A 57671-nucleotide genomic window follows, 5' to 3' on the forward strand; every position below is an offset into this window, starting at 1 on the left:
GAGAGCATCACTAAAAAAATCCTTTTGGCTCAGAATCTTTTAAATGCTACAGCAGAGGAACTGGATTGTGAGGTCTACAGAGCTGCAAGAATACATGATTACCTATCCTCACTAGGGAGCAAAAGAAATAATTCACTCACCATAGCTGCTATATTTTCAGGTACAACAACAGGCATTGCCCCTTTAATCATTAGCAACCAAAAATCACAAAACACTGTGGTCATTGCTGGATCAGCCTTATCTGCGGCTTTGGGAATCGCCTTACTTACCAATAACAGGAAAAAGGTTAGTTTTTATCATCAAAGAAACCTGCTAGCTGATCTCTGGAATAACTCTAAAAATGCCAACTATTTCCCAACATTGGTGTGGAGCATCTTAACGATGGAAAGCTCAGAAGAAAATCCACCGACTCAAGCAGTTTCAACTTTACTTAGAAAACGGTGGACATTATTAGAACTTTCGGAAACAGCTGATAAAGAAACCAAGCTACTCTTTGGAAAAGGTGGATATTACACACAAGATCTTCTATCACTTAGGATGAGCCTATTGCAGCAGTTGAGTTCTGAAATACGGCTTCAGAATATTAAACTCATCCAGTTGTCAAACGCAATTGGTGATCTTTCAAAGTAAGGATGCAATAATTAATTTCATACGTTAGTCTAGTATAACATGAATAATAGTTTTAATCAAGTTCCAATATCATTTGGAAGGTTCCGGGCCAACCTCAATATCTTACCTGAAGAAAAGCCTGGGACAAGCTTTTAGACTATTTTTAAGTATTTGCGATGGATTGATTTAAGCGTAGGCTGACCAAGACTAGAGCTGCAGTTTATCCTGCAATTTGGGAGTATATTGATTCAATATGCCTGCCAAATATTTTCAACAAATGATATTTGATTCTTTAACTTACACATAGACTGTCATGCTGTTAAGTAACAGCATGACAATCAGGCATTTCTTTTTGGAATTTAAGTGCATTATTTTACTTCCAAAATTCATAAACAGCTCCAGCCGTAGTATTAAAATCGAACAAAAGGCTCTCTTTAACCCTGGCCTTTTCTATCACAGCTTTTTCAGATATTACAGGTTCCTTGATCTTTGCAATAGCATAAAATGGATTGGGATTTTCCCCGGACGCAGCATTTAATTTAACATTTGAAAAGGATTTCAGGCCATCGCTCAACCGGATCCGGCAGTTTCCACCCAATTTAGAAATGATTTTAAGTCTAGTTACTTTTCCATCATTCCAATCCATATCAATAATAAATCCCCCCCGAGCCACTAGGCCCTTAATACTACCCTGTTTCCATTGATCTGGCAATGCAGGAAGCAGATGTACTGCCCCATCATGCGACTGAAGAAGCATTTCGGCAATGCCTGAGGTACACCCAAAGTTTCCGTCGATCTGAAACGGCGGATGGGCATCAAACAAGTTAGGATAGGTTCCACCATTTTGTCCGCTTGTTTCTTCTGGTGCCGGATTTAACTGATCCTGAATTAGTTTATAAGCCCTATTGCCATCTAGTAAACGCGCCCAGAGATTTACTTTCCAGCCCATCGACCACCCGGTAGATTTATCCCCACGGATAATCAAAGTCTTTTTAGCGGCTTCAAACAGTTCAGGTTTATGAAACGGAGAAATCTGGGCACTTGGAAACAGCCCATATAAATGGGATACATGGCGGTGATGGTCATCCTTTCTATCCAGATCTCTTAGCCATTCCTGCAGCTGCCCGTACTGGCCCACTTGCATGGGTGGTAGGCGCTTAATCAAATTTTTAATGGTATCTGCAAAGCGTTTATCCAGATTAAGTGCTTTTGAACTGGAAATTATATTTGAAAAGACATCAAATACCAATTGATTATCCATCGTTGTACCTGCACTCACACCGACACCGCTTTGATAAGTGTTCTCGGGAGACATGGAAGGTGCTACCACCAACCATTTATGGCTGGGTTCTTCCTGCAGCACATCTACATAATACAGTGCAGCCCCCTTTAAAACAGGATACATCTCCTTCAAAAAAGCCCTATCTCCGGTATATAAATAATGTTGCCAAAGATGCTGCGAAAGCCATGCTCCGCCCATTGGCCACATGCCATAAAATCCCCCATCAACTGGCCCCGTTATTCGCCATAAATCTGTATTGTGATGAAGATTCCACCCACGTGCATGGTACATTTGTTGAGCACTTTCCCTCCCAGTTTGAGAAAGATCTTTCAACATGGAGAAAAGAGGCTGGTGCATTTCAGGAAGCGCAGTAACTTCTGCAGGCCAATAGTTCATTTCCGTATTGATATTTACTGTATACTTACTGTCCCATGGTGGGCTTAATTTATCGTTCCATTTGCCCTGAAGATTGGCAGGCTGACTACCCGGAAATGAGCTAGATATTAGCAGATATCGTCCAAATTGAAAATACAAGGAGGTTAATGCAGGGTCATTACCTTTTGCAAATTCGGCTATCCGGACATCTGTAGGCTTATTTACCGATTCTGAGGTCCCTAAGTCAAGGGACACCCTATTAAAATATTTCTGATATTCCTTAATATGAGAAGCTTTCAATACCACGTAGCTTTTTTTCATCGCTTGTTGAAGGTGTTGAGTAGCTTTTTGAACTTCGTTACCTGAAATGTTTTTATAGTTAATAAAGTTTGTTCCAATTGACACAAAGATCGTCACTGCGTTTGCTTTAGAAACCTGCAATTTATCTCCAGTGGAAATAATTTGGCCCCCCTCTATCTTTGGCGTCACTTGAACCCTAAATCGCAATTTACCAACTTTATTATCTACGCTTGAAGAAACTGCAGACAGAGAGAGTTGATTCTTCTTAGCTTCAACAAGATATGATTTGAAAGGGCTATTCATCCCTAAATCAAAAGATATGCTCCCGGGTTTGTCGGCGGTTAAACGAATAAGAATTACTCTGTCGGTCATGGAAGCCAAATACTCTCTTTTATATTTAATTCCGTTCGCCACATAACTAACTGTCGAGATGGCCCTTCCGATGTCGAGGTCGCGCCGAAAACTATCAATATCTCCCTGACCGGAAAAATTAATTAGTAAATTTCCAGCAGTTTGATATTGCATACCATAATTACTTTCCTTGGGCGAAGATCGTGGAAAAACAGTATTGGACAAATCCTGGGCTTCTTTATATTTTCCTTGAAAAAGCAGTTTGCGAATGTTCTGTATGGGTTGATATACCTCAGGAAGAATATTGTTACCTGGTTCACCAGCCCAGATAGTCTCCTCATTTAGCTGAATCTGCTCAGCGATTGGGTTTCCATAAATCATAGCAGCCAAAGGACCATTTCCTATGGGAAGCGCTTCATTCCAGTTAGCTGCAGGCTTATCATACCATAAGGTGAGTTTACTATTTGGTGCTTGCTGTGCCGCTGCATAGGTAGCAAAGAAGAGTAGGAAGGTCAAGACTTTAGAAAAGTTAATTTTAAGCATCAGTTAAATTTAAAGTTAAAGCAAAGTTTACATTAAAAGCCTCCACACTAAACATCGTTTAATGTGGGGCTAGTTATATTTTCAATACATATTTCTTAGCAAATTCATAAGTTTAACCTAATAAGCCCACCGAGGATCGCCAACCGTGTTGGATGCGGTACTGGCTTTATGCAATGGACTATTTGGGGGCAAGGAAACCAAACTGAAATCTGTTGTTGATCCAGACCAGCCCAAGTCTATTTCATAATTTGAAGATTGTGCAAGGCCGGTTAAGGAAAGTTTTGTTCCTCCTGAGGCGGTATTGAGTTTAAAAAAGTTGCTGTTACTGAAATTCAGTACACTAGATGCTCCAGCTTTGAACGCAACATTATTAATCGTCTGTCCTTGCAATGGTGAGTTAGCTAAAATCGAATTTCTCAGATTGAAAGTAATTCTATTGGCTGCCTCCACGAGTAAATACTTATTCTGTGAGCCAATATTATTAAATGTACAATAATCTATTGTTACAATAGGTAACTCAACACCCGTCAGGGTCCAGCTTAAATTGATTAGTCCACAACCCAAATTATAAAAAGTAGATTTGGAAATGTTTAGATTTATGACTTGCAACCTTTCTAAACTAAGTACATAATAACTATCTATTCCTGTAGGATTTATATCATATATCTTCGAGTTTATTATGTTGAAGTTTTTAAGCACATGTGCATTGGGTGTTGAGCCACTTACAGAAGGGCCATAATTACCCAGCATTAAAGCACGGGTATAATTATGTATCCAACAATTTTCAACACGAATACTTTTAAACGCTGCAGCATTTCCATTAGCACCTGCACCCTTTAAATGCAGGAATGCTCCGCTGTTGGATGCACCACCATAATTCCCGTCGATATCCAGACCAATCAAATTTACTCCGGCACTATCACCAACCAGGCTAAGTTCTCGAAATCTGATTTTGGTGTTCGCGGGATTATTGGTAATCGAGCGCAAGGTAATCCCCTTTCCAGCGATACTTAAGAATGATGATATAGTATAGAGACCAGGATTCAACCCAATCACCTCTCCATCTGCTGCTGAAGTGATAGCAGACTCCAGATTATCACTTGGCGAAAGCGTTTTGGTATATACAGGAGTTTTTAAGGTCGAAAAGGAAGCTAAGCCCTTACTCTTCTTATCTGCAATTAACTGTACAGTATAGCGCGTATCCGGGATTAGTCCGTTGAGATTTTTTTCTCCTGCTTGTGCTTCAGCTGCAGTAATGTCAATAATTGTGGTAACACTGCCATTTATCAGTGCAATTTTATTAATCCCCGTAGTTGCTGCATTAACTTGCCAATGCAGTTTTACAGAGGTTTCGGTAATTTCAAAGTCACGTATAATTTTTAGGAACTGTTGCCCTGAAATTCTAAATGAACTTGTATTTACCCATCTAGATGCTGCTGCTGACTGGAAAGGTTCAACTCTTACTCTCGCAAAATAAGTCTTGTTGACTGTTAATACTGGATCAACCAACTTTACCGCAAGAGTATCGGTTGTTTGTGTGTATTCTATATTTTTAAAAAGTGTATCGGTGGCAAACTCAACTTTATAGGTATACTTCTTGCCGCTCGCCAAGGCCCCAAGGTTCCAGGAAACGATCGCGGAATCTTGTACAGTCCGGACCTTAAGGTTAGCTGGGATAAATGCCCTACTTGTTGATGGATCTTCTACGAAACCATCAATATTACGCTTACAAGCCCCTATAATTGCAATCAAAGAAAGCATATAGAGCAGAAGCATATTTTTAGTTATGATTCTCATCGTTTAATTTATTAAGTTGTTTGATATTAAATTACCATCCGAAATTCTGTACAATCCCCCCTCGGTTCTCAATAATAACTAGGTTAGGGTATGGCAAAAGCTCCTTTTTATTGGCTTCAAATTTGTTCATGTAACCAGAATTGGGATTATTTAAAAAATCGGAAGTAAGAGTTGCGCCGGAATAGCTTCCCAACTCCCTTCTCCACCAAACACTTCTATATGCGGCACCTGGGTTAACGGTATTTTTACTATAATATACCGCATCATTATTTCCTCCATATAAATCCAGAGCCGCATATTCATCTGAAATCCTGCCGTTTCTGAAAAGGGTCGGTTTGAAATAAATGAATTCCGATATATCGTTGTAGGGATTGTTAGCTGTTGGTGCATTCAATGCCATAAGTTTCATTTTTTCCCTGGCTTCCAAAATCTTAGTATTGAGCAGATTCCAACGAATCAAATCATATTTGCGGATTGATTCACCACCAAACTCCAATAATCGTTCCTTTACGATAGCATCAGAAAATCCAGCTTTATCGGTTGCTGTAATCGGAAGAGGATTACTTCCGTAGGCTCTCCTTTGCACTTGCTGAAGTGCAGCCAAAGGTGTTAATACTCCAGACAGATTACCCAATTCATTTGCAGCTTCTGCATACATCAGCAGGACATCAGCGTAACGGATAATTGGAAAATTTACTCCAAACTGCAAGCTTGGCGAATTCTTATCAAATTGTGTCCATGATTTTCGAAACTTTGCGCAAGTAAGATTAATCATGCTCACAGGACTCATAAATGCTCCATCCTTCACTTCAATAAATCCTAGCGTAACATCCCGTCTACTATCACCTTTAGCAAACTCATAGATATAACTTGGTACCGCTCTAGCTCCCCCACCGCCAGTCCCCCAAGGATCAGCACTGGATGCAAAAGAAAGCCCTAAGATGCGGGCAAGATCGCTGTCATTTATTGCTCCCCACATCGCGACTTCAAACATCAATTCACCTGCATCGTCAAAGCGGGTAGTACCAGAGTGAAGAGATTTAAATATGTTTTCATAAACCGGATTGAGCTGATGTTGATTGGCCTTAATTACCTCATTACATTCATCAAAAGCAATTTGGTAGTATTTCAGGTAATCGGCACTTCTCTGCATGGTTTTACTTTCCGTACGTAAAGAATACCCGCCCCTAAAAAGTGCAATTCTGGCCCGTAGCGCTTTTATTGCACCTTTAGTAAACCGATAACTCTTGTAAGCTGTCAATTCCGAGCGCCATCCCACTAGTGTAGATGCGAGTTTCAGATCCTCCAGGATGCGATCATAGGTGCTGTCCCGATTTACATGTGTCGAAAATTGACTTTCTAAATCCGCAGCAGGAACGAATGAGGCCGGCACATCACCCCAGTTTCGCAAAAGTTCAAAATAAAAAAGAGCCCGTAAAGTAAGTGCTTCGCCATAATATCTTTTTAATTTAATTTTCTCATCAGCACTGCCAGATGCATATAATCTAGAAGAAGGGATATACTTGCAAGCAATATTAGCTCGTTCAACCCCTTCATATAACTGAATGAAGGTATTGTAGATATTATTGTTTGCTGAGTTTCCACCATAGGTAGATACTGCATTTTGGCCTGATGCGTCATAATTTGCAGATCCCCTGATCCAGAAATCATCTGCCCCATGTGGAAAATAAACGGAAAGATTAGCGCCATAAACTCTTGATCCAGCAGCCTTGTTATAAACCCCAAGAATTACAGAATTGGTGTAATCTACACTCTCAAAAGTATCATCTATATTTAATCTGGATGGTGATTGATAGTCCAAATATTTCTTACAGGAAGAGAAAACAATGCTAACAATAGCTAGCGAAAGTACAATATGTTTTTTTATTGATTTCATAACTAAAACGATTAAAATGTAGCATTAAGACCAGCGAGCATATACCTATTTCTCGGATAGGCATTATAGTCAACACCAGGCGTTAGGGGGCTGAACCTTGTATTAGCCTGGGGGTCAAACCCACTGTATCTGGTAAATGTATAGAGGTTATTTACGGTAGCATAAATCCGGAGTTTGGACAATACCTTTGTTCGCTGGATGAGCTTTGAAGGCAAAGTATAACCCAAGGTCACATTGGTTATGCGTAAAAATGAGGCGTCTTCAATTGCTTCAGATACGGGCAGTCGGAAACCATATGTTGGTGCATAAGTAGTTGTATTGACATTGGCAGCTTGCAATGCATCCCAATTGAGAATTGGGGCACCTGTTGCATCAAAATACTGATATCTATTCTTAAACTTTTCCATGAAGTTATTCCCGTTCACCTGAAAATTGGAACTAAAATTAATTTTATTGGCATTATAGGTTTTGTTGCCATAAGAGAAATTAACGAAAACACTTAAGTCAAAACCTTTATAGGTAATTTGGTTATTCCAACCCCCGAAAAATTTAGGCTGATAACCGCCCAATACTGTTTTATCAGCATCAGTTATAATTCCATCACCATTGAGGTCCTTAAGTTTCATAACTCCTGGAAAAACTCCTTGGTTTAATGCCGCAGCGTCACTGGCAACGCCAGGTTTTAATCTCCAGGTTCTCCTTCCTGCAGCAAGTTCCGATTCGTAAAATGTGCGATCAAAATCATCAAGAGTGTAAAAGCCATCAGATACAAAACCGTAAAACTGGCCCACAGGCTTACCAACCTGTACCCAAAAATCAGTCCCCTGCACTCCCCATCCTGATGTTACAGCGTAACCGTAATCAGCTGAACCTGCCTGATTTAGCTTAAGTACGACATTTCTGTTGAATGAAATATTAAAGGAGGTGTTGTAGCTAAATTTTTTTGTAGAAATGGCCTGATAATTAAGTTGAAATTCCAGCCCCCTGTTCCTTGTTGAACCGATATTCTGTGTTTGCTGGCTGTATCCCATCTGTTGTGGAATATTGGTATTCAACAACAGATCATTTGTTGTATTGGAATAGAGGTCAACAGAGGCAGTTAATTTGGAGCCAAGTAAATCCAAATCAAGTCCAATATTTTTCGATACGGTTGTTTCCCATTTCAGGTTGCTGTTTTGGAGTGCCGTAGGATACAAACCGGCAGTTTGCGAATTGTCTGTTTCCGCGTAACCCCCCAGAGATGAGCTTGTAGCAAAAATTGTTGCAAATAGCCTATCACTGTTAACCCTATTATTACCTGCGGTCCCATAACTTGCCCTAATCTTAACACTGTTCAGCCAGTTTAATTTAAGGGCTTTAAAAAACGATTCATCAGACAGTCTCCAGGCCGCCTGCCCTGATGGAAATACCCCCCATCGATTGTCAGGTCCAAATTTAGAGGATCCATCACGCCTTATTGAGAAGTTAAGATTATATTTTGACTTATAGGAATACATTGCTCTCCCGAAGAAAGATAGCAGTCTTTCGCTCTGTACATTGTTGGTTGGTGAGGGCTGTATAAAGCCCTGGGGGGCATTGGCCTGTTGTATATTGCCGAAGGCCTGTTCCCAATTAACATTAGAAGGAAAATAATTAATTCTTTGTCCGTAACTGTTTACATTCAACAAATTGATCTCTTGCCCAAGAAGTACCTCCAGACGATGATCCTTGTTAAAGGTGGTGCGATAATTCAAGGTGTTACTATTATTGATGCCAATTGTCTTCGAATCGTTTAACTCTACAAAAGGCTGTTCCTTATAGTTCCCATATCTGGAAAAACTGGATGATTCATACTGTACCACCCCTCTAAATGAATTGTTTTCATTAGTGCCTACGCGGTAACCGACATTCGATCTGAAAGTGAATTTTGGAGAAATGTTAAGATTGATGTAACCGCTGGTAATTAGGTCTAAATTCTTATTTAAACGCTGATCCCTCGTTGCTGCTCCAACTGGAGTCGTCAGATCAATCTGATCTTCAAACAGCGCATCATCACTTCTCTGAGAGAGATTACTCACTCCTTCGTAAGGTTGAAATCTTGCAGAGTTTTGTAAACCACCGTTCGATCCGCTAATAGAGGTTCCGTTCCCAGTGACAAGTTGATCACTATATCTGGCATTTATCCCGACCTTGAAGGTTTTGGATAAGTCATTGTCGTACCGGAAAGTAGCAAATGTTCTAGTAAGGCCTGATGCCAGCATGATACCTTGTTCATCAGTTCTGTTCACACTAAAACTGTAGGTACTTCCCTGAGCACCACCACTAAGATTCAGATTCTGTGTATTGGAGAATGCCGCCCTTCCAAATACCCTTGATTGCCAGTTCACAACAGGAAAACTTTTATAAATATCAAAATCCTCAAAGTTACCATAACGTCTTTTAAAACCGTTTACTGTAGCGGTGTCAGTAACAACACTGCCACTGAAATGAATCATATTCATATCATATTGCGTACGCACGTAATCATACGGATTCATCATGTCAACATAATTGGTAATTTTTCGTATTCCTGCATAGGTATCGAACGAAATTACAGGCTTCCCGGGTCTGCCACTTTTTGTGGTTATGATCACTACACCATTTGCACCACGCGCGCCATAGATAGAAGTTGAAGCTAAATCCTTTAATACATCAATAGATACAATCTCTGAGGGTGATATGATGGAAAGTGCTCTTTCCAATGGTACACCATCTACAATATATAGTGGTGCGTTGTCTTGTGTCACAGATGTACCACCCCTTATTAGGATTTGAAAATCCGCTCCTGGGGCTCCTTCGTTCTGTGCGACAGATACCCCAGCTAATTTACCTGCAAGTGCTTCAGCCAAACTTGATACAGGAAAGTCTGCCACATCTTTCGCCTTGATTGAAGATACTGATCCAGCCAGCCTTTCGCGGGAAACTGTGCCATACCCTACATTGACAACTACTTCGCTCAAGGTGGAGGCATCTTCCTCCAACTGGATACTGATCTGTGTTTGGCTACCTAATTTGATCTCTTTGCTCTTATAGCCTACATACCTGACCAATAAAATTCTTTCTGCGGTGGTAGAAAGCTGCAACTGGAATTTACCGTTGGCATCTGTAGTGCTCCCATTGGAGGCACCTTTTTGCATCACTGAAGCACCAACCAGTGGTCTGTTTTTTTCGTCAACTACCTTTCCATTAATCCTTAATGTCTGCGCCAAGGCTGAAATACAGAGGATTAAATTCACCGTAATCAGTAAAAGTCTTCTCATAAAAGTTAAGTTAAACCTCTTGCTATCTTCGTGATAGATTCAAAAGGTTGGTTTTGATTTGGTTAGAATTTGGTATTATCATAGATAGTGAAATACAATCGATTGCATTAATGGATCGTACTATGAATCTGATTCTGTCTGGATTTTATTTAGCATATTGGATTGTTTGTTAAGGGTTTGTTCAAGACCTAACGCATTGGTACTATGGTCTGAATAATATTTGATAATTTCTAGCCCGCCGTATAATCTGGTAGAGGAGCTATCGCATAGTATAATATACTCTCAACGATACAGCTATGGCAAATGATGTGTCGGGCTTTTCATATATGGTTCAATTTGGTTATGGAGTTCAGGCTTAACATCAACTGGGATATTAGCCATGTAAAACTTTAACAAACTTGCCTTTTTGAGAAGAGAAACAAGGGCAAAATTTAAACGAATAAGGGTAATATTTCGACATTTTATGCCTTCATAGCATTGATTGGTAAATAACTAGCCTCCACAGAGATCAAATTCAGTTGATAGAAAAATACTATAACTACCCCTTTCTTCTGATTTTTTTTAAATACTCGGAAGGATTAAGGCCGTATACTGATTTGAAGCAAGCGCTGAAATATTTTGGCGTACTAAAGCCAACTGCATAGGCAACCACTGAAACATTGTCTTCCCCAGCATCCAATATGTCCTTACCTTTCCTAACACGTGTATCACGAACAAATTCCACCGGTGCAATCCCAGTTAAACTCTTAAATTTTCTATAAAAAGCCGAACGGCTCATTCTGGTAAGATCGGCAGCCTCTTCTACATTGAATGAAGAATCATCTAATTTGCTCTCTACTACCTCAATCACGCGCTGTAGAAATTCTCGGTCATATTGTGTCATAACCCTTGTCTCTTCTACAGCCAACTCCTCTTCTTGCTGAATATGTGAAAATACCTTTTGACGTTGCCTTAAGACCGTCTCCATTGCTGTTTCCAAAAGCTGAAAGTCAAAAGGTTTAGTAATATAATAATCTGCACCATACTTCAATCCCTCAATCTGGCTCTCCACTGAATACTTGGCGGTTAATAGGATTACAGGAATATGGCTGGTTTCAGGGTTATTTTTAATCTGCTCCAATAACTCAATACCATCCATTCCAGGCATCATAATATCTGACAAAACCAAGTCTGGCTGTAAATCATTCACTTTTTCCAAACCTTCTAGACCATCTTTTGCGGTTGCTATCTGGTAAGAATCATCGAACTTGACTGTTAAAAACTCCCTAAGTTCGTCATTATCTTCAACGAGTAAAATCCTGATTTTCTTTCCTTTATCCGCCTTTGAATTATTATCGGATTTCGGAATAGAGAAACGTTCAGGTGAAGGCTGAACGCTTGTTTTACGGACAGCAGTATTTTCTACTATGTCATCCAATTTGTAATTTCCCATTCCGAGAGCAAGCTCAATAATCAACTTAAGACCACCTGGCTTATTATTTTCAGCCCAGATTCGACCTCGATGCAATGAAATCAGTTCTTTCGCAAGGGCTAATCCAATCCCTGTGCCCTTACTGTGGTTTTGACCAAGTTGCTTTCCTTCGTAATAGAGCCTAAAGATGTCTGAGAGCTCATGTTCTTGAACACCAGAACCTTCATCCGAGATGGTGATCCTAAATGTCTTTTCAGACGATTTATCTAAATCAATCCGAATAATGCCATTATCTGGTGAAAATTTAATAGCATTTGCCAAGGCATTGAATAGTACGATTTCTAATTTCTCCGGATCTATTAGTGCATTTAATTTCGGCAATACTGAATTTACCTCAATAGATAAATTACGCTGAATTAAACTGGCCTTGAAATAATCGATATGTTCTTTTAAAAACTGTACCAGCTCACAATTGTACAGGCGAAGCGTTCCCTCACCACTCTGCACCTTACGCAAATCAAGTACTTGATTGACCATTCGTAACATTCGCCTGGTATTTTTAATCACAACGCTCATATAGGCTTTGCCTCTATCAGATAAGGTTTCCTGCTTCAATATTTCCTCGCTAGGATTAATAATCAAGGTGAGTGGCGTTCTTAGTTCGTGCGAAATCTGGGTAAAGAAGGCGAGCTTCAAATCGGCCAGTTGCCTTTCTACAACGATTCCCTGTTTAAGTTTGAAAACAGTGATGGCAACCTTGCGTCCAAGAAATATCAGGATGGCAATCAATATAGCATATATGATGTAGGCCCACCAACTTTTCCAAGGTGGACTTCTCACAACAATACTGAGTGAATGATAGGGTATTTTATCGAACCTTTCATCATTCAATGACCTTACTTCGAAAAGATATTTCCCCGCGGGCAATTTGGTATAGGTGGCCCTGTTTTGCCCCTCAGTACTTCTCCACACATCGTCATACCCCACCAGTCTGTACTCATAATCAAGTCTTTCAGTTTGATGGTAATCCAATACAGTGAAGTCTATTCCCAGTACCGTTTGATCATGCTCGAGTATTATAGTTTTCGCTTCGTTGACATCTGATGTTAGGGGTGACCCCTCCACAGCCGGAGTAATTAACTTGCTATTGATCTGCAAACCTGTCAAGGCCATATTGGCGCTGACTTTTTTTGCACTTATCTTCTCTGGATTGAAAATCAAACAACCTGAAGCTGTTCCAAAAACAAAATCACCGTCTTCCGTGCGCGCACACGAAGATTCTGAATAGGTCACGTTCTCCAGACCATCACTATAGTTATAATTCTGAAATTTTTGTTTTTTAGGGATAAACTTGGAAATCCCATTTTGTGTGGCGATCCAAATATTTTTGTGATCATCTTCCAAACAACTGAGCAAAACGTCACTTGGAAGTCCATTTTTACTGGAATAGTTTTTAAAAGACAAAGATTTTTGATTTTGGCCCCTTGCAAGATTCAAGCCTCCGGTTGCAGTCAAAACCCACATTTTGCTATCTGTATCTCGGTAAATATATTGAACATCGTTCCCACCCAAACTGGTGATATCATTTGGTACTTTCTTATAAATAAGAAAGTTAAAGTTACCTTGTAGATTGGGATTAAATACCAATAACCCATTAGTGGTACCCAACCAAATCCATCCTGATTTATCCTCGGCAATACATCTGATTTTATTGAAACCGCTAGAGGGAAATCCCTTAAAGCTATTTTGAACCGTCCTGAAGTTTACTTTGCCATTTTGTTCAATGATTTCCACTAGTCCATTTCCAAAAGATGCAGCCCAGAGGCGTCCATAAGTATCTTCATATATACAATAGATGGAATTGCTGCCTGGGATGTCCTTGTTTAAAAGGAACTGTGAAAGGCTATACTGACCTTTATCGTTTGGCTTTGCCAGTAATATCCCTCCAGACTTCGTACCCATCCAGACATTGCTGTTACGGTCTTCTAAAATACAATATACTCCTCCAAGGTTTTGAAATTTACTGGTCAATAAACTTTGTATTTTTTTGCCATACTGATAAATATTGACCGAACCAGACTTAGTTCCGACCCATTGCCGGTTTTTACGATCAACCATTAAACCACGTACGTCATTCTCCAAATTCTCCAAAGTAAGTTGATCGGCAGCAGGACGCAAACCAAAATGCTGATCCTGGAACACTACCTTCTCAATGCCCTGTGTTCCTGAGCCAAACCAGAGCACGCCATCCGGATCAAAGAATAACCTTCTAATGTTTTTTTGCCTGTTTGGATTTCCTTTTGTTGCAAATGGTATTAGTGTTTTAGTATTTTTGTTGTAATATCTTAGATCACCAGCAGCGTTCGTCCAGATTACATTATCTCGATCCTCCACCAGAGAGTAGTTTTGGAGCCAGGGCTTAAAAACATAACTTCTCTTTGGAAAAGGAAACTGCAACTCACGCGTATCCGGAGAATACCTAATTCCTCCATGGTCTTTAGATTCAATCCACAACACCCCTGTTCGCTGTTCAAACAAAGCATATATTGATGATTCTATTTCAAATTGCTTTTGGACAGTTCCATCACTGGAAATAGAATACAATTGGCCCTTCTTTGTGCTAGCGTAGATTCGAGGATAGACCTTTGAAACCAACAAATAATTAATTCCACCTGATGGAATATTAAATGTTCTGGCATTTTTGAGATCCAGACCTATAGCGGTTAAAGATCCGTTTTCGCAAGCTAGCCAAAGCTGGTCTTTAGCCTCTGCCACACCCACTACTTTAGAATCCTGAAACTGCTTAACAGCATAAATTCTCCTATCCCTTCCTTTCACCTTATCGGCTCGAACTACGCCTGTAGGGATTCCAATCCAGGCATTATCCATTTTATCGAGATGAAAAAATGAACTATTCTCAGCGACCACAACCCTAAATTTATTTTTACCTGTTTCGCTCTCTACGGCTTTTGAATAATCGATCCATACTACCCCATTGTTCACCGTTCTTAACCAAATTTCATTTTTTCTTACAGCCAGAATTCGTTGGAAAGTGATCTTATCATCCAATCTACCTTTGAAGAATCTACTGATGGGAATAAATTGCTGTGTACGTTTCATAAAGCAGTACACCTTATTGTCATAAGTTCTAACCCACAAATAACGGTTCTCGAAATCCTCGACAATTTCATCGATTCTATTGTTTTTGAGGTCTGAGTGATCTCCAGGGTAGGATTTGAAGGTTAAAAAATTAGATCCGTCAAATCTATTGAGTCCAGCCCATGATCCAAACCACATGAATCCACTTTTATCACGCAAAATATAGGTAACGCGATTGTCAGATAGCCCATTGGCAGTAGAATAATGAGTTACATTAGCCGCAATCTGACTATAGGCAATATCACCTCCGGCTAGCACCATCAAAAACACGAGAAACTTAGCAATTCTCCTTTGCACTATATCTGGTTATTTAAGGGTTAAGGAATGAAGTATAATTTCTCTCCGTATTAATCGCAAGTATATCAAATTTAGTTTATATCCAGTTCCGGATTTTGCTTCAACAAATCCTTAATCTCTGGTAGAAAAAACACTTCTTGTTGAAAAAATTTCCTCATTTATTTCCAAAGATGGAAAACCAAACTGTTGCAATATACCTCTATGTTATCATATTCTTTTGATAATGTTCTTCCCTGCGAATCCGCCAACTTCGGATTTAACCCATGGGTTATTTCCCATTCATCGGGTATCCCGTCTGCATCGGTATCCAGCAATGCCGGCAGTGAAACCAGAGCACTCAGACCACCTACATCTGAAGGTTTGTCTATAATACCATTTCTACTATTTATATCACCACTTGATCCCTGAGCGCTAAAGGTTCCTTTCCGCGTATGCTCAATAGTGCGAATATCAATTGCATCCCGAACTAAAGAAGCCCCTGCTTTACTTAAAACCAATTGATAGGCTTGCTCTGCGGATTGTGTTATCACATTTCTTTCAATATCATGTTGACTGGTAAGTTTCATCTCTCTTTTCTCCAGTTATGATACCTCCCCATATCGGCTATTGAACTGATTGTATACGCCAAATGTCCAATTATCAGCTGTAGCCTGTTTTTCACCGGCGATCACATTTCCCGATATATAGAATTTACCCCATTGGTTGTAAATGGGCGAAGCTGAATTTTTCATGTATTTATCAATGGAGAATATGCGGTTTTTGATTTTTGTAGCAGGTCCAGGTTTATAATAATTATTAACAATATTTATACGCATCGCCTCACCACCATAAGCACTATTACTTCCCCAGTTGTAAAACACATTGTTTCGCATATCTACCAAATCTGTAAGGGCATACGCTGTCCCCTCCCTTTCACCGAATCTCGGATTTCTGCTATCGTGATTAGCCATTAAATTGTGGTGGAATGAAGCCATCCTACCACCCCATATACCACCGTAACCATGGGCACCTTTGCTATGTGCAGACTTTCTTAGACTCTCCGCAATTATGCACCATTGCAGTGTTAAATTATCATTATTGTAAAATGATAAACACTCATCGGTAGACCAGCTCATTGAACAGTGATCTACTATAATGTCCTTATGTTCAAAGCCACCAAGTGCATCTGCTTCAACTTGTTTTGCATCTCCCATACGAAATCTTAGAAACCGAATAATCACGTTATTTGCATTTACACTAACTGGATAATTTGTTATCGTAATTCCTTCACCAGGAGCTGTTTGTCCATTTATTGTGACGTTTGGATTGAGCAATTGAATGCCCTTTTCTAAAGCTATAATACCCGATACCTCGAAAACAATAATTCTAGATCCTGAGGATTCAATCGCAGCCCGAAAGCTTCCTGGCCCATGATCATTAAGATTGATAACCTTAATTATTTTTCCGTTTCGCCCACCGGTCACGTAACGGCCAAAGCCTTCTGCACCCGGAAAAGCCAACACTGGCATCACCACTTTTTGTGCCTGGACATCTATGGATGATAAGAGGATAAATAAAATATGATAACTGCAAATTCTCAAATAAACGATCAGCCTATTTTTACAAGGGTTTGAGAAATTCATCATTTCGTGAGTTTTATTGCCGTTTCGGAAGCTCCGTTTTTAAGTTCAATATTTTTCAGGGCTCCTTTTAAGTCGGTATTACTGATGCTGATTGACTCGTTGTTATCGCCATTAACTGATAAGAAAACAGGTAACCCAGCATTAAATTCCAAATCATTGAGCTGAATTTCCCTACCACCTGTAACAGAAACCAATGGGCTTTGATTTCTCGTCTCTAAACGAACATTCTCCAACCTGATTTTTGAAGCATCAGTAAGTTCTATTCCCCTATCAGTTACTAATGTTGAATTTCGGACGGTGATGTCCTGCACGTGCATTTCAGATAATCCTCGGATAAACATTCCAATTTTTGCACCATGACAAGTAATATTATCAAATACCATATTTCTGAAAACAGGTGTGCCTTCGTTAACCTGGGGTGAGGTATCTCGCTTACCATCAGTGGCAAATTTCACATAATAAAACATATCAAAGAATATTGCTTCTTGTTGAATATCTTTCATTCTGATATTCCTGGCATATATCCGCTCTACCACTCCTCCCCTACCTCTTGTTGATTTGAACCTTAATCCCTTGTCAGTTCCCATAAAAGTACAGTTTTGGATAAAGATGTCTTTTGCTCCCCCGCTCATCTCACTACCTATAACCACCCCGCCATGACCGCTGTAAACCAGATTGCCATTGATAATACCCTCTGCAGAAGGTACACCTCTTTTTCTTCCTTCTTCATCCTTGCCTGACTTGATGCAAATAGCATCATCCCCAACATCTAGTATGCTGTTCTCTACTATAAACCTTGTACATGATTCGATATCTATTCCATCCCCATTTTGCGCGTAGTGGGGATTTTTTATCGTCACTGCACTAACAGTGAGGTCTTCACATAAAAGTGGGTGTACGCACCAAGCAGGAGAATTTTGAAAAGTTATTCCAGAGAGCAAAACCTTTTTGCAATTTTTAAGTACCAGTAAGTTTGGTCGAAGGAAATCTTTCATTCCTTCAAAAGTTTTGAGGGGCTTGGTTGATTCAAGCAGCATGCTCTTTCCTTCCTTTTGGGCATCTTTGAATTGTTGGCTGGGATACCAGTTTCTTTTATCATCACTCAATACACCTCCTGAGGCAACCTTTTCATTCCATTGGGAAACAGTCAGCTGTGATTGACCAACCGCTCGCCAGGCGTCACCATTAGCATCAATAACCCCATTGCCGGTTATCGCTATGTTAACAAGATTTTTTCCGTTGATCGGCGATTCATTTCTCGCAGCCGGTTTTCCTTCATAATCGCCCTCCACTAACCGATAAAGACTTTTATTTTTTGAAAACATTAAGGTGGCTCCCCTAACGAGATGAAGCTCGACATTGCTTTTTAAGTGTATAGGGCCTGTCAACCAGATGCCCTCAGGCACCAGTACCGTCCCTCCACCAGATCTACTGCATCTGCTGATGGTGTTGTTTATCACTTCAGTATTTAAAAATATTCCATCACCCTTGGCTCCCTGTTTTTCAATGGATAAAGTATCTCGTTTAAAAACCGGCTTAGCAATTTGGGGTAAATTCTCCCAAGAGAAATTGGATTTCTTTGTTTGTGCAAGTAATCCACTGCATACAGTTAACAGCAGCAGGGTCAGCAATTTTGCTTTCATATAATTAAGATTCATGTGTAGATATATTGAGTATATAAGCCTACTTCAGCGAAAAAGGAATGATGTCCATTTCCAACATCCATTTTTCACAAAGTGTTGTCCAGAGTTCTGTACTTCCAGGATTATTTCTTAGCGCTATAGCATGGCCTCCCTGCGGAAAAATGTGCAAAGCACTTGGTATTTTGTTTTCTAGCAAAGCCTGATAAAATAGTAAACTATTGTGTGGATCAACGGCCTCATCGTTGAAGGCATCAGCAATAAAGCATGGTGGTGTTTCCTTGTTCACCATTAGCTGCGTAGAGTGGCTAATACCTACTGCTAAACTAACATTTTCCCCGAGTAAATTCGTTCTACTTCCCTTGTGGGCATATTTACCCATATCAATTACCGGAGAAACAAGAATCATAAAATCTGGTTTTGCAGAGACTGTATCTAAATTATCCCTGATTTTTGATATATCGGAAACAACTGTAGCTGTCCAGCTGGCTAAGTGACCTCCTGCAGAAGAACCTTGAATACCAATTTTATTGGGTTTTATTCCCCAATTGACTGCATTTCTCCGGACGAGTTTTATTGCCCTTTGTGCATCCTGAAGTGGTCCCTTAGCTCTATCTATCAAATCCGGATCATTTGGCAGGCGATAATTCAGCACAAAAGCAGATACTCCCATAGTATTAAACCACTTGGCGAGCTGTGTTCCGCTAATGACATATGCAAGACGTTCGTACCCTCCTCCTGGGCAGATAATGACTGCCGCACCTTTGTTTTCCTGCCTAGATGGGAAAAAACAATACATTCCCGGATTTGCTACCCGGTACACTCTTTCATTGGATATACTGTCTCTCCGCTTAGTATCCTTCGAATTAGGGATTTTCCCATTAGGGTATAGGGGCATAAATTCCTGAGCACGAACTATTCCTGCAACAAAAATTAACGGCAAAGCAAATGTCTTAAGGATATTCATATATAGTTCATCAAAACGTTGGATCCCAGTTGAGAAAAATATTTTTCACAGTATAAGCCTCAGCTTCTTTTTTTGTCAGTTGTTTTGCCCAGGCCACTCGGCCGCTGGTATCAGCTCCTTTTCCCTTGTTATTATATTCTGCGTAAAAGGCTGTTTTGTCTTTATTCGCAAATAAGGGATCCCCAGGCCAGGAATGCCATCCTTCACGAACGATTTGCTCCCCGAGGTTACAACGGATAAAAACCGTTTTAGCAAATGGTCGCCATGGCCTCCCCAAAAAAACCTTTTTCACACCCGGTGCTGCCACCAGATCGCAATCCAAAAAAACATAACCAAAGACTTGCTGCTTAGATGTGGATGCCGCAGTGATAAAGGAATCTGCTAAACTCTTAATTTTGCATTTATAAAATACCGCTGTAGCCTCCCCGAAAATAAAATCAGTTGTTCCTACAATCAGACAGTTTTCAAAATAACAACGCCCGTCCTTTGATGTATACAAAGTGTCCTGGTGACCCAATAGTGCACAATTTTTTGCTGCAAAGCGATCACCTTCTATGGTCAGGGCCACCGCCTGACCTACCGGTCCTGCCGTATTTTCTACGGTAATATTCTCCAGACTACAATCATTTCCCTGTACCAGAACAGTATAAGAGGTATAAGTACCAAACTTGGGATTCCCAGTAAAATCTCCTCCTGGAAATGGCTTCCCTGTGTAGTCACCATTTGTGATTATCGTTTTCTCCCTGTCCACTCCGATAATGCGTATATTTTTCTTCCAAGCAGGGATGACCAGCTTCTCTTTATATATGCCTGGTTTTACATAGATAGAGACCTTGTACTGCATATGATCTCTCACTGCATTCACCGCCTCCTGAATCGTTCTATAATCTCCTGTACCGTCCTGAGAAACGGAGAATTGAATATTAGGTTGCTGTGATCTTACCTCAGTAAAGAAAAATAATGTCAGAAGCTTTATTGCAAAAAAGATATTTGTTTTCGTCATATTCTATATTTGGTTATTATTAGCCAGAATGTCTAAAATCTTTGGGGTTAGGCATTAAGCTATCGAATGTAAAATAGCACACTTTTTTTCGCTCAGATGTTAAATTTCTGACCTATTTGTTCCAAATTCTGGTCAAATAAATCAACATCAGAGGAATCCTTGCATAATTGCAACATGTTTTAGCTTTAGGTCTTCCTGTATTAGAGAAAAACTTTTCTAGCTTTACTCTCTTTTTTTTGCTTACGAATTACGTAAACAGTTAGCTGGTCTATATTTCTAAGCATATTGAAAGGCGTATGAGCCAAGGGCCTCGGTCCAGAAACGTAATATCCACCTGATTGACCAGATTGCTCAGTAAGAATCCTGGCATGGGCAAAATTAAAAAGAATATCCTCTGCAAAGATATACAGCTTGGCAAAACGGCCTTGGTTAATGAGTTGCAGCTGAATCATGTCTTCCTTGGAAAGCAAAAGAGCAGCGTGCTCTGCAACACCAACTTTTGCGCGAAAATTATAGTTAGAATATTCCCGTATACGCAAGAAAGCCAGCGATTTTCGTATTTGTTTCCTCGTTTTATCCCTAAGTCGCTCTGATATCGGACCAAATGCCTTTGAAAAATAATAGTCATTTTTATTTACAAAGACCTTTGCTCCTGTGATCCTCAATTGATCTACAAATTGATCAACCGCATTTTCAAAACGCAGACAATTTAAACCGCTCGTATTACTTGCTGGAAATTGCTCATACAACTGAAAGACAGCCTTTTTTACATATTCAGAAATAGCCATGACATCGATTTGTTTTAGTTAAAAATATTTCATTTGATCCGCGGCAAGAATAAATGCTCCCATACCTTTTGGGTCATCCTCGATTACAGGCTCACTCATGTAATATTCGAAAGTTCCCGAACGGTATGGAGTACCACCCAGTCCGGAAACCTGAACAGTTCCTTTGAGGTGAAGCATTCCATTTTTGTCAAATTCTAAAAAATGCTGCTTGATCCCCGAAAAGCCTTTTACTGCTGATTCTTCAAATTTTCTTTTAAGATATCCTTTCCTCACTCCTTTAGCCAGGGTGTAAACAAACATACAAGATGCGGATGCTTCAGGATAATTTCCTTTCCTATCTGCTTGATCCAACACCTGATACCAGAGGCTATTTTGGGGATTCTGGACTTTTTCAATCGCAGCTGCATACCTGACTAGGATATCTTCCAGTTGTCTTCTTTTAGCATGATTTTTAGGAAAATAGTCCAAAACATCTACCAGTGCCATTCCGTACCAACCCATAGCACGTCCCCAAAAATTAGGTGAGTTGCCAGTAAATTTATTGGCCCATTTCTGCTGCCTAGATTCATCCCAGCCATGATAAAGCAGGCCTGTTTTTGGATCGCGGACATGTTTCTCTATTATAAGAAACTGGTTTGCGATATCGTCGAAATTCTTTACTTCGTCAAAAGAAGCAGACCACTCCGCATAAAATGGTTGCCCCATGTAAATTCCATCTAACCACATTTGGTTCGGATAAACTTTTTTATGCCAAAAGCCTCCTTCCTGAGTTCTGGGATGGGTTTTGAGTTGCTCACGAAGCAGGCTTGCAGCCTTCAAATATTTATCTTCTTTGGTTGCTTTATAGAGAAAAAGCAAAGTTCTGCCATTCTTCACATAATCGATATTATAATCGGTTAAGCTGTACCTTGATAAACTTCCATCAGGTTGGACAAATAAATCCATCATATGCTGCATGTAAGCCAGATAATGTTTTTGATGGCTTACGGCATAAATATTGGCTATTCCCTCAAAAAAAACTCCCAGGTCATAAGACCACTTCGCCGTAGCTCCGGGTTGATGTGTCAGCGAATCTGGCCATTTTACCATAATGGTATTGGCCATTTCCGTGGCAAGCTTATCTGCAGGAAGCTTATCTATTTCCTGTGTATAGCCTAAATTGCTTAGGAAGATGAGCAAAAATAAATATAAAATCTTTCTCATGGTTGTTTGACTATCGTTTCAGTCCAAATGGAAATGGATCGGAATAATTGCTAAAATCTATTTTTATCTCTGTACTGAGGTCCACTTTTTGAACAATTGGGTGCAAATTTTGATCAGCTTCTCAAAGCTTGATTAGCCAAAAAAACCTATCAAACAATGCACCTAAGCTATTATTTACCTCTGCAAAACCAAATTTGAGGCCTCCGAAATCAATATGTTTTAAAGATTTTTTTCATGAAATCAGCGATATAGCCAGCGCTTTCATCTGCCCAGGGATGAAATAGCCAAAAGGGATGGACTTTTACATTGAATTGGTGAACCTCATGGTAAATACCCCATTCCTTTAAACTCCCTATCAGCTCGTCCTGCCCAGCATGAAAACGAGAGAATCCGCTGTTTAAAAAAAGTATTGGAACAGTTTTTTCATTAGCCCAATATCCTGCTGATGCCGCTTTCCAAATATCAGGTCGCTGCAAATAACTACCGCCTAGCCAGGCAATATCAGGAGAATCGGGTTTTCGATCCAGATTGAGCGAAGCAGGAGCCATAAAATTGATTACTCCATCAATATCAATGATAGCCTGAACGGTACTAGAGGATTTTGTCACGCCCTGATTACCCTCAAATTGCGGAAGTCCATTCGTGGTTCCAACCAGTGAGGCCAGCTGACCACCAGCTGATGTGCCGGAAATGGCAATTTTGGTGGTATCTATTCCATAAGTTTTAGCATTAGCCTTAATCCAGCGGATAGCGGATTTGATGTTATACACTGCCGCGGGATACTGGGCCTCCAGGGACAATTGATATTCTACAGGGATGGTCACAAACCCCGATTTTGCAATTAACTGTGCTAAAGGAACTTCCATTGATTTATCACCTGAGCGCCACCCCCCGCCGTGAACCAAAACTAATGCAGGAAGTTGCCTTTCATTCTTAGGCCTGAAAACATCTAAGTGTAAATCACGTCTTCCAAAGGGTGTATTGGGTAAGGTAGCATATACCAGATTCCTAAACCCTTTCAAACCAGTCGGCAGACTATCTTTCACCGGAATAACATAAGGGTAATCTTTCTTTATCTGACTGTAAACTTTAGCAATGTTATAGCTGGTATCGCGAGGAATCTGTTTAGACTGCTGGGCTGCACAGTGTACAGCCGGTACACTGAAAAGGATTAGCGTTAAGGTTCTGAAAATTTTCATCGTTAGTGTAAATGAGGATAAAGGGCGCGCGAAATTCAACGCAGCCCTTTTCTAAATTCTAATAATTTGGATTTTGTTTCAGTTTTGGATTGGATGCAAGTTGCTCTGTTGGAATAGGATAAATTCCTTTCCAAACAGGATCTACAGTGGTCTTGAAAGTCCAGGTTTTATTGAAAAAGCTTCCAAAGCGAATCATATCCCGGCGACGGTGCCCTTCCCAAATAAACTCTCTGGCCCGCTCATTTTCAATTTCCTGAATGGTTATTGTGCCTAGAGTGCTCGCTTTGCTACGGGCACGAATCTGGTTAACTAATGTAAGTGCGTCTCCAGTATTTCCGATTCTAAAAAGTGCTTCTGCTTTAGTGAGCAGTATATCGGCATAGCGCGTCAGTACCAAGTCATTATCAGCGCTAGATCCCGCCCATTTTACACCATCAGGAACATATTTTAGTACCCTGTAGCCTTCATTATCCTGAGCGCTTACATAATCTTTTACTGCCACCAGATTTAACTGGACTCCCCGCGCATCAACTAAAGGCCTACCATCCAGATAAGTTTGAGGACCGTATTCGATTAGCTTTTTACGGTTGTCGATAGTTTCATATCGATCCAATGCTTCCTGGTAAGTACTGTAACCATTCGCCGGGGCAAAGGGTAAACCATATCGCTGTTGATCTAATGCGGGTTGAGCGTACAAGATGAACTGATTAGAGCCGGAAGTACGTGAGGGATCAATAGAAAAAGCAAAGATAATCTCCTTTGAATTAGCCTCGTTAGTTGCCTTGAAATTATCAACCGTGTTGGCTTCTAAAGTATAGGCATTTGTACGGATAACGTTATCGCACATCGCATTTGCTTCAGTCCACTTGGCAGTACCGGTGTAAACTTCGGCATTAAGATAAAGGGTTGCCAATGCGGTGAAGATCGCCTCGCGAGTCAATCTAGGATAATAGGTGGCTCTATTAACAGTTGTTACCGAAGGCAAATCCGCTGCAGCTGCGATCAGCTCCTGCTCAACAAAACGGAAAACCTCTGCCCTGCTATTGGTAGCTGGTAAATTTGCAGGATCTATCCTCGCCTGGGTAGCAATAGGAACATTGCCCCATAGATCCATAGCGTAAAAGTAACCATATGCCCTCAGGGCCTTTGCCTCTGCTGCTACTGCCTTAAAATTACCTGCCGAGGGAGAGCTATTTAAACTCTCAATCACGGCATTTGCGGTTCCGATCACCTGAAAAATTTGTTTCCACGCCCTCCCAATAGCTTGATTATCAGGTCTCACATTATGAACCATCATATCAATATTGTTCTGATCGAACCAACCCCCACTCGCTCTTCCAGGAACGATAAATTCATCTGTTCCATATTCAGAAATACGCCATGGATCACCAATATGGGCAACCTGCTGCAGTGCTTGATAAATGCCTAGCACCGAAGAAAGTGCTTCTTGTTCCGTCTTATAATAATTGGCTGGCGAGAGTCTGCCAAACTGTTCTTCATCCAATTTGGTACAGCCACTGATTGTAAATACCAATAATAAAGCATACAATATTTTGTTTGATAATTTCATGATTTTAATGGTTAGAATTTTAAAACGTTATACTTGCTCCCAAACTGAACGTTCTAGACTTTGGATAGCTTAAGTAATCGATTCCAAGTGGCGCAATGCCACTGGCTGATATTTCAGAATTAACTTCAGGATCCAGACCTGAGTAGTCTGTGATGATGAAAAGATTCTGGCCAACAAAAAATACCCGGGCAGAAGAAACGGCCTTGCTATTGAATTTGAAGTTGTAGCCTATCGTCAGATTATCCAACCTTAAAAAGGATCCGCTCTCTATCCAGCGCGATGAATAAGCCTTTGGTTGGCTCCTGCTCACCCCATCATCAATAGCAGATACAAGTACATTGCGTCCAGGAAGATTATTTTTGTAGGCTAAATTGTTAGCTGTAAGGTTGTAGACCTCGTTTCCAACCACGCCACGTAAGTTTGCTGTTAAAAACCATGAACCATATCTTAAGTTATTACTCAACCCATAAGTAAAACTAGGTTGGGCAGTACCTAAAACCTGATTGGTAGCTTCGTACTGCTCCAAACCATTTGCATCTAAACCAGTAAATTTGCGTCCGAAGAAAGTACCAAGTGGGTATCCTGGCATAATGGTTTGCGCAAATCCGCCAGAAACAGTTCCTTGTAAGGGTGCAATCTGAATATTACTCCCCTGATATTTTTCGTTGGACAAGCTTAGTACCTTGTTAATGTTTCTGCTAATATTGAAATCTAAGTCCCAACCGAATTTATCCTTATCGACCAATGTTGCACCTAACTCCAGCTCAATCCCTTTATTTTCCACACTCCCCACATTAGCCAATTGCGTATTCACTACAGCTGGAGAGGGAACTGCTACCAGTAGCAATAGGTCAGTTGTTTTTTTTCGATAGACGTCAAAGCTACCTCTGATGCGATCGCCAAACAAGCCAAAGTTTAACCCTGCATTAATTTGTGCGGTTTGTTCCCATTTTAAATCCGGGTTGGCATATTGCTGTGGCAGCACGACCGTTACCCGTTGTCCTCCGACAATGTAACCTGTAGAACTGGCTCCTAAGGTAGTGAGGGAATTTAAATTTCCTATTTCCTGATTTCCGGTTACTCCATAGCTTAATCTCAACTTTAGATCAGATATAGCCTTTACCTTGAAAAACCTTTCTTGGGAAAGTCTCCATGCCACTGATCCTGAAGGAAAAACGCCCCATTTATTTCCCGATCCAAATCTGCTTGAACCATCCCTCCTCACTGTACCAGTAACTAAAAATCGATTATCAAAATTATAGTTCAATCTTCCGTAAAAAGATATAAGTGTATTGCTTTCCTTGTAGCTGGTTACACTATTCACTACGCTTGCCGCCTGGAGACTGTACCACTTGAATTCATCCGATAAGAAACCTGAGGCCGTGTTCCTTAATCCTTCATTTACAAAATATTGATAAGAATAGCCCCCGATAGCATCTACAACGTGCTTGCCATAAGTTTTATTAAAACGCAAAACTGTTTCCATTAATTTACTCTCATCGTACAATTTTTGTACGCTGGCATAACCACCCAATCCATTTCCGAGAGGATTATTTTTACTGATAAAGGAATTTCGATCAATTGACTGACGGGTGTAACCTAAACTAACATCTATGCTTACAGGATCTAAAATCTTATAATTTGTGCTCAGATTCCCTAAAAGCCTTTGCTGCTTCTTTTGGTCAATCACATCGGTTGAAAACGATACCGGATTAATACGGAAAGGCGGAACATGATTGTAGCCACCGTTCAAATCTCTTACTGGATATGTGGGATTGAAAACATAAGCTTCATAATTCATGCTTGTTCCTGCCTCACTGCCTACCGTGTTAGATACTGGCGCAGCATGCTGCATATTCTGCCCATAGTTTATCCTCAAATCAAATTTAAGGCGGTCGTTCAATGCTTTATGGTTAATATTGGCTAAAATATTTGCTTGCTCCAGTTTAGAACCCAGCATAACCCCTTCCAAATTCCCGTATCCAATAGACGCCCTGTATAGGGTTTTTTCGCTTCCACCAGAAAGTGAAATATTATGATCCTGTGTAATCGCTGAACGATAAATTTCGTCCTGCCAGTTTGTTGAAGCACCGCGATCGTCGAGCGTAAGACCTAGGGTAGTATTCACTGCACGATACTGGTCAGCGCTGAGGATATCCAACTTATTTGAAACCGTTGAAACACCAGCCTGACCATTATACACGACCTGTGCACTACCGGCACGTCCCTTTTTAGTTGTAATAACGATAACACCGTTAGCACCTCTGGAACCATATATTGCAGTGGCAGAGGCATCTTTTAGCACGGTGATGGATTCAATATCATTAGAATTTAATGTTTGCAAAGGATTGGATGGTTCCTGATCAAACACATCTGTTCCAGTACCCCGAATATTGGATTGATTTACATTGGCCGTACTGGAAATGGGAACTCCATCAATAACATATAAAGGATCATTTGACCCGGTAAGCGAGGTTCCACCCCTGATGCGCACGGTATTGGAAGCTCCGGGTTTACCACTATTTTGAGAGATGTTTACACCCGATATTTTGCCCTGCAATAGTTGCTGTGGCGCTAACTGCGACCCTTTATTAAAATCCTCGGAGGTTATTGCCCCCACAGAACCGGTCAAATCTTTTTGACGTTGTGTTCCGTATCCCACTACTACAACATCGTTGAGTTCTGCTTCAGTCGCTTTCATCAGTACATTGATAGTTTTTTTTCCATTCACTCCGATTTCCTGGTTCTGGAAACCGATAAATCTGAACACGAGAACAGCATTATCATCAGGAACAGCAATTTTATATCGTCCATCAACATCTGTCGCCACGCTTCGTTGCGTACCACGTACCTGCACGACCACACCAACCAATGGGCCTTTATCATCTTTCACTGTTCCGGTAATCTCGATATCGGCGGCTTTGGGTAATTTTTCCCTGGTTGCAGAAGGCGGGCGGGTTGATATTAGCACTGTATTATTCTGAATGCGAAAAGTGATTGGCAGACCGGAAAAGCACTTCTCTAGAACGGTGGTCAAATCAGCATCCTTCACCTCTACGCTAATAGGATTTAGACTCTCTGCTACCGAACTATTATAAAGAAAATTATAATTGGTTTGTTTCCGAAGCTGTTTCACAACTTCGCTCAACTTGGCATTGTGCAGGTTAAGGGTAATCTTCTGAGCAAAGGAGGATGCTTTGACCTGCAAAAGTGCAATTGTTAATATCACTAAGGTAAGCTTCATGCGTATTAAAATTTTTGGCAATAAGCGGTGATGATCCCTGAATTTGAATTCAGCAATTTTTTTATACATTTGGTTAGGTTTAAGGGTTTATTGTTGCTTCAATAGTCTAAGACCAAAGCTAACCCTGGGCTAGCGGGCAGGGAGTCTTGGCGGATTCCCTGTTTTTTGGCCGTTTTGCGCGTGATAATCTGTCTATTTACTCAAACATGCGGCACAACTTCCGCTAGTTCGATACAATTACCTTCCTTTCTTTTAATTGAAATCTGGTTTTACCCAGGCTTTCTAGATTTTTTAATAGTTCTTTTAAATCAGTGGATCTGGAAAAAGTACCTCCAAAACGTTCAGCTGAGGTAATGTGATACTCTACATCAACATCATACCAGCGGCTAATCAATGTCATAATGGCTTTCACATCCTGGTTTTCGAATATGAAGTAACCATTTTTCCAGGAAAGTGCCTGGTCGAGATCTGCATTGGAAACTGTAATACCAGAATTATTTACATTAAGATCAGCCTGATGGCCAGGCTTTAAAAGAGTATATTCAGCAGTTTTATTATTTTTTACGTTAACACTTCCTTCAAATAAGGTGGTAGAAATGTTCTGCTCACCTTGATATGCCTTAATATTAAAATGTGTCCCCAGTACAGTTACCGTTTGTATGCCACTAAGGACTTTAAAAGGCATTTTCGCATTGCGGGCAACTTCAAAATATCCTTCCCCTTGCAGGGTAACTACACGTTCAGTTCCCTGAAATTTTAAGGGGAATTTTAACGACGATGCCGCGTTTAACCAAACGTGTGTGCCATCAGGAAGTATAACTTCAAACTGGCCCGCCCTTGGTGTGGTAATGGTATTGTATCTGACTTCCTTTCCATACTGTAGCCCATTTATTTTATAGATTAAACTCCCATCGGCCGTTTTTTCCAGCATCGCACCAGCGAGCTTGGTAGTGCCCTGAGCAAGGTCTTTAACATTTACCATAGAACCATCATCAAGTGTCAGTCTGGCTGTTTTTTGAGCTGGATTGATTGGAATGATAGACTTTTTAGCAACCATTTGTTGAGATTTTTGCTGACTGAGGTAAATAGCTAATCCGATACCAAACAATACAGTTAATATGGCAGCTGCTTTAATTAGCTTACTGAAATTAAACTTCCTGTTATCTTTTTCAAGTCTTTCGCCGAATGAGTCATAAAGCCTGTCCGCAAGCATCTCCTCTCCCCCAGCCTCTGCAAACCATTTTTTTAGATTCTGTCCGCCTGCATTTAGATTATGATACCATTCATTAAGCTCCTGAATATCCTGCTGAGAATAATTTCCATTCCTTACGCGCTCAAATAAAATCCGGATTCGATTTTCATCCATAGTTTACAAATTTGGTTAGTGACCTTGATTGGGAAAAATTAATGGCCTATATTCGTAAGACGATAAAGCAAGTAGGCAACCGTTATTGGCTGCAAAACTTTTTTTCTAACCAACTATCCCAACTTGCATGAAGCAGTTTTACAGCGACAAGGAATTACAGGATTTTTTTCGTGATGGACAGGAATGGGCCTTTGAAATGTTGTATAAACGCCATGTTATCAAGCTAGTCGCTATTGCCATGCAAAAAACGAATGACCGTGCATTGTCTGAAGAGCTCGTGCAGGATGCATTTATGGTTTATTACAAATTGCCGGCAGAAAAAAAAGAACTTACATCCGTATTTGCCTTTCTTTATGTGATTCTTAAAAATAAAATCATGGATCATTTCCGGCACATCCTTGTACGCAAAAAGTATGAATCTCATCTGGAGCAGACTTTCGACGAACTAGACCATTCTACTGTGTCTTTCATTGAGACAAGAGAGCTTGAAAAGTTAATCGACAAGGAAATAAGCCTCCTACCCCCAAAATGTCAATCGGTTTTCACCTTAAGTAGAAAAAATTTGCTCAGCAATAAAGAGATTGCAAGTACCTTAAGTATTTCTGAAAATACGGTTGAACAGCACATGAGAAAGGCTTTGAGGATATTAAGGCTTTCGATCATGAAAAGTGTTAAAATTATCTTAATGCTCTGAAACTATCTAATTTATATGGCAACCTGATTTAGGTCTTCACCTCCATCTAGCATCTTCAATTATAAGCATTTAACTTTCTGAAATCTAACTTTCAACAAATGTGCCATCCCAAGTCCACCAATATATGGTGCCCAAAAAATCCCTATTGTATGTGACAGAAGTAACAATCACCTCGTTGCATCTTCTCCAGTAGTTTGAGGATTAATCGATTTCCTCTCTCAGCTACTTTTAGTTTTTCCATCCCCAATTCCAGCGAAGTAATGATTTCATCTCCATTCGTTTATATTATCCCCTTTCAAGACCATGACTTTGTGATTAATCGTACAAATTTCAGTCTGAGTCTCAAGCTCCGTTATAAAATATTATTGATATCCAGGATTTTGTTTAAATTCATCTTTATTGGTCACTGCATCAATCTGAGTGCGTGGGATAGGTCGTAGGTAATGAAATTCCTGAATATTGGGTCCAACATTGGGATTTAGGCTTTTCACCCTTTCAACAAGTTTCCCTGTACGTTTTAGATCAAACCATCGAAGCTGTTCACCCGCAAACTCTCTCGCTCTTTCATCCAAAATTAAATCTAAAGTAACCTGCCCTGCACCCAATTGCATATCAGCAACCTTTCCAGGTTTCGCTGCCCTTGTACGAATTACATTAAGATAGAGTGCCGCCTGGCCAGGATTTCCAAGTGAGAATTCCGCTTCAGCAGCAATTAGATATAGCTCAGCAAACCGTATTACAAATGCATCCCTTGCACTTTGAGCTTCATTCGCGCTGGATCTGGTTGGATCGTCGAACTTATTCAATGATACATAATGCAGTTGATCTTTTACCGTACCGTTTGAATTATACACAGCGTTCCGATCGTAGATTTTATACAATTTTCCCACTGGCGTATAAGCAGCCTTTGTTGACAGTACAGCAGTATCACCTATTGCCATTCCTGACGGGCGCGATGCCCCATTAGCAAACCATACAGTTTTGAAAGACCCTTCATACCTCGCATCATTGGCAGAATACAAATCCAAGAGAAATCGGGTAGGCATATATCGGTTAAAGGGTCTTCCATTAACGATATCCCGAACCATACCAGGCTGATCATCATATTTCATCGCGAAAAGTAGGTGGGCACTACTACTGCCTCTACCATGACCCAATGGATTCAAGATAGGATCATTCAGGTCATTTAGCGAAAGGTTAACCGAGTAATTCACTGCGTACACTACCTCTTTGTTTTTAAGGTTTGACATTTTCCATAGATCGGCGTAGTTAGGGAGGAGTGTAAAGCCATATCCCCCATTTATTACAGCAAGAGCCATATCCCTTGCCTCTGCGTACTTCTTCTGGCTGAGGTACATGCGTGCAAGAAATGCCTGAGCAGCGGGTTTAGTGACCCGTCCATAATCCGAGGTGGTGACTGGTAATCTAGATATCGCAAAAAGGAGGTCTTCATCAATTTGATTGTAGAAGGTTTCTACAGGAGTTTTATTAGCTGTGGTAATGGCCCCCTTGGTTTCTGTTAAAGAAAAATGTACGCCACCCCAAGTTTCCACAATATGCCAGTAGTAAAATGCCCTCAAAAATCTAAGCTCTGCCTCTCTAATCGGGCGTTGTGTTGTGGAAAGACCAGCCTCGCCTATTCGGTTAATACCTGTATTACACAAGTTAACTGCTGAGTAAAGTTGTTGCCACTCTGTAGTTATTGCGGCGTTAGTTGCCTGAAGATTAAGATATTGACTTAGGTCTGTGTAAGCATCCCCCGCCCCGCTCATCCATAAATCAGTACCCATTTCAGCAATACTGAACCCTTCCTCCTTCCCATACCACCACCTTTGATAAGAGTATGCTGCATTGACCAATGTTTCAAACCCTTCTGGGCTGCTAAATACACTTTCAGCGGTAATACCGCTAGGATTATATTCCTCCAACGATTTCTTACAGGAGCAGATCATGGCTAAAAGACTAATGAAAATCACTCCGGAATAAATATATTTTTTCATGATAATATCTAGATTAAAATGTTGCATTAAGGCCAAAAGTATATAGCTTAGTCATTGGGGCATTTTCAGATCCTCCACGCTCAGGATCGTATTCATCCAATAGTTTGGATTTGGTATAGGTGAAGGGATTTCTTGCCGTGGCATACAATCGAAGTGATTTGACAAAGCTATTTTTCAAGAAATCATTCGAAAATTTATATCCCAATGTAATATTCCTTAACCTGATGTAAGATCCATCAACATAGCCCAGACTACTTGAGTAAAGCGTACTGGCCAGTGATACATTTTTATTAGGCCTTGGATAATCATTGCTAGGATTTTCCGGCGTCCAATAGTTGATCACAGTGGTACTGTTTCCAACTCCTTGGGTATCATAGCGCCTTAAAAAATCTGGATATATGGTCTGACCTATGCGCGCAAATAGGTAGATATTAAGATCCCATGATTTATAGGTAAATGTGTTTTCTAATCCTCCAGTCCATTTAGGTCGATTAGTGCCAATAATCATTCGATCATTTGTGGCATCAATTTTTCCATCATTGTTTAAATCTGCAACACGGATGTCTCCGGGCTTTTGTCCGTATTTCGCAGCCTCTGTTTCCTCTCCAAATTGCCAAATCCCGATTTTTTGATAGTCATAGTAAGCCTGAACAGGCGAGCCAACAAACCAGGAATTGAGCACATCGGCCTGTGCACCACCAGCAAGCTCAACGATCTTTTCAACATTTCGGCTAAAAGTAAGATTCGTAGTCCAGTTGAATTTCTTATTGTCGATATTTTTAGAGGAAATAAACACTTCTATCCCCTTATTTCGGGTCTTGGCAATATTTTGCGTAACAGTAGTTACTCCATCAGATGGGGGTAAGCTCCGGTTAAGCAATAAATCATAAGTATTTGAATCATAATAATCGAAGGTTGCTGAGATTCTATTTTTAAATAATCCCATTTCTATTCCAAAGTCGCTTGTTTTGGTCTTTTCCCAAGTAAGGTCAATGTTACCTATTTTAGGTGAGAGGGCAAACGCAGGTACAGCTGTTTCATCATAACCGAAAGCGATCCTGGATAGGCTGCTCTGGGTTGAATATGAACTAATATTATCACTTCCGGCAATTCCATAACTGTATTTTAATTTGAGATCACTGATGATACTGTTTCCCTTAAGAAATACTTCATCGCTGACCCTCCAGGCGACAGCCGCCGATGGGAAAAAAGCCCATTTATTGGCATCTGCAAGTTTTGAAGAACCATCTGTTCTCCCTGTTGCTGTTAAGAGATATTTCCCCCTGTACGCATAATTTATCCTCCCGGCATAAGAAATGAGGTTATTCATATTGTATCCAGTAGTGACAGCTTGATTCTGAGTATTTCCCAATGCATAAAATAATTGTGATTTTAAAAGCTGATTCTCTCCTGATGCTGCTATATTGTCTGAGCGGTTGAAGAGCAAACTATTAATAGCAGTGAGGGTGAATGAATGATCCTTGATTTCTCTGTTGTAGGTAATGAAGTTTTCAATATTGATTAGATTTCCTGTTGACGCAGAGTATGTAGCTTTAGGAACCGAACCGTTACGCTCAATTGAATATCTATCTGCATAGGTCCCTGTGCGTTCCCCATTTAAGGTAGCGCCTAAATTAGAACGGATTGTTAATCCTTTAAGGGGTTTGAGCTCCATATAAGCCGACAAAAGTGTCCTGTTAATGATTGATTTGCTTGTATAAACATTAGGCTGCTCATCAGCAAGCGGATTGACTGAGGTACCAGCTAAAGGATAAATAATCAAGCTTCCCTGTTCATCAAATGCATTACCCAGTGGCGAGATTTTGTTGGCTTGATTCAGAGGATCTCTTCGGTTACTTACTTCATAATGGGTAAATTGCGCTTGCATACCCGTTGTGAAATATTTCCCCAGGTTTTGGTCAAGATTTAAACGCGCTGAATAGCGATTAGAGCGATCCTGTTTAAGCAAACCCTTTTCATCGAGATAATCAAGTGAAAAATAAACCTTTGTTTTCTCTGTACCAGCCCTAACACCCAACTGATAATTTTGCTGATTACCATCGTGCAGTAATAAGTCCTGGTAGTTGGTGAACTGATTATTTTGAACGGCACTATATTCTGCAGAATTAAAAATTTTAATATCATCTGCAGGACTCGCCCAATTTCCAGTAGTTCGATAAGCTTGTCTTCTGAGCTCCACAAATTGCTGTCCATCAAGAATGCTTGGATAGCGCGCCACGCTTGACACACCATAGTAGGAATTAAGGGAAATTACTGCTTGTCCTGAAATGCCTTTCTTGGTAGTGACCAATATAACTCCGTTAGCCCCCCTACTTCCGTAAATTGCGGTAGAAGAGGCATCCTTAAGTACCTCCAGTGAGGCAATATCATTGGCATTAATGTCCTGGAGACTTGAGTACTGAACGCCGTCAACTATTATCAGCGGACCGTTGCCAGCAGAAATAGATCTTGTACCCCTAATATTGATATTCACTCCCGATGATGCCGAACCATTGCTTCTGGTAATGTCTACTCCTGGAACTTTGCCCTGAATCGATTCTAGCGGATTTGCAGTTGGAACCTTTGCAATATCCTCTCCCTTTACGGAAACTACTGATCCAGTAAGATCACGTTTTTTCACCGTTCCATAGCCCACCACAACAACCTCATCAAGCAAGTTTTGATCTTCATCTAGTTTGATAGTGAGAAGCTGCTGATTTCCAATAGGCACTTCTTTTACCTGATATCCCAAATAATTAAAGACTAATATTGAAGTGGGATTGGATACCAAAATAGAAAATTTTCCTGAGGTATCGGTACTAGTGCCTTTAGATGAACCCTTGATCAGTACACTTACTCCAACTAGTGTTGCACCAGTTTTGGAGTCGATAACCTGACCATTAATTGTCTTTTCCTGAGCTGAGGCAATATATGCAATTAGCATAAAAATTCCCAGAGATAGATAGATTTTGCTCATAGTTTTTGGTTAGTTAAAATTAAAGGGGAATGAAACTGATAGCCCATAATCCTCTTACTCATTTTGACCATCGACTTTTATCAGACTAATTATCATCCTAATCCACTTCGCCTGATAGTTTAAGATGCTCAGTGAAATAATATTGGTAAGAAACCAAGGAAGATAAAAATACAATGACCAAGTGATATGATCTAGCCAAAAGTATTAGTAAGTGAACTTTAATAAGGGCAAATATTGTTCAGTTCTTTCCAATATTTGGTCATTTATTAAACAGTAGTTATAATCCAATACAAAATGATGGAATTTTACGCGATTAAAAAGAGAAAAAATTCCAGATGAAAAGGAAGGCTGAGCTATAAATTGGTTTCATGATAATCAAAAATAGTCCATTTATCAAATCATCAATCACATTGAAATTATGTCAAAGAATTTATATTAAATTATATTATTTCTCATTTGATCATAACAATTTCACAAAAATGATCCTTACAATTTTAGTCTTACAGTACAGGTAAAGCCCCTCTGACCAGGTAGGTCATTGTGGATATGCTAGAAGACTAAATGATAATGATAGGCGAAAGATAGAGAGCGGTGAGTTGAGCGAATGAAAGAAATGGCTTTATAGAACTAGAACAAAAACAGATTTTCCAAGCCCCGAGCCTTTCCTAATTGCCAATCATTTATGAGGTCCAAATTATGTTTCACTTGAATCATCTCTGTCCTACTGGGCTTAATTCCAGAGTGGGTCTTTAGAAATTAAGTCGACTACGATAAAGCTCTCCAAAAGACTCAATACTTGGATAGGTAGGTTTAGTATCCGTTTACATCATCGCCTTTTATTGCAGCTTTGGAGTAAAATGAATAAACTTATTTCCAGAGCAGCTTTCTCTTTTAACAACGGCTGAATAAGCACTGTGCGATAAAATACTTACAACGGCTGGACTTGCTTTGAGCAGGCCTGGACAATGTTATACCGTTCGTAGAGGATGATAAAATACTTGAAATTTGGGAGAAAAACACTATGAGTTTGTAGACAAATTAAAATTTCAACAGATATGCTGGAATATCAGTCATAAAATAAATATATAATTTATTGGCTTTAGCCACCTGCACTAAATGCCTCATTTATCACAAACATGAAACTCAAGATATTCGGTTAGGCAATGGCTGCTAACTTCAATATAGCTTATCTATGTATCAAATAATTTCTCCTGAAATTGGCAAGCAATCATAGCTAATCCGCAACTAGTAATCATCAAGCAATAGATTTATCTTTTCAGATAGGAAATGCCACTTTGGCGATTAACAGTCAAAGATTTTATTCAGCTCTATGATGTGCTTGCCCGAGGTAAAATTGTCCGGGGCATTCGCCATTTTTTCTGCAAGAATGATAGTGGGCAATGGCTTAAATTTCCTGATCAATCCTAAGCTATTGAGCGCTTTTAACAATCCTGCAGCTATCCGTTCTCCCCACCTATCTGTTCCCTTGCGAAGTAATAATCCAGGCCTGAAGATGATGTACTGATGAAATGTAAGGCTTTCTATCCGCTCTTCGAGCTTGCCTTTTACCTGTGAATAAAAAACCTTGCTGTTTACTGATGCACCATAAGCCGACAATAACACGGCACTACCTACCCCATTCACCTTGGCCAGTTCAGCAAATTTTGTAGGAATCTCATAGTCGATTTGCCATTGCTTCTCTTTAGATCCTGCGGCTTTCAGAGTTGTCCCCAGGCACAAGAAAACAACCTCTCCTTTTATTGCTGAGGATACCGCTTCAAGCTGATCGAAGTCTGTTATTATTTCAGTTAGTTTAGGATGAGCTATACCACTGGCTCTTCGCACAAAAGTTACGATAGTAGTATACCTTGGGTCTTTCAAAAGCAAATTTACCAGATCTGTTCCGGTAGCTCCTGTTGCCCCAATTATTATAGCTTTCATATTTCGATCCAATTTTCAGTTAAATATCGCAATTGGATCGCATAAATCTCCTAATTGATTTTTTAGTCAGGCCTTTAGTATAAACAGTTGTACCTCATTAAGAATATCGTACTTCCCTTGCTGTTACCACATGCTTCCATAGAACATAGCCCAGTCTTCCGCAACGTTCTGCCACGAAATATTGAATATCAGTGGTTACATTGCTTACAATACGATAACGGATTTTATAATTGGCATTATAGCTGATATAGACAACCAGATCTTCTGTAGCAAAGCGCCTGCCTGAAAGCGGGAATAAATGGATATCCCGAAGTTCATTTGCTGCCCGCTGTAATCTATTGTTCATGATCTTAGCCAGAGCAGGCTCCTGAGTGAATTCTGTTTCTAAAATAGCGAGTACTGTTACCGTCATGCGGCAAAATTATCATCATTAAACGGATCTGCAAATCACTTTCTGATAAGTATCTGAATATGAGATTTTATATTTTTTTTCACAAAAATATGGTTATTTCATTTTGTATACAGGGTGATGAATGACATCATTTTTTCATCCATAACTGCAGTTTCAATAGGGCCAAAGTTCCCATGGCCGCCATTTTTAACGATATGGATAGTGGTTTCATTTCCATTCTGCTTAAGTTTATTGTAAAGGGTAATAGACTGTTCCACCGGCACAGTACGGTCTTGATCACCATGAATCAATAACACCGGAATATTTTTCTCAGAAACATAGTTAATGGGCGATAGTGATTTCAGAAATGTAGTATCTTGCGGCCTGATGCCGGCCCAGGCAGCAAAGGTTCCTCCGGGTTTGCTTACTGCATCCCAATGCAATAAATCTGTAGGCCCATACTTACTGATAATACCTGCAATATTAATCTTTTTTTTCCCGCAATCGCCAGTAAAAACAGGCGCAGGGCTTTGCAAACCTACCATAAGGGCTAAATGTGCGCCGGCTGATCCTCCCATGATCACGATGCGACGCTGATCGATGTGAAACTTTTCCGACCGTTCTACCAGATACTTTAAGGCACAATACACATCCTAAATTGCTGCCGGTGCAGGGGCTACGTCGGCAAGTCTGTATTCTATGTTGGCTACATTAAAGCCATTTTTTAGAAACACACTGAATTTATCATACTCGGCCTCCTTTTTTCCATGTATCCACCCGCCACCATGTATATACATAACCAGCGTTTTCTTTGCTTTCCCCTGCGGGATGTACAGATCTAGTCTGCCCTCCCAATCGCCTACTTTTTTATAAACTAGATCCTTTTCCACGGAGATGTTTTCCAGAATGGCCTGCGCAGGTAAGCTTATTCAACTGAAGCAGATTAGGGAAAAAATGTAAATGGTTTTCATGATTAGTGGTGCTGAGATAGGGCTAAAGATAGCTATTACGAAGAAAAAAGAGAGATCGATGTTCATTCTTGTACAGGCGAACAATCCTTCTATTTTACCAGACATGTCATGGTGGTTTTAGCAATGAGGAAGGTTAGAGTATAAAACAAGTTGCCCGCAGGTTTAACCTATCCGCGGCCAAGGAGAACATAAATTTCGGGCAGGCCCTGTTATTGGCCAGCTCCAATAAGACCAAAATTTGATCCTGATGCCAAAAGGTAAGCCCCTCACAAAAGGCTATCCCCTATTCAAAGCAGTATGCATCATTGAAGGCGATTATACTTTTGGGCAACGGCCACATCCGATAATGATAAACTGGGCTTCCAAAAAATGAAGGGTGCATGAAAACCATCACACACCCCCTGTCATCACCTCATTGTTAAATGAAGATCTTTAATAACCTGTTGTGTCCAACCGGCATTCTAATAAGCAGCTTGATCAATTCTCTTAAAGCCATCAACAGCCAAGATGTTTTCTGCTACAATAAAGTTTCTTTATGCTAATATTTTCGGACCGCTCATAGAAAATATTTATCATCTCCATGAGTCTTCTCCGCCTATCTTTTATGCTTCAATAGGCACCTTATTTTAATTAGAGTATATATGGTAAGGAATAGTCTAAGCTGGTCGATTCCTTATTCTGTTTGTCTTTTTAATCCAATACAATTATCGCAATTGAAATCTGTACTAGCATGCTATTTCATTCCTGGAAGCACTAGTTGTTTGCCCTTGAAAAAATAACTACACAAATATAAAATTAAAATTGGAGTGTACTAATTAATATTAAAGTGTTTTCTCATTAATATTAATTATATTTATTAAACTATGGGTGTAACTCTTCTAATTTTCAATAAATTACCAATCATTACATTTGCCATAATGAGCAGCAAAAGGATACATTACAACCGGATCAAAACCATTTTGGTTGATAAAAAAAAGTCGAATAAGGAATTAGCTGAACATTTGAAAACGACCCCCCAAACAGTATCAAACTTGTGTACGAATTTAAGACAACCCTCTATTCCCCAGTTGTTTTCTATAGCCAAATTTTTGGATGTAAGAATAATGGAGCTTTTGAGAGAAGATGCAGAGATCACCGCCGGGGCAGCATGATTTTTTCCCGGAACATATATAAGGCTTTCCAGTCGACTATTTAAGCTAAGCCTATTTACAATATATTCAACCAGCCTAACGGATAAGCCTGTTCTTAGTCAATTTTTCAGCGTCATATAATACGCCCATACTCAAAATGAACATTGTTTTTTTCCAGAAATGAGATGAATTGTGGTGTAAAAGCTGCCAATTCCTGAACATAGCCTTTTCCCATTCCCATATTGATACAGTTAAAGCGGTAGCCGTCTTTGAAAGCAAGATGAAAGGCTACATTTTGAAACTTTACTCCCGCAATCTGATCCACACTATAGCGCTTTAAAAGCTCATCCTGCTCCGAACTCAGGGTAAGGTGATCGGCATACAGATTTAGCTTTCCATAACTTGTTGCCTTTACCAACAGGAACCAACCCAGCCCGCCCCAGGGAATAAAAAGCACAATCAGCAGGACTACAATAGATATTTTAGCCGGATTGATACCAGTAAGATTTTCGATCCCCCCTTGAAAAACAAAGGCACAAACCACACTAATAAGAAAACCTGTCAATACGATAAAAGAAACACCAAGCGATTTCCCCATCGCAACAGGTAATCTGAACCTGATAGAAGTTTGTGGATGCTCCATAATTAATACAGCACAAGAATTAAATGAAAAATAAAAACAATAAAAAAGAGCCGAACATAAACTTTATTGTCCTGGAATTTGACCAATGCAGCACTAAAAAACAAAATATTGATGATCATTACCGCAAAAAGTACCCATAATCCAATCTGTTCCTGCAATACATAGCGGAATAATTCTGCCTCATAAGACAGCTTATCCTCTCCCTCAGAGGCCAGTCGTAGCCCGATATAGGGAATAGCGCCCTGATGATCAACAGAGGAATCCTTTAAGGTATAAAAATTCGCCTTACGCTCAGCCTCGGATTTTAATCGTGGATTTAACCAGTATAAATCTTCAGATACTGTTCCCTCAGGTGGATCCTGATAGATTTGCTTGGTTTTATTACTCACCAAAAAACTCACAATCCCCGAGAAAGTACCTTCTAAATAAGGCTGAAAAGATTTTAATCTGTGCCTGTAAATCACATCCGATCGGGCTCCCCTGCTTATTGTCTTAGACTCGATCAAAGTGCCACTTCTCAGCACTAAACTCTTTTCCAGGTGGTGCTTTTCCATCAAAATGATCACCAGTAGTACAACAGGAATAACCAGAGATATAAAGGCCGCTATTTTAAACTTCATCTTCTATAACTGTTATGGCATTTCTTGCAGCAGTTTCTGCATTATTCATTGAATCCTGTAGCTTTTTCAGATCGTCTGCAATCAGCCAGTTTCCTCCTGCCCTGATTGCGTCCAACACGATATTTGTTCCGATTCCCTTAGCAATATTAAAGCCATATTTACCCGTGAAGGCATTGAAGGATCCTTTTAATATGGATCGGTTATTAAATTGTGTCGAACTGGTCGTAATTCTCGATGATCGGATATTCTCTGTGGTATTGGGCGTTACCCTTGTATATTCTGCATTTTGAATACTTACCGATTGAGGTCCGGTTCTGGCTGCACTTGCCCCTGGAATTTGATTGGAAGATACCGATGTTGACTGGGTAATGGTGGTGCCGGGCCGGCTGACATCACCATTGGCATTGGCAATGAATACACTGCTGGTTGCTGTTGTTTGGGTGATCTGCACCGAGCGGTTCAATCCCGAGGTTTGATTTTTGGCAATATCCTCGGCACTCCCCAATGCATCAGTTGGCGCACCTAATTTTTTATTGGTGGCCGCATCAGTCACCTCATCAAGCCGGTCATAGTCACTATCTCCTGGCCCATAAGCCTCCCCGGTTATGTATGGGTCTACTCCGGTTGCTACTTTACCTTTATCATATAATGCATTTATCCCATAAGATGCCCCCCCAACGGCAGTCACCCCAAGCAGGTGAAGACTTCCCGAAAGCGCACCATAGGTAACAAAGGTTCCTTTTACAGCAACAACAGAGCTCGCCACCGCAGAGGCAACACCACCAGCGATGTAGGCGATGGAAGCAATTGCAGCTACACTGGCAATGGCCTTACTTCTGTTAAGCGAAGCCATCGCCTCTGCTGCCTCTTTAGAATAAAGGATTTGCACCGTTCCTCCTAGCAGACAGGGTACGACCGATTTATCAATCAATGCTTTCTTATCTTCAAAAGTTACCCTCGGATGAACCGGGGCCCAGTCCTTTGGCATAGTGAGTAAAGCACAAACACAAGGCATCATGGCCGTCTGAAGTCCTGCTGCCGCACCACCCACAGCTCCCGCTGCCAGCATGGCTCCCAATCCAATAGCCAGTGTACCGCCTGAGGCTACAATGGCTACAGCAACTACCGCAGCAATCAATACACCAATTAGCGCGCCGGCAATAACCATCTTCGCGCATACGAAATTCGCTCCCGTACGATCTTCAATAGTAGCGGCAAGTCTGCCTTTTACGATCTTAATCGTTTGCTGACTACTTACTTTTATCTGTTGGGTCTTCATCCCATCTGAGCAAACCAGATAGGCCCGGTCAGGTACATACAATGCTCCCATACTATATCATCTTAATCTGGTAATTAGATTCATATCTTAATCCCTTGTTTGCTTTCTCTGAAAAAACAGCTGTACATTCATTTATCAGTCCAGAAGAAAAGGCATAACTGTATGTGGCAGAAAGTGTGGCCTCATAGTCAAAAGTATTTCCACAAAGTTCACTGTACATTTTTTTGTAGAGTTTGGAAAAATCAGCTACTGCATACGGATCAATCTGGGCCTGATGCTTAAAGCTGATATTTTCTTTGCCACTTTCCAGACAGGTAACTTTGAGCTGGAAAGGAATATGATTTCCTGCAAAAAGATGTGAAGCAACCTTCCCCCCTGCTAGCAACATTTCCTCTGAAGGGCTCATTTTTGCACAAACCGGACCAAAAAAAAGCATATAGCTCAAACTTTCCTTTATCGCTTCTAAGCTACTACTAAACTGCTTGTCGCCATTCTCCAGCACTGCACGGTCCTGATCTGAAGCCTTGAGCGGTTCGAGCACATCCTCTTTAATATCGTTCCAGCGTTCCCAGATTTCCTGCTGATTCAGCACCGCTGCCACCCTGCTCTGCTCATCCAGCTGTAGCACCAGTTTTTCCATTGGATAGTTGAAAGCCTTTGCAAAGTCTATCATTTCCTTTAATGCAGGGTTGGCATTGAAAACCTCATGCGATTCGATGCCCAGATCAACAATTTTACCCTCGGGATGATCTTCAATCGACTTAATTAACCAAACCATATCAGTTCGAACGTCGCTAACTTTTTGATCCATCGCATAAAAACATACGTGGTTCTTCACTGCAAAACGGGCATTGAGCTGATCGTTGGCATGCAATTTCAGCTCTACACCAGGACTGCTGGCTTCACTTTCTACCTGATCTTCAAAAAACTTAAATCTGCTCATCTTAATTGATATCTACTTTACTACCTGTTATGGTCTGCACCCCGCTGGAGGTCTGCGAAATGGTGGTTTTGGAATCCACAACAATTCCGTTACTGGCTTTAGAATCAATATTCTTAGTATCAATCGTAACGGCTGTGGTGGCATTCTTTCCGATATTGACCGTATTTCCCGGTTTGTCTCCTGCATTGGCATTGATGACCTGCTTGCCTTGAATATTAATTGTTTCACCTATAATATCAATCGTTCCATCTTTTTTCAATGTGATACTACTCAATCCGGTTTTGATCACAATAGTTTCTGCTGACTGGGCGGTGATTAACCCTGGACCATTTTCTATCTTCACAAAATTACTCGCATTGGTTCCCAGGTTGAGTGCATGGTTCAGATCATCGAAACTCAGCGCGCTACCCTTTCTGGAGGTTAATCCTTTGGTATTGCTATTTTTAAATCCGCTGCTGTCTCCACTTTTGCCATGGTAAACACTACCCATTACTACTGGCCTGGCCACATTACCCTCTTCAAAAGCGATAACAACCTGATCGCCTTTTTCCGGAATAACGTGAAATCCACGATTTTTCCCGGTATCTCCATTACCGGCATTCGGGCTTACTACCCGCAGCCATTCCGTAGGATCGTTGGTTTGACACTGCCATTTAAACCTTACTTTTATTCTGCCCTGCCCCTGAGGATCATCATTATCGAGTACATCTGCCAACTGAAGATCAGGATCTGGCCTGCTAGTATTTTTAACCAAAAGACGTTCAGTTGTAGAAACAAGCCCTTCAAAAGTATTGTGGTATTTACCTGTTCCATCAATATGATGATTGATACTGGTAATCAAAAATTTACCCAGACTCTCGGTTACAAACGCAAGTTCCTGGCGCAAGCTCATCGTTAACTCCGCAATGGTGCCAATGGCTAGTGCCGCATTATCTCCACTTGCATTAATCTTGAGCAATTCGCTAATGTTTGCCTTCTCTTCATTATCCACAAGGTTTTTAATATCGCTTCCATTGTCTACTCGCACAGTAGAGGGCTGATTGAATACCTTGCTAAACATCTGGTTGGAGGCCTGAATAGCATGTGCCAAATCCGGATGACCATCAGGCTTACCTGCACTTTCGCTTTGCAACATCTCATCCTGTTTCGGACTATAGGCAAATCTTCTGTTTTTTATAGGCGCTACTTCCATCGCATATTGCAGGTTATGCACATCGCGTCCGTAAACCAATGATACCTCTTTTTGCTGATCGGGTTTTCCAAAATTGAGTTGAGTACCATCATAGTAAAACCATTCGTAGTATTCTCCGGAGAGCCGATTGAGAAAATCAAAGTCGCTCTCGCGATATTGAATCAGATAATCAATCGGCGCAGTGCGCGAAGCTTTGGAGACAATTTTCAGATCATTTGCCGGCGTATCGCTCGTAGCCAGTTTTACAATGGCATTAAGATCCTTTTCCAGGTAAGATCCCAAATCAGGACCCCGATCGATGAGGATAGTAGGGCTATAACCACTTACAATAATAATCCCGTGATAACCATGACTCTGGGCAAGTTCTACTTTAGTTACCAAACCAGAAAACGTTTGCAGGCTACCTGCTGCATGACCAAAGGACACCGTAAGGTTTTTACCAACAAAATCTCTGCTATCATCCAGCGTGATCATTCCCGGAGCGCCAAGCTGACCGTGATTGAATCGTAATTCGAAATAATGATGTTCATTAAATGCCTGACTCAGGCTGAATGAAGAAAAATGGACAATCGCAGTTCCTTCAATATCAATTTCAGTAATTAATTTCTTCTCCATATTTACAAAAATGGCATGTGAGCTAAGCCCACAAATTTAAAAGCGTAATTATTGCACTCAATTTCTTTCCTGCAGTGCTAAACAAAGCCTGAAAGAGTATATAAATTGCACGAATGCTGATCCTGGAATTTTCCGGTTTTTTAAATCATGCCGACCCTTTGATTGAGCATACTTTTTAATGGTCGAATGATGTTGGAAGGACAGAGAGCGTGCTTTGAAATATTTTAATTTCTCCCTTTGTTAACTCATTTTATGCTCAGCAAAGTAAGCGGGAGGATCTGCTTTCGCAGATATTTTCATATACCTGTACCCTTTACAGGCATGTATATTTCTATTTATAGCAGCAGTATGAAGCGAATTATACGCCCCGCCTGAAAAAATTAATCCAGCTTTGAAAGCCATAGTTTTAAAATTTTAAGGTGATAAGATCTGGTTATAGCAACGTTAGCCACACAGACACTTATTCCAAACATCAGGCCAAAATTAAGATACAAGGCTCATTTCCAATGAGGTGTAACCTTTATATAGAAAAAAAGGTGTCATTTCCTGCTTTTCTAAGGCAAAAGAAAGGTTTGAGAGGATATAAAAAATTTTCCACAACTACTCCAATCATCTGCAAAAGGCGATCACTGGAGTAGTAAAAAAAAGACAATCGAAGTAAGTTAACGAGATATTGATTAAAACCTTCTACCCAATCCCTTTCAGGATAACTTAATTCCACAGGTTGTAGCACTGCTGCGCAATCTCATATTCTTCATTGGTTGGAATAACAAGAATTTTCACTTTTGAATTATCCAGGCTAATATCCTTAATACCACCGCTGTAATCGCTGTTACTTTGGATATCCATTTCAATTCCCAGATAGCTTAGTTCCGAACAAACAGCAGCCCGCATATCTTTATCGTTTTCGCCTACACCAGCCGTAAACAAAATGGCATCTATACCATTAAGCACTGCTGCGTATGCACCAATAAACTTCTTAATTCGGTAAGCATAAAGTTGTATGGCTAAAATAGCAGCCTCATTTCCCTCGTTAACCAGCTTCCGAATATCCCGCATATCACTTGAACCACCCACGCCCAACAATCCCGATTGTTTATTAAACAATGTACTCAACTGGCTTAAGCTATAACCAGAATGTTCTATCAGGTGGAAAATTACCGATGGATCAATATCACCTGACCGGGTTCCCATCACTAAACCGCTTAACGGTCCAAATCCCATCGTGGTATCAACAGATTTACCATCTTTTATCGCCGTCATGCTACAACCGTTGCCCAGGTGGATACTGATTATTTTAGACTCTTTTTTATCGAGGTATTGGATTGCTTGTTCGCTCACATATTTATGGCTGGTTCCATGAAAACCATACACCCTGATTCCTTCTTTGTTATAATATTGATCAGGGATTGCATATCTAAAGGCTTGTTGCGGTATCGTTTGGTGAAAGGCCGTATCGAAAATTGCCACCTGTTTAGCTTGGCTAAAAGTTTCTTCGGCAACTTCAATGCATTTTAAGTTTACCGGATTATGTAAGGGGGCGAGTGAAAATAATTTTCTAATCTCTTCTTTTACTTCCGGCGTAATTAAGGTTGGACCAGAAAAATGCTCTCCTCCATGTACCACACGATGTCCAACCGCTGCAATATCGTCAGGACTGGCAATAACAGCATTTTCACCTTCACTTAAAAGGAATAGTACTTGTTTAAGCCCTTCGGCATGATCAAGTATAAATCCGGATTTTTCGAGAACCACTTTCTCTTCGCCTTTATAGACGCTATGTTTGATAAACGATCCTTCAATACCAATACGCTCTACCAGCCCGCTGCAAACGGGTGATTTAACAGGCATTTTAAAAAGTTGGTATTTAATGGAACTACTTCCTGAATTAATAACTAAAATATTCATCTTTATTATTGAATGTCTTGGCATTGAATAGCTGTAATCACTACAGTGTTAAAAATATCATCTACGGTGCAACCACGGCTCAAATCATTAATCGGTTTGTTTAAGCCTTGCAGCATTGGCCCAATGGCTAGCGCACCAGTTTCACGCTGCACTGCCTTATAAGTGTTATTTCCAGTATTTAAATCCGGAAAAATTAAAACACTTGCACGCCCTGCAACTTCAGAATTTGGCATTTTTTGTTTCCCTATTTTCGGATCCACGGCAGCATCGTATTGTATTGGCCCTTCTATTTTCAAATCGGGATGACGCTGCCTCACAATAGCTGTTGCTTCTCTTACCCGTTCCACATCTTCACCCTCTCCCGAGGTTCCTGATGAGTACGATAACATCGCAATACGCGGTTCGATCCCAAATTTGGCACTACTTTCAGCTGATGAAATCGCAATTTCTGCTAGCTGTTGTGCAGTGGGATTTGGATTTACAGCACAATCTCCAAATATGGCCACACGCTCGGGCAGGCACATAAAAAATATAGAGGAAACCACCGACACACCTGGTCTGGTCTTTACAAACTGCAAAGCTGGCCTGATGGTATGCTGCGTAGTGTGTACCGCACCTGAAACCATTCCATCGGCATCGCCTTTATACACCATCATGGTGCCGAAATAGGAAACATCAGTCATCATATCTCTGGCCATTTCCAGATTCACATTTTTGGCTTTACGTAAATCATGCAAAGTTTCCACATAATCATCATAATGCTCAGAAAGTGCAGGATTGTGGATGTGAATGGCATTCAGGTCGAGATTTAAGCCCAGTCGTTTTACTGAATTTCCTATTTCAAGCGGATCACCAAGCAAGGTAATATCTACAATATCCTGTGCAATCAGTTTTTCAACGGCTTTTAAGATACGTTCATCGTTTCCTTCCGGAAGTACAATATGTTTTTTATCTCTTTTTGCCCATTTAACCAGGTTATACTGGAACATATGCGGGGTAATTCCCTGATAGCTGAAGGTGATAATCTTATCATCGAGCGCCTTCAAATCGACATGCTTCTCAAAAATATCGATTGCCAGTGCAATCTTCTTCTTATTATCAATGGTAATTTTAGAATGGATAGAACCAATCGTTGTAGTGGTTTCAAAAGTCCCTTTTTGTACTGAAATAATCGGTATAATGGTTTGTAAACCTTCAATCAGCTTAATCATCGGTTCATCGGGCAAACTTCCGGCAGTAAGTACAATACCGGCAATTTTAGGATAGTTGGCCGAAAGGTTTGCCTGCAACGAGCCAATAATGATATCACCTCTATCGCCCGGAGTTACAATGAGCAGGTTGTCTTTAATATGTCTTAGGAAATTAGGCAACATCATTGCCCCGGTTACGAAATTATCGACCTGATTATCCAATAAGTCGGCACCAAATAACACCTCGGCATCTAAAGCCGCTGTAATCTCTTTCATAGTTGGGCTTTGCAGTCCGCTCTCTACAGGAATCACCGCGATTAACAACTCGGGTGGAAGTTGGTTGGTTAGTGCCTGCTTAATTCTTTCTGCCTCTTCCGGATTAACCATATTGGCCACCACGCCTAACACCTGAACATCACGAAGCAGGAAATTACGGTAAATATTAATGGCGGTTTTGAAAAGCTGACTGGCAGACTTTCCCTTTCCTGAAACGACGATGAGCACAGGCGCTCCCAGATTTTTCGCCATCAGGGCGTTTGATTCAAACTCAAAAGCACTGCCTTCACCCAAAAAATCGCTGCCCTCAATTACGGTAAAATCGTAATTATCTTCGAGTTTTTTATACTTGCTGATAATGGTATTGATAATGGCACCACTGTCTTCAGATTGATGAAGTACTTCTTGTCTGGTAAAGGCAAAAGCATCCTCATAGGGTACTGGGAGTGAGAAGTAATCCAACATGGCCTCTACATGTTCATCTTTTTTGTCAGGATCCTCCTGAGCAATAACGGGCTTAAAGTAGCCTACTTTCTTGGTTTTGGCCAGCAGCATGTTAATCATACCAAAGGCAATTACTGATTTTCCTGTATAAGGTTCGGCAGAGGCAATAAAAATATTTTTAGTCATAGAGAGAAATAAAGAAACCAATATGAATAACCAACTTTGCCCAATATAGTTGGAAATTTTTTAAATGATTGTTCGGAAGAAAAAATAATCATCGGACAGGGGTAAAATTGCGCTTAACTGAAACAAAAGGAAGAGAAAAAATCCGAATAAGAGATAGGAATAAACGCATTCATTTTTATTATGTATTGTCTATGTTTTATATTTATCTTTTTTAATGCTCTATACATGAAATCAAAAATTTTCAAATGCCAAAGCTTTAGCATTATCCTGCTGCTATCCACTTTTTTGTTTTGCAAGGCTCAAGCACAGCTAAACGGTTCTTATGTTGCAACCAAGGTTAGTTATCTCACCGATGACGAGCTACCGGATGACAATATTCTCAAGTATACCTATGTAAAATACACATTTACGGCCCCAGACCAGATTAATATTTCCAGTGTATATGAGGAAAAAGGGTCTCGTTACTTATATTCAATTAAAGGGAACAGGCTTTCGATTAAAACTACGGCTGGTTCTGTTATGAATACCATGAAGATAATGGAGAGCAGTGAAAACAAATTGGTATTAATCAGTGGCGACGCCAACGGAGCTCTTGACGATCCTAAATCCATCAAGTATACCTTGTATAATGAAAAGATTATTCAGAAAAATATCGCACTTACACCAGATGATATTTTTTCTATCAAGAATAATGATACAACTTTCAAGTCTGGACAAAAAATATACGCTCAATTTCAGGGGGAATCCTTCCTGAGATACGTTTACGACGAGCTTGAAAAAAAGAAGTTAGGGATAAAAAATGCAGAACTTCTTTCCACTTTTGTCATAGATAGCCAAGGTCATCCGGATAGCCTAAGGATCATCCAAGGGATCAGTCCAAAAGTAGATGCGGAGTACACTAAGGCATTTAACGCTGCAAAGAACATGTGGACACCGGCTTATTACAATTACAAACCTGTAAAAGTACTGATGAGTCAAAACTTAAGATACCTGAGTATGGAACAAAGCATGCCATCCTATTTCAGCTCTCAGAAAGCCAATTCAGCATATCAGGATAAGGATTATGAACTAGCACTTTTCCACTACGATAAAGCACTTGAAGTTAAAGGGGATGATATAGAAAACCTGTATCGTAGAGGGATCTGTAAACAAATGTTAGGAAACCTGAAAGGTGCTTGCCTGGATTGGCAAAAAATCCATGCATTGGGGAGAAATACCGCGGATGAGCTTTTGGCAAAATATTGCAATTAAAACATTGGAAAGCTTCAGGGCTTAAATGTATCTTCCCACTCTTTATCACTAAAAGGCTCTGCACTTGGCGAGTTTTTCAAAGCCTCAATAAGCGTTTGATTATTTTTACCAGATTTTACCCCAAAAGCAGTAGTGCCTCCAGAAGCCAAAATTTCTTCTGGAGAGTAAGCCTTGTGGCTTCTAAAAAGACCTCCTCCCGGAGCAATTACTTTAGCTTTCATATAATCTCCTTTCAGCCAAAAATTTAGCGAAATATTTAGTAAAAATATAAAATCAGTGCAGACATTCAAACAATATCTCGCTGCGCCATCAATGCTATTAAGTTAAAGAGAAAGCTAAAATATATTCGCCTTCCTGCCGCATCTTTCATTCCTAATGATGTTTCAACGCAAAGCTGAACGTAGAACCTTTTCCCAGTTCACTTGAAACTGAAATTCTTCCGCCGTGTGCCTGAATAATTTCCGAGCAGAGATACAAACCAACGCCAAAGCCTCCTATATCAGACATTTGTCTGCCTTTAACCCGGTAATATCGCTCAAAGATATGTTGCTGATCTTCCTCCATTATTCCCATGCCATTATCCTTTATCCCAACTTCTACCTCAGTCTCTTTTACCTCACAGGAAATCTCAACCTTACTTCCCGATGGCGAATATTTCACCGCATTGCTGATCAGGTTGCCCATCACCTGCCCAATCTTTTCCCGATCTGCATGCAAATGGAGATGAGGAACCTGAGGGAAAAATATTTCATGGTGAGCACTTAAGGCTGCATAATCCTGTTTCACCTCCTGAAAAAGCGTAGCCAGGTCAAAAACTGTCCTTTCAATATAGATTTTTCCCGATTCCAGTCTGGAAACATTTAAGAATCCATTAATCATCGTCGCCATCTTGGCGGCCTGCTGTTCAGCTTTTTCTAATGCAGAGGCCACAAATGAGTTATCTTCTTTAAGCGCCCTTTTTCTCACCAATTGAATATAAGCACTCATGGAAGTTAGCGGAGTTTTAAGTTCGTGGCTTGCCATGGCGATAAAATCATCCTTTCGTTCTTCTTCCCGTTTTCTCTCAGTAATATCCTGAAGCGTTCCATTGAGACTTAAAGCTTTGCCCGTTAAATCAAAATAAGCTTGCCCTTTTGCCCTCACTACCCGGGGAATTCCTGTTCTGGGGTTGATGATGGTATATTCTGTTTCATACTTTCCGGATGAACCTGTTTGGAGCACCTGTTCAATGGCCGAAATAACACGATCCCTATCTAAAGGATCTATAACTGCTGTAGCCAGTGAAAGATCAATTTGCTCTATAGGTTTAAGTCCAAACCATGTTTTGAGTAAATCATTCCCAGAAAAGAGGTTCGTAAGGGGATCATAGTAAAAAGTAGCCAATTCTGCAGCATCTATAGCCAAATTGAACATATCCTGAGTTCGGGCAGCACTGTGTCTTTCCCTAACCGCGGTAGTAATATCTTCTATAATAACCAAGATACCATTTACAGTACCTTCAGCATCAAGTAATGGCTGATATATGGAATTTACAAACGCCTCCCGAAGTCCTTCTCCATCACGCAGCATGACGCGAAACTCTCTGTTTACCTTACGGATACCTGTACTATATACATTATCTAGCCAGCCATAAACAGGCTGTCCTTTCAGTTCTGGCCGTGCGGTATGGTGTGGTTTGTTAAGCACATCCATTTCATTTCGCCCCCAAATTTTGAGGATGGCCTCATTGGCCATCTCAATGGTATGTTCAGGGCCTCTGAGTACGCACATACCTACAGGAGCCTGGTAAATTACGCTACGCATTCGCCCTTCGCTTTCTATAAGGCGGTTATTGGAGCTCCCCAGTAGCTGTTGGGTCAATGCCAGCTCCCGGTTAGCCATTAAAAGTTCCTCATTAGCCGCTTCCTGCTCTTCATTTATTGCCGCAAGTTCTTCGTTATATTCCTGCAGTTGAATTTCGTGTTGTTCCAGCTGCTTTCTGGATTCTACAGTTTCTGTAATATCTACAACGGTAGCCATCACTGCATCTACTTTTCCTGCTTCATCGAAAATAGGATCATAGGTAAAATCTACAAAAAGCCTTTTGCTTGAGCCATCAGATCCCGCTATATCTACAGCGATTTCACGAACTGCAAGCGGTTTGCCCTTCTGGAAAATTTCATTGAGCATTATTGGAAAAGGCTGGCCATCGAGTTCGGGAAAAACATCCATCAATTTCTTACCCAGCACCTGCTCTTCTGATCTTCCCCAGATGCTTAGCATCGCTGCATTGGCCAGTTCAACAATTAAATCTCTCCCCTTTAAAATTGTCATACCAAAAGGTGCGGCCATAACCATTTGCTTTTCCCGATACCTGCTGTATTCTAACTGTTTACGCAAATTTCTGACAACGACATCATCCTGCCCCTGATTTAGCATTGAATTATTTGCAGCGTTAGCTGGCGCTTCAGTTGCCGAACAAATTAATGCCCTGGTTTCACCGTCCTCATCAATCAAAACCTGACAGAAAAAATCATAGTTCAAGGATTCGTAATTTTGGTTCTTAAGACCATGAGTTGCAACCGCAGCAAATAGCCTGTTTTGACCTGATTGCCAACATTGCTCCAGATCATTAATAGAAAGACCAGCAAAACCATTAGGGAACAGCTGTGCTAAAGGCTTGTTTAATGCTCCCTCCTCTTTATTCCAAAGCCTGAGCATGGCCTCATTTACAAAGCCAATATGTAGTTCGGGGCTACCAAAAATTGCTATGGGTTCTTTAGTTCTGGAAAACAATTCAAGCAACTGCTCATTCTTCATATAGAAAGTATCATTAATTATCTGCAACGGAAAGTTTGTAAAAATACCACATTTATAGCATTGGCAGAACCCATATTCCTAAATGGCGTACTAAGGTCTGGTCTTTACACTCAGTTTTACAAGGTAGGAAAAGTTGCGTAAGCTCCTTGTCATAATAGGAGAAGATAAATGATGTAATATTTTGATTTTCAGTCTACATTTTGTAAATTGAAATAACCAAAAATATAGAAATTATGAAACTGCTCAAGAAAATACAGGACTGGGGCGACAACAACCACCCCAAATGGTTAGATTATTTCAGAATTATGTTAGGAGTTGTACTTATTTGGAAGGGCATTGATTTTGCCAGCAACATGCAGGCTTTTAATGAACTGATGCGTGGGGCGATGTTGGGCACAGCAGTATCAATTAGTATACTGGCTCACTTAATCATCGGATTACACCTTTTGGGTGGTTTAGCTATTGCATTGGGTACGCACACTCGTTTTTTCTGCTTACTTAATTTACCCATCCTGATTGGAGCCGTTTTCTTTATCAACTTATCTTACGGAATTTTTAAACCTTACTCAGAATTCTGGTTCTCGGCTGCTGTATTAATTGGCTTAATTTGTTTTGCTATTGAGGGCAATGGCGTAATTTCAGTTGATCACCGTAAAATGGCCGCATAAAACACACTAACCAAATATATAAAAGGGCTCGTTTATAGTTTAAACGGGCCTTTATTTTAAAGAAAATACCCAAAACAACTTTATCTTTGTAAAATGATCAGACTAAATGCAGATACCCCAAATGATGTACTTCAGGACGTTAAGGTGGGTGATATGGTAACAGATACTTTCAGCAAGACTGGAATTGTAGAAAGCATTGAGACTGATGATGATGGACTTTACAAAATCTATACCTTCCATTTGGTTACAGGAAGAACGATTACCGTTAAGCGGTAATTCCCTTAGCCCCTGGGGCGCATGAAACGAAAACTCTGCCCTATTCAAATTATATCTATCACTAACTCCACACCATTATTCCTTTGCACTAAATTGTAATTCTGTGCTATTATTTCGCTTATTCGGATTATTTATTGATTCTAGCCCACGCTAATTTTGGTTTATCAAATCAACCATTAAAATTTAGAAAATGAAAGCTATTAAATTAAACGCACCGGGTGGTGTTGAGGAGTTAGTGTATACTGAATTAGAAATTCCGAGCCTGCAGCCTGGAGAAGTGTTAGTTAGAATGAAAGCGATAAGCATTAATCCGGTGGATGTAAAAAGCAGTCAGGGAAAAGGATTTTACGGGAGAATTAAGGATGAAAATCCCATAATCTTAGGTTGGGACATTTCTGGCGTAGTAGAAGCCAGTAAAAGTGATACTTTTAAAATTGGTGATGAAGTTTTTGGAATGATTAATTTTCCCGGACATGGTAAAGCCTATGCAGAATATATAGCAGCACCAGCTAATCAACTGGCAATTAAGCCCAAAAATATCAGTCACGATGAAGCCGCCGCCGCTACCCTGGCGGCATTAACCGCCTGGCAGGTATTGGTACATAATGCTCAGGTTCAACCAGGTCAAAAAGTGCTCATCCATGCAGCATCAGGTGGTGTGGGCCATTTTGCCATACAAATAGCAAAACATCTTGGTGCCCATGTTACCGGAACCTCTTCAGCAAAAAATAAAGATTTTGTTTTGAGCTTAGGCGCTGATGTGCATATCGATTATCAGGATTATAACTGGGACACGCAGGCAGATGAGTATGACTTTGTGCTGGATGCCATTGGAGGAGAGAATTTCGAAAGGTCTGTAAAAATTACTAAAACCGGAGGTACAGTGATTAGCATCCCCTCCGGATTAAATGAGGAGCTTAGCGAAATTGCCATTGCTAAAGGTGTAAAAGGTTATTTCGTGTTGGTTCAATCTAATGGAGCAGATATGAAGCAAATTGCCTCGCTCCTGGAAAAAGGAATTATTAAAGCACACATAGCTCAAAAATTCGCCTTTGAACAAATGAAAGAAGCGCATTCACAGCTGGATACCGGAAGAACTGCAGGCAAAATTGTAGTTACGGTTTAAACATAATCTTTCTTGAAAATTACTGATTAGGCTGTCTTAAAAGGGCAGCCTATTTTGTTGTCATTGGCATAGGATATGATTAAGAATAGATGACCTTCAACACCTCTTGCTCATCAGATTTCTGTAGATAAATGATAGAAATTAAGCTCCCCGTATTTCTGTGCTATTCTTCCGCTCAAATGGGTTATTTATCCATAGCCCCAGCCCTTAACTTTGATGTATCAAATTGATATTTAAAAAACACAATATTATGAGCAAGATTATTTTTATAACAGGAGCATCAAAAGGATTTGGAAAACTATGGGCAGAAGCCTTTTTAAAACGTGGTGATAAAGTAGCTGCAACAGCAAGAAATACAGCAGCCTTACAAGATTTAGTGGCCATCTATGGTGATAACATCCTTCCTGTTAAGTTAGACGTAACCAACCGCAATGAAGTATTGGAAGCAGTTAATCACATCGAAAAACATTTCGGCAATATAGATGTACTGATTAATAACGCTGGTTTCGGTTTATTCGGAACAACTGAAGAAACTTCAGAAGCGGAGGCGAGACAACAAATGGAAACTAACTTTTTTGGTTCACTTTGGGTAACACAAGCAGTACTTCCAATATTCCGTAAGCAAAAAAGTGGACACATTGTTCAGATCTCCAGCTTTCTGGGATTGACAACCCTGCCATTATTAGGTTTATACAATGCATCAAAATTTGCGGTTGAAGGATTAATTGAAACCATCTCAACAGAAGTGGCACATTTGGGTATTAAAGCGACCTTAATAGAGCCTAATGGTTACGCTACCGATTGGGCTGGCGCTTCTGCAGCACAAACATCCGCAGAGATTGAAGATTATGCTCCTGTACGCAAGGCTTTTGCTGAAACTGGTGAAAATCCCGAGATCTGGGGTAAACCAGAAGCAACAATTGCCCCAATATTAGAAGTGGTAGATAGCGAAAATCCTCCATTAAGACTATTACTTGGTAAAATTGCTTTTCAGGCCATGGAACAGGTATATGCACAACGGTTAAAAGACATTGAAACATGGAAAGCAGTGAGTATTGCTGCTCATGGATAAACAGCGAGAGAGCGAATCGGACCAGTAGGGAGTTGAATATCCTCTGGTTCCGATTTCGTTACAAGGAAAACCCATCTTGATACTTGATACTCATTTCTCGATACTTTTTACAAAGAAGAATAGTTAAATTTACTGCTATGAATCATTACAAAACCTTGAGCGAACTTCACCGCGCTAATGGCTGGGAAGAGCCAGAAAACCCGCTATTCAGCATTATTGGCTGTCAGAACTCTTGTCCGCTTGGCGACCGTGAGTTCAGTATTGATGGTTATGTAATCGCACTCAAGAAAATGAAATCGGGCGTAATTATGTATGGTCGTACGCCATATGATAATACCAATGGCTCTATGTATTTCATGAAACCTCGTCAAATTATCGAACTCAGGGGCCTGGAATTTGAAGAAGCAGGGTTTATGATCTTTATACATGAGGACTATCTTTTTGGACATGAGCTTTATAACATCATCCAGAAATACGGATTTTTTGATTATGAAGTAAATGAAGCGCTTCATCTATCGCCGAAAGAAGAGGGAACCATATGGGAATTATTAGATAAGATTAAAATAGAATATAACAATAATCAGGACGAGTACAGTAAGGAGATTATGCTTGGCCATGTGGCTTCAATCCTGATGTATTCTCAAAGGTTCTATAAAAGGCAGTTCATCAATCGTACAGAACTATCTGGAAAAACGATCAGCAAATTTGAACATGCATTACAAGACTACATCAAAAACGGAAAGTTGCAGGAAATGGGATTGCCATCAGTAAACCATTTAGCCGAACTATTGTATATTTCTCCACGCTATCTTACCGACTTATTGAAGCAGGAGACGGGTAAAACCGCTTTAGAACTGATTCACCTTTCGCTAATCTCTGAAGCTAAAAACCTACTTAGAAACGCAGAACAGAACGTTGCTGAAATTGCCTATCATCTGGGTTTTGAAAATACATCTTATTTTACCAGGCTCTTTAAAAAGCAAACAGGCTTAAAGCCGCTGGAATTTAGAAAGAGTGTACATCTAAATTAGTTTACACAATTCAATACACCTTTTGGACATGGATTTATTATCCCCAAAAGGTGTATTTATTATACAAATCTTATATATCCTTACTTACCAGTTATATACGCTATAATTATACAACAGCGAGTGGTTGCTATTTTTAAGGTATTTTTC

At 40.3% G+C, this 57671-nt stretch carries 39 protein-coding genes and 1 pseudogene (2 of these 40 cut by a window edge); 9 read left to right on the plus strand and 31 right to left on the minus strand.

The features are described from left to right. Positions 1–630, plus strand: the 3' portion of a protein-coding gene (locus BMX11_RS10105; protein WP_090883907.1) for a hypothetical protein. 69 nt of this gene lie to the left of the window's left edge; only the last 630 of its 699 coding nucleotides appear in the window; its start codon lies off the left edge, out of view; it ends in the stop codon at positions 628–630. A 352-nt stretch (positions 631–982) separates the two neighbouring features. Here the strand turns inward: BMX11_RS10105 and BMX11_RS10110 are convergent, their stop codons facing one another. From BMX11_RS10110 to BMX11_RS10185, 16 genes are all read right to left on the minus strand, one after another. Next, positions 983–3460, minus strand: coding sequence for a glycoside hydrolase family 95 protein (locus tag BMX11_RS10110; protein ID WP_090883908.1), 2478 nt, complete (start codon positions 3458–3460; stop codon positions 983–985). 117 nt (positions 3461–3577) lie between these two features. Then, positions 3578–5257: a DUF4957 domain-containing protein gene (locus tag BMX11_RS10115; RefSeq protein WP_090883909.1), complete on the minus strand. Its 1680-nt coding sequence runs from the start codon at positions 5255–5257 to the stop codon at positions 3578–3580. Positions 5258–5288: 31 nt separating this feature from the next. Next, a complete protein-coding gene (locus tag BMX11_RS10120) occupies positions 5289–7154 on the minus strand; it encodes a RagB/SusD family nutrient uptake outer membrane protein (protein WP_090883910.1) in 1866 nt (621 codons plus the stop codon). 11 nt (positions 7155–7165) lie between these two features. Continuing rightward, a complete protein-coding gene (locus BMX11_RS10125) occupies positions 7166–10432 on the minus strand; it encodes a SusC/RagA family TonB-linked outer membrane protein (RefSeq protein WP_090883911.1) in 3267 nt (1088 codons plus the stop codon). A 538-nt stretch (positions 10433–10970) separates the two neighbouring features. Continuing rightward, positions 10971–15299, minus strand: coding sequence for a hybrid sensor histidine kinase/response regulator transcription factor (locus BMX11_RS10130; RefSeq protein WP_139180160.1), 4329 nt, complete (start codon positions 15297–15299; stop codon positions 10971–10973). Positions 15300–15457: 158 nt separating this feature from the next. Beyond that, positions 15458–15865, minus strand: a complete 408-nt coding sequence (locus BMX11_RS10135; RefSeq protein WP_090883913.1) for a thrombospondin type 3 repeat-containing protein — start codon at positions 15863–15865, stop codon at positions 15458–15460. A 15-nt stretch (positions 15866–15880) separates the two neighbouring features. Continuing rightward, positions 15881–16924: a pectate lyase family protein gene (locus BMX11_RS10140; protein WP_139180161.1), complete on the minus strand. Its 1044-nt coding sequence runs from the start codon at positions 16922–16924 to the stop codon at positions 15881–15883. Then, the gene (locus BMX11_RS10145) at positions 16921–18564 is read right to left on the minus strand and encodes a glycoside hydrolase family 28 protein (RefSeq protein ID WP_090883915.1); all 1644 of its coding nucleotides are present in this window, start codon (positions 18562–18564) and stop codon (positions 16921–16923) included. Before BMX11_RS10145 ends, BMX11_RS10140 begins: the two co-directional genes overlap by 4 nt. 40 nt (positions 18565–18604) lie before the next feature. Then, positions 18605–19528 carry an alpha/beta hydrolase gene (locus BMX11_RS10150; protein WP_090883916.1) on the minus strand — a complete coding sequence of 308 codons (924 nt, stop codon included), beginning with the start codon at positions 19526–19528 and terminating at the stop codon, positions 18605–18607. A gap of 10 nt (positions 19529–19538) precedes the next feature. Further along, positions 19539–20531, minus strand: a complete 993-nt coding sequence (locus BMX11_RS10155) for a pectinesterase family protein (protein ID WP_090883917.1) — start codon at positions 20529–20531, stop codon at positions 19539–19541. Positions 20532–20731: 200 nt separating this feature from the next. Beyond that, positions 20732–21319 (minus strand): hypothetical protein, encoded by a 588-nt coding sequence (locus BMX11_RS10160; RefSeq protein WP_090883918.1) that lies wholly within the window; start codon positions 21317–21319, stop codon positions 20732–20734. 18 nt (positions 21320–21337) lie between these two features. Continuing rightward, positions 21338–22522 (minus strand): glycoside hydrolase family 88/105 protein, encoded by a 1185-nt coding sequence (locus tag BMX11_RS10165; RefSeq protein WP_090883919.1) that lies wholly within the window; start codon positions 22520–22522, stop codon positions 21338–21340. A 209-nt stretch (positions 22523–22731) separates the two neighbouring features. Further along, positions 22732–23721, minus strand: a complete 990-nt coding sequence (locus BMX11_RS10170; protein WP_090883920.1) for an alpha/beta hydrolase — start codon at positions 23719–23721, stop codon at positions 22732–22734. A 58-nt stretch (positions 23722–23779) separates the two neighbouring features. Continuing rightward, positions 23780–25291, minus strand: a complete 1512-nt coding sequence (locus BMX11_RS10175; RefSeq protein WP_090883921.1) for a RagB/SusD family nutrient uptake outer membrane protein — start codon at positions 25289–25291, stop codon at positions 23780–23782. A gap of 19 nt (positions 25292–25310) precedes the next feature. Beyond that, positions 25311–28604, minus strand: coding sequence for a TonB-dependent receptor (locus tag BMX11_RS10180; RefSeq protein ID WP_090883922.1), 3294 nt, complete (start codon positions 28602–28604; stop codon positions 25311–25313). Positions 28605–28758: 154 nt separating this feature from the next. After that, entirely contained in the window at positions 28759–29901 is a 1143-nt protein-coding gene (locus BMX11_RS10185; protein WP_090883923.1) for a FecR family protein, read from the minus strand. Between the two features lie 127 nt (positions 29902–30028). Here BMX11_RS10185 and BMX11_RS10190 point away from each other — a divergent pair, with 127 nt between their 5' ends. Then, the gene (locus tag BMX11_RS10190) at positions 30029–30595 is read left to right on the plus strand and encodes an RNA polymerase sigma-70 factor (RefSeq protein ID WP_090883924.1); all 567 of its coding nucleotides are present in this window, start codon (positions 30029–30031) and stop codon (positions 30593–30595) included. Between the two features lie 362 nt (positions 30596–30957). Here BMX11_RS10190 and BMX11_RS10195 read toward each other — a convergent pair whose 3' ends face one another. The 5 genes and pseudogenes from BMX11_RS10195 to BMX11_RS10215 all read right to left on the minus strand — a co-directional run bounded on the left by BMX11_RS10195 (position 30958) and on the right by BMX11_RS10215 (position 38794). Beyond that, complete coding sequence (locus BMX11_RS10195) at positions 30958–32595, minus strand: RagB/SusD family nutrient uptake outer membrane protein (RefSeq protein WP_090883993.1); 1638 nt, start codon at positions 32593–32595, stop codon at positions 30958–30960. Between the two features lie 13 nt (positions 32596–32608). Beyond that, positions 32609–35572, minus strand: a complete 2964-nt coding sequence (locus tag BMX11_RS10200; protein WP_090883925.1) for a SusC/RagA family TonB-linked outer membrane protein — start codon at positions 35570–35572, stop codon at positions 32609–32611. A gap of 1302 nt (positions 35573–36874) precedes the next feature. Next, a complete protein-coding gene (locus tag BMX11_RS10205; protein ID WP_090883926.1) occupies positions 36875–37513 on the minus strand; it encodes an NAD(P)H-binding protein in 639 nt (212 codons plus the stop codon). Positions 37514–37610: 97 nt separating this feature from the next. Next, positions 37611–37925 carry a hypothetical protein gene (locus BMX11_RS10210; RefSeq protein WP_090883927.1) on the minus strand — a complete coding sequence of 105 codons (315 nt, stop codon included), beginning with the start codon at positions 37923–37925 and terminating at the stop codon, positions 37611–37613. A 98-nt stretch (positions 37926–38023) separates the two neighbouring features. Beyond that, positions 38024–38794, minus strand: a pseudogene (locus tag BMX11_RS10215) (alpha/beta hydrolase fold domain-containing protein). 998 nt (positions 38795–39792) lie between these two features. On the opposite strand from BMX11_RS10215, the gene BMX11_RS10225 reads away from it, so the two are divergent. Next, positions 39793–40026 carry a helix-turn-helix transcriptional regulator gene (locus tag BMX11_RS10225; RefSeq protein ID WP_090883930.1) on the plus strand — a complete coding sequence of 78 codons (234 nt, stop codon included), beginning with the start codon at positions 39793–39795 and terminating at the stop codon, positions 40024–40026. Positions 40027–40138: 112 nt separating this feature from the next. Here BMX11_RS10225 and BMX11_RS10230 read toward each other — a convergent pair whose 3' ends face one another. The 7 genes from BMX11_RS10230 to pta form a co-directional block, all read right to left on the minus strand. After that, on the minus strand, positions 40139–40648 hold the full coding sequence (locus tag BMX11_RS10230) for a hypothetical protein (RefSeq protein ID WP_090883931.1): 510 nt from the start codon (positions 40646–40648) through the stop codon (positions 40139–40141). Positions 40649–40650: 2 nt separating this feature from the next. Then, positions 40651–41268, minus strand: a complete 618-nt coding sequence (locus BMX11_RS10235; RefSeq protein WP_090883932.1) for a hypothetical protein — start codon at positions 41266–41268, stop codon at positions 40651–40653. Further along, positions 41258–42598, minus strand: coding sequence for a PAAR-like protein (locus BMX11_RS10240; RefSeq protein ID WP_090883933.1), 1341 nt, complete (start codon positions 42596–42598; stop codon positions 41258–41260). Before BMX11_RS10240 ends, BMX11_RS10235 begins: the two co-directional genes overlap by 11 nt. A 1-nt stretch (position 42599) precedes the next feature. Then, the gene (locus tag BMX11_RS10245; RefSeq protein ID WP_090883934.1) at positions 42600–43490 is read right to left on the minus strand and encodes a hypothetical protein; all 891 of its coding nucleotides are present in this window, start codon (positions 43488–43490) and stop codon (positions 42600–42602) included. 1 nt (position 43491) lies between these two features. Continuing rightward, positions 43492–45297: a type VI secretion system Vgr family protein gene (locus BMX11_RS10250; protein WP_090883935.1), complete on the minus strand. Its 1806-nt coding sequence runs from the start codon at positions 45295–45297 to the stop codon at positions 43492–43494. 711 nt (positions 45298–46008) lie between these two features. Next, positions 46009–47205 (minus strand): acetate/propionate family kinase, encoded by a 1197-nt coding sequence (locus BMX11_RS10255; protein WP_090883994.1) that lies wholly within the window; start codon positions 47203–47205, stop codon positions 46009–46011. 5 nt (positions 47206–47210) lie between these two features. Then, positions 47211–49301, minus strand: coding sequence for a phosphate acetyltransferase (pta, locus tag BMX11_RS10260; RefSeq protein ID WP_090883936.1), 2091 nt, complete (start codon positions 49299–49301; stop codon positions 47211–47213). A 225-nt stretch (positions 49302–49526) separates the two neighbouring features. Between pta and BMX11_RS10265 the strand changes: the two genes are divergently transcribed. Beyond that, complete coding sequence (locus BMX11_RS10265; protein ID WP_090883937.1) at positions 49527–50552, plus strand: energy transducer TonB; 1026 nt, start codon at positions 49527–49529, stop codon at positions 50550–50552. A gap of 14 nt (positions 50553–50566) precedes the next feature. Here BMX11_RS10265 and BMX11_RS10270 read toward each other — a convergent pair whose 3' ends face one another. Beyond that, positions 50567–50773: a hypothetical protein gene (locus tag BMX11_RS10270; RefSeq protein ID WP_090883938.1), complete on the minus strand. Its 207-nt coding sequence runs from the start codon at positions 50771–50773 to the stop codon at positions 50567–50569. A gap of 151 nt (positions 50774–50924) precedes the next feature. Further along, positions 50925–53378, minus strand: coding sequence for a PAS domain-containing sensor histidine kinase (locus BMX11_RS10275; RefSeq protein WP_090883939.1), 2454 nt, complete (start codon positions 53376–53378; stop codon positions 50925–50927). A gap of 206 nt (positions 53379–53584) precedes the next feature. Here BMX11_RS10275 and BMX11_RS10280 point away from each other — a divergent pair, with 206 nt between their 5' ends. The 5 genes from BMX11_RS10280 (at position 53585) to BMX11_RS10300 (ending at position 57524) form a co-directional block, all read left to right on the plus strand. Then, entirely contained in the window at positions 53585–54019 is a 435-nt protein-coding gene (locus tag BMX11_RS10280) for a DoxX family protein (protein WP_090883940.1), read from the plus strand. A gap of 93 nt (positions 54020–54112) precedes the next feature. Next, positions 54113–54295, plus strand: a complete 183-nt coding sequence (locus tag BMX11_RS10285) for a hypothetical protein (RefSeq protein WP_090883941.1) — start codon at positions 54113–54115, stop codon at positions 54293–54295. A 190-nt stretch (positions 54296–54485) separates the two neighbouring features. Continuing rightward, positions 54486–55421 carry an NADP-dependent oxidoreductase gene (locus BMX11_RS10290; RefSeq protein WP_090883942.1) on the plus strand — a complete coding sequence of 312 codons (936 nt, stop codon included), beginning with the start codon at positions 54486–54488 and terminating at the stop codon, positions 55419–55421. A gap of 250 nt (positions 55422–55671) precedes the next feature. After that, complete coding sequence (locus tag BMX11_RS10295; RefSeq protein WP_090883943.1) at positions 55672–56493, plus strand: SDR family NAD(P)-dependent oxidoreductase; 822 nt, start codon at positions 55672–55674, stop codon at positions 56491–56493. A 137-nt stretch (positions 56494–56630) separates the two neighbouring features. Beyond that, positions 56631–57524, plus strand: coding sequence for a helix-turn-helix domain-containing protein (locus tag BMX11_RS10300; protein ID WP_090883944.1), 894 nt, complete (start codon positions 56631–56633; stop codon positions 57522–57524). Positions 57525–57608: 84 nt separating this feature from the next. Here the strand turns inward: BMX11_RS10300 and BMX11_RS10305 are convergent, their stop codons facing one another. Continuing rightward, on the minus strand, positions 57609–57671 hold the end of the coding sequence (locus BMX11_RS10305) for a M56 family metallopeptidase (protein WP_090883945.1). Its footprint extends 1839 nt past the window's final position; 63 of the gene's 1902 nt are visible here — the last part of the coding sequence; the start codon falls outside the window, past its right edge; its stop codon occupies positions 57609–57611.

The organism is Pedobacter rhizosphaerae (assembly GCF_900111155.1).
Taxonomy (GTDB): Bacteria; Bacteroidota; Bacteroidia; order Sphingobacteriales; family Sphingobacteriaceae; genus Pedobacter; species Pedobacter rhizosphaerae.

Excerpts from the sequence above, each read along its gene's own strand:
- BMX11_RS10110 (WP_090883908.1), bottom strand. The coding sequence starts at position 3,460 with ATGCTTAAAATTAACTTTTCTAAAGTCTTGACCTTCCTACTCTTCTTT.
- BMX11_RS10115 (WP_090883909.1), bottom strand. The coding sequence starts at position 5,257 with ATGAGAATCATAACTAAAAATATGCTTCTGCTCTATATGCTTTCTTTG.
- BMX11_RS10120 (WP_090883910.1), bottom strand. The coding sequence starts at position 7,154 with ATGAAATCAATAAAAAAACATATTGTACTTTCGCTAGCTATTGTTAGC.
- BMX11_RS10125 (WP_090883911.1), bottom strand. The coding sequence starts at position 10,432 with ATGAGAAGACTTTTACTGATTACGGTGAATTTAATCCTCTGTATTTCA.
- BMX11_RS10135 (WP_090883913.1), bottom strand. The coding sequence starts at position 15,865 with ATGAAACTTACCAGTCAACATGATATTGAAAGAAATGTGATAACACAA.
- BMX11_RS10140 (WP_139180161.1), bottom strand. The coding sequence starts at position 16,924 with ATGATGAATTTCTCAAACCCTTGTAAAAATAGGCTGATCGTTTATTTG.
- BMX11_RS10145 (WP_090883915.1), bottom strand. The coding sequence starts at position 18,564 with ATGAAAGCAAAATTGCTGACCCTGCTGCTGTTAACTGTATGCAGTGGA.
- BMX11_RS10150 (WP_090883916.1), bottom strand. The coding sequence starts at position 19,528 with ATGAATATCCTTAAGACATTTGCTTTGCCGTTAATTTTTGTTGCAGGA.
- BMX11_RS10155 (WP_090883917.1), bottom strand. The coding sequence starts at position 20,531 with ATGACGAAAACAAATATCTTTTTTGCAATAAAGCTTCTGACATTATTT.
- BMX11_RS10160 (WP_090883918.1), bottom strand. The coding sequence starts at position 21,319 with ATGGCTATTTCTGAATATGTAAAAAAGGCTGTCTTTCAGTTGTATGAG.
- BMX11_RS10165 (WP_090883919.1), bottom strand. The coding sequence starts at position 22,522 with ATGAGAAAGATTTTATATTTATTTTTGCTCATCTTCCTAAGCAATTTA.
- BMX11_RS10170 (WP_090883920.1), bottom strand. The coding sequence starts at position 23,721 with ATGAAAATTTTCAGAACCTTAACGCTAATCCTTTTCAGTGTACCGGCT.
- BMX11_RS10175 (WP_090883921.1), bottom strand. The coding sequence starts at position 25,291 with ATGAAATTATCAAACAAAATATTGTATGCTTTATTATTGGTATTTACA.
- BMX11_RS10180 (WP_090883922.1), bottom strand. The coding sequence starts at position 28,604 with ATGTATAAAAAAATTGCTGAATTCAAATTCAGGGATCATCACCGCTTA.
- BMX11_RS10185 (WP_090883923.1), bottom strand. The coding sequence starts at position 29,901 with ATGGATGAAAATCGAATCCGGATTTTATTTGAGCGCGTAAGGAATGGA.
- BMX11_RS10190 (WP_090883924.1), top strand. The coding sequence starts at position 30,029 with ATGAAGCAGTTTTACAGCGACAAGGAATTACAGGATTTTTTTCGTGAT.
- BMX11_RS10195 (WP_090883993.1), bottom strand. The coding sequence starts at position 32,595 with ATGAAAAAATATATTTATTCCGGAGTGATTTTCATTAGTCTTTTAGCC.
- BMX11_RS10200 (WP_090883925.1), bottom strand. The coding sequence starts at position 35,572 with ATGAGCAAAATCTATCTATCTCTGGGAATTTTTATGCTAATTGCATAT.
- BMX11_RS10205 (WP_090883926.1), bottom strand. The coding sequence starts at position 37,513 with ATGAAAGCTATAATAATTGGGGCAACAGGAGCTACCGGAACAGATCTG.
- BMX11_RS10210 (WP_090883927.1), bottom strand. The coding sequence starts at position 37,925 with ATGACGGTAACAGTACTCGCTATTTTAGAAACAGAATTCACTCAGGAG.
- BMX11_RS10225 (WP_090883930.1), top strand. The coding sequence starts at position 39,793 with ATGAGCAGCAAAAGGATACATTACAACCGGATCAAAACCATTTTGGTT.
- BMX11_RS10230 (WP_090883931.1), bottom strand. The coding sequence starts at position 40,648 with ATGGAGCATCCACAAACTTCTATCAGGTTCAGATTACCTGTTGCGATG.
- BMX11_RS10235 (WP_090883932.1), bottom strand. The coding sequence starts at position 41,268 with ATGAAGTTTAAAATAGCGGCCTTTATATCTCTGGTTATTCCTGTTGTA.
- BMX11_RS10240 (WP_090883933.1), bottom strand. The coding sequence starts at position 42,598 with ATGGGAGCATTGTATGTACCTGACCGGGCCTATCTGGTTTGCTCAGAT.
- BMX11_RS10245 (WP_090883934.1), bottom strand. The coding sequence starts at position 43,490 with ATGAGCAGATTTAAGTTTTTTGAAGATCAGGTAGAAAGTGAAGCCAGC.
- BMX11_RS10250 (WP_090883935.1), bottom strand. The coding sequence starts at position 45,297 with ATGGAGAAGAAATTAATTACTGAAATTGATATTGAAGGAACTGCGATT.
- BMX11_RS10255 (WP_090883994.1), bottom strand. The coding sequence starts at position 47,205 with ATGAATATTTTAGTTATTAATTCAGGAAGTAGTTCCATTAAATACCAA.
- pta (WP_090883936.1), bottom strand. The coding sequence starts at position 49,301 with ATGACTAAAAATATTTTTATTGCCTCTGCCGAACCTTATACAGGAAAA.
- BMX11_RS10265 (WP_090883937.1), top strand. The coding sequence starts at position 49,527 with ATGAAATCAAAAATTTTCAAATGCCAAAGCTTTAGCATTATCCTGCTG.
- BMX11_RS10270 (WP_090883938.1), bottom strand. The coding sequence starts at position 50,773 with ATGAAAGCTAAAGTAATTGCTCCGGGAGGAGGTCTTTTTAGAAGCCAC.
- BMX11_RS10280 (WP_090883940.1), top strand. The coding sequence starts at position 53,585 with ATGAAACTGCTCAAGAAAATACAGGACTGGGGCGACAACAACCACCCC.
- BMX11_RS10285 (WP_090883941.1), top strand. The coding sequence starts at position 54,113 with ATGATCAGACTAAATGCAGATACCCCAAATGATGTACTTCAGGACGTT.
- BMX11_RS10290 (WP_090883942.1), top strand. The coding sequence starts at position 54,486 with ATGAAAGCTATTAAATTAAACGCACCGGGTGGTGTTGAGGAGTTAGTG.
- BMX11_RS10295 (WP_090883943.1), top strand. The coding sequence starts at position 55,672 with ATGAGCAAGATTATTTTTATAACAGGAGCATCAAAAGGATTTGGAAAA.
- BMX11_RS10300 (WP_090883944.1), top strand. The coding sequence starts at position 56,631 with ATGAATCATTACAAAACCTTGAGCGAACTTCACCGCGCTAATGGCTGG.